Source organism: Clostridium algifaecis (genome assembly GCF_017874415.1).
GTDB lineage: Bacteria > Bacillota > Clostridia > Clostridiales > Clostridiaceae > Clostridium_B > Clostridium_B algifaecis.
In genome coordinates, this window is sequence record NZ_JAGGLM010000004.1 from 115,343 (window position 1) to 167,815 (window position 52,473).

Genomic DNA, 52,473 nt, shown 5'->3' on the forward strand with positions numbered 1-52,473 from the left:
AATTCAGATGAGATGTCTTTTTACAAAAAAGAAAACAGGTCAAGCAACAAAGCGGACTTATTTAAAAATATAATCAAGGCAACAAATGGAAAAATTATAGAATATGGTATTATGGCTGAATTTAACAACAGTGATTCAAGAGAAAAAACTGTAAATGAATTATTCAAAAAACTAAATGAAAATAATAATTTAGTTAAGAAAAGTTCTAGCAATAGTGAAAGTTATTCTATAGAATTTCATGGGAATTCCATAGATGGCAATATACAAAGTACTGGATATTCAAATCACAATATTGTGAAAGTAGATATAGTGAAACAGGATAATAAATATTCGCTTTATAAATTGAATAGTAATTTGGATTCCATATTGAAAGATTATAATACAAAAATTATCTATTACAAGTATATAAAGGTAAAAATAGAAAATAATAATATAAATGGTGCATACAATAAAGTGATAAAATGCCTAAAAGATATTGGAGACAGTAATATAAAGACTGAAACTTTAGAAAATGGCTATACATCTACTACTTATACAGGACAATATGAGAAAATTTATAGTGCTGGAAAGCCAGTTGATTTTAATTTTTCAGTTGTTCATTATTCTACCGGGACTTATATAATAATGGGAACACCAGAAATTATAGAAACATATTGATACACTGCATTTATTAAATTAATATACAAAAAACATATCACAAATTATAGAATGGAGGACCATAAATGAGTAAGATAGTAGTCAGAGGTGGAAGAAAATTACATGGTGAAGTACAAATAAGTTCTGCTAAAAATTCTGTATTACCGATTATAGCTGGTTGTATACTAAATGGTGATAAGTGTGTAATAAATAATGTGCCAATGCTGGAGGATGTATTTGTAATAATTGATATATTAAAAAGTATTGGAGCAAAGGTTGATATAAATAAAATTGAAAACAAAGTAATAATAGATACTGAAGATATTAAAGACTGTATGCCTGATAGTGAATTGGTAAAAAAAATGAGAGCTTCTTTTTTGATTATGGGCCCGATGCTATGCAGATTTGGACATTTTAAAATATCTTTGCCAGGAGGATGTAATATTGGAACAAGACCAATAGATTTGCATATAAAAGGATTAAGTGCTCTTGGGGCAAAGATAAATGTTGGATATGGTTATGTGGAGGCATTTGCCAAAAAACTTGTAGGAAGCAACGTATACTTAGATTTTCCATCTGTAGGAGCTACCGAAAATATAATTATGGCAGCTGTTATGGCTGAAGGAGAAACTATAATAGAAAATGCAGCTGAGGAACCTGAAATAGCTGATTTAGGAAGATTTTTAAATAGTATGGGAGCAAATATAATGGGCATAGGTACTGATACTATTCGTATAATAGGTGTTAAAAGTTTAAAAGGAACCACATATAAACCTATAAGCGACAGAATAGAATGTGGTACATTTATGATAGCAGCAGCCATAACAAGGAGTAAATTTAAAATAAATGGAGTTAATTTTGAATATTTGAAACCAATAATTGCAAAATTGACTGAGGCTGGTATATATATAGAACCAAAAGGAAACAGTGTGATTGTAGATGGAAACAGAGAACTTAGACATATAGATGTAAAAACCATGCCTTATCCAGGATTCCCAACTGATATGCAATCACAAATTACAGGACTTCTATGTACTGTTAAGGGTACTAGTATAATAACGGAAACGATTTTTGAAAACAGATTTATGCATGCCGCAGAAATGAAAAGAATGGGAGCTAATATAAAAATAGATGGAAGGAGTGCTGTTGTTGAAGGCATTTCCAAACTTACAGGTGCTAAGGTAAGAGCTACAGATTTAAGGGCAGGTGCAGCACTTATATTATGTGGGCTTGCAGCAGAAGGTGAAACTGAAGTATCAGACATATATCATGTAGATAGAGGATATGTAAACATTGAAGAGAAATTTAAATTATTGGGTGCTGATATAGAAAGAGTAAATTAAAGTAATATTTATTCCTTATTTTCCATATAATTATATTATTTACAAATGGATAAGTGTAAATAATAATTATTATAAAGCATATTTTTATGATACAGGTAAAATTATGAAAGGAGTCTAATGAGGAAAAGTATTATACTGATATTAAAAAGAATATTTATTTTAGTGTTTATGTGTACAAGTTTTATAATTGCATTGTCTTTTATTTTGGGAAGTTCTAATGACAAAAACACAAATTTGCCTGGATTTTTTATGAAATCAAAAAGTATAATTTTTAATGACAATAATGGAGGAAATATAAAAGTTTATATAACAAAGCAAAATAAAGTAAAAGAGATACCTATTGAAGAATATGTAACGGGAGTTGTAGCTGGAGAAATGCCTGCTGAGTTTTCAGAAGAGGCACTTAAAGCTCAGGCTGTAGCTGCTAGAACTTTTGCAGTAGCACATATGGAGAAGTATGGTGGAAAAAAATATAAAAGTAATACTGGAGCAGATGTATCTGATGATACTAAATGTCAGGTTTTTGTATCAAAAAATAATAGATTTAATACATGGTCTGATAAGGACAGAAACAATTATTGGAATAAGATAACTGATGCAGTAAATTCAACAAAAGGAGAAATATTGACTTATAAAGGCAAATTAGTTACAGAACCATATTATTTTGCTACAAGCAGTGGAAGCACTGAAAGTGCTCTTGAGATATTTAATGATGATAAGGGATATTTAAAAAGTGTAGATAGTCCTGGAGAAGAAAAAGCGCCTAAATATAAAACTCAAAAGCAAATATCCAGAGGAGAATTTATAAATAAAATTAATTCTGCTTACAACAGTTCCAAATTATCTGTTTCAAACTTGGAAAACGATGTTAAAATAGAAAGCAGAACCGAGGGTGGATCTGTAAAAAACATAAAACTTGGTTATATTACTATATCTGGAACAAAATTTAGAACTTTAATGGGAATCAATTCATCTAATTTTAGTATAAATTTTATTGGAAATAATGTTCGTATACAATGTCTTGGGTATGGGCATGATGTTGGTATGAGTCAGTGGGGAGCCAATGCTATGGCTAAAAAAGGCAAAAATTATAGAGATATATTATATCATTATTATAGCGGAGTAAAAATACAGAAAATGAGCGATATATTATAAGAATTAGCAGCTAAATTATAGCTGCTAATTTTTTTACAAAAAATTTTATAAAATATGTATTTTTTGTAACTCTCTGGACAAACTACAAAAAGGAGGTGTTCATATGGATAAAAAGTTTATTAAAGGACCAATTAATTTTTTTAAGAAAGAGGGTTTTTATGTAATTCTGTTTATTTGTTTGTGTGTGGCAGCTGCAGCGGCTATTTTGACAGTTAAAAACAATAAAAATGAAATTTCAAATGAAAATAAGGCAGCTATATCACAGAAGAGCGGTAATGGAGAAACGGCAAAGGCAGAAAAAAAATACGATAATGCCCTTCAAGTTAAAAAAGACAGTAATACACAAAATAAAACAAACAACAGTGTTCAAAAACAGGAACCTTCAAAAGGTGTATCAAATTTGGTTAGCACAGCTTTTCAAAAGCCTGTAGAAGGTAATATAGCAAGGGCTTTTTCGGAGAATCCAGTATATTGGAGTTCTACAAATACGTATAGACCAAATCTAGGATATGATATACAAGCTTCTGTTGGAAAGTCAGTATTTGCAGCAATGGATGGAAAAGTAGAAGAAATAAATACAGATACTCAAGATGGAGTTCAAGTTATTATAAATCATCAAAATGGTTTAAAAACAGTTTATTCAAATTTAGACCGGAATTTGAAAGTTTCTAAAGGACAGAATGTAACAAAAGGAACAGTAATAGGATCTGTAGGAAATACGACTCTTAGATCGGCTTATGAAAAGTATGGAGATCATCTTCATTTTGCTGTTTTAAAGGGAGATAAATTTGTTGATCCAGGAAAATATATAAAATATTAATATTTAGCCATTTCTTTATATTTATGAAGAAATGGCTGGTAAAAAAGTTTATTTAAGTACTATTAATTCTGTACTGTTAACTGATAGTAAAGGAGTTGAAATTATTTGAAAGATTACATTGAAGAAAGAGTTTTAGAAGTAGCTAAATATATAATAGGATCGAAAGCTACAATAAGGAAGACGGCGAGAGTTTTTGGAGTTAGTAAAAGTACTATACATAAAGATATGACTGAAAGACTTCCAAAAATAAATCCTCAAATTGCGGTGCAGGCTAAAATGATATTGGACTACAATAAAGCAGAAAGACATATTAGAGGAGGAAATGCAACTAAAATGAAGTATAAAGCTATTGAAGGTTAAAAACATTCCTTTTATGATTGTAATATGGTAAAATTAATAAAAGAAGATAATTTTATGTCGCAAACGAAAAGTAAGGGAGAGTAGGAGTGAAAAAGGAATGTTTTTTAGTATAGGAACTGATATGGGAATTGATTTAGGTACAGCCACTGTACTTGTCTATTTAAAAGGAAAAGGTGTAATATTAAAAGAACCATCAGTGGTAGCTATAGATAAAAACCAAAATAAAGTACTTGCAGTAGGAGAAGAAGCATGGCAAATGATAGGAAGAACTCCTGGTAATATTGTAGCAATACGTCCATTGAGAGATGGAGTTATATCTGATTATGATGTAACCGAAAAGATGCTTAAATATTTTATAGGAAAAGCTTGTGGTCATAGGAGAACTACTCCTAGAGTAGTAGTTTGTGTGCCTTGTGAATCAACAGAAGTTGAAAAAAGAGCTGTAATCGATGCATCACAGAATGCAGGTGCAAAAAAAGTATTTTTAATTGAAGAACCTCTGGCAGCAGCTATAGGAGCAGGTCTTGATATAACAAGGCCAGAAGGAAATATGGTAATTGATATAGGCGGAGGAACTACAGATGTAGCAGTAATTTCTTTAGGCGGAATTGTAGTCAGGTCTTCTATAAAGGTAGCAGGAGATAAATTTGATGAATCTATAATTAAATTTATAAGAAAAGAACATAAATTAATGATAGGGGAGAGAACTGCAGAAGAATTAAAAATAAATATAGGTTCTGCATTTAAAGGTGAAGATGAAACAGAAATGGAAATAAGAGGACGAGATTTGATTACAGGATTGCCTAAAAATGTAACAGTGTCTTCTGCTGAAATGAGAGAAGCCTTAAGAGAAACTGTAAATTCAATAGCAGAAACTACTCGTGCAGTACTCGAGAAGACTCCTCCGGAATTAGCAGCAGATATTGCAAGTAAAGGAATTATTATGACTGGAGGGGGATCTCTTCTAAACGGATTAAATCAACTAATACAGCAAGTTACAAACGTTCCCGTATATGTAGCTGAAGATGCAGTAACATGTGTGGCATTAGGTACAGGCAAAGTACTGGAATATCTGGATAAAATGGAGCTAACTTTTAATGGAGACAGCATAACACTTGTAGATTAGAAAACCGTAAAATCTAATTTATTAGTTTATTTCTAATAAGTTAGATTTTTTAGTGTAAAGAAAGTTATATTAATATATCGTTGTTATAATACAAATAATATGCATGAATTAATGAGTAAAGTATAACTTTCGACATTGACAAAATTAAATTTAACCTTATATTATTTGTAGAATTGAATATATTTTCATTACAATTTGAATCTACTATACCTATTATTGAAGATTCACCGACATTTGGAAGGGATTTTCCAACACCTTTTCCTGGATGGACAGGAAAATCTCTTACCTGAATTTCACCTATACTGTCTATGTCGCCTAAACAAGCATCTATACCTATTATATTGTAATTTGAATGTTTGTTCTTTATCTCATTTAATTTATTATCAATATTCAGTGCATGTATTGGTTCTTGGATTGTGCCGTAAACTGGAAGCGGAAAGTGTTTACATTTAAGTAATGTACCTACCAGGGGACCAAGGCAGTCACCTATGTATCTATCTGTACCAATACAAACTATAATTGTATTTTTATTTATATAATTTTTTAAAAAATATGCTAATTTGTAATATGCTAATGGGCTTTTATAGTTAGCTTTAACTTTATTCAAATTACTTTCACCTCTTTAAATTTATGTTTTTATATTTTTAGTACATATTAATGACCAATTAATTGTATAAATACTAAATATTTAAAAATATCATATATAATTTATATGATGGAGTTTAAAAGATTAGAATTGTAAATTGAGTTATAAACATTAAAATACGATTTAAAGAGAAAAAATAAGAAATCAGGAGCAATTGATGAATAATATCAAAATTTGATATAAAATAAGAATTGAAAAATATCGCTTAACAATGTATACTAACATACGTTAATGGGTTTGAAAATGAATTAAACAATTTTGGATAAATTAATAAATGCGCTGGCATAGCTCAGCAGGTAGAGCAACTGACTTGTAATCAGTAGGTCGTGGGTTCGATTCCTACTACCAGCACCAATATGGAGGAATTCCCGAGTGGCTAAAGGGGGCAGACTGTAAATCTGTTGTCATTGACTTCGATGGTTCGAATCCATCTTCCTCCACCATTATTTGGGCGCATAGCTCAGCTGGGAGAGCATCTGCCTTACAAGCAGAGGGTCACAGGTTCGAGCCCTGTTGTGCCCACCAATAACTGTTTTAATTTTACTAAACTTTATTAATAAATGCGCTGGCATAGCTCAGCAGGTAGAGCAACTGACTTGTAATCAGTAGGTCGTGGGTTCGATTCCTACTACCAGCACCAATATGGAGGAATTCCCGAGTGGCTAAAGGGGGCAGACTGTAAATCTGTTGTCATTGACTTCGATGGTTCGAATCCATCTTCCTCCACCATAAAAAAACACTATCTGGTGTTTTTTATTTTATAATTTATAATTAAAAAGAACTCTTATCGAGAGAGGTGGAGGGAAAGGGCCCTATGAAACCCGGCAACCAGTAAGTTTACTAAGGTGCCAATTCCTGCAGTAATACTGCAAGATAAGAGAGTAGTTAAGTTTATTTAACCTCTTCTTACGAAGAGGTTTTTATTTTTACAAAAATGGAGGCAAAAGATATGAGAAAACTATTTACGTCCGAGTCAGTTACAGAAGGTCATCCAGATAAGATGTGTGATCAAATTTCGGATGCTATTCTTGATGCTATATTAGAACAAGATCCTCAAGGAAGGGTAGCTTGTGAAACTGTGACTACAACAGGAATGATTTTAGTTATGGGCGAAATATCAACTAAATGTTATGTAGATATTCCAAAAATAGTTAGAAAAACTGTATCGGAGATAGGTTATACTAGAGCTAAATATGGCTTCGATTGTGATACTTGTTCTGTAATATCTTCTATAGATGAGCAATCATCTGATATAGCTATGGGAGTAAATGAAGCTTTTGAAGCTAAATCAGGAAAAAAAGACAAGCTAGATACTATAGGCGCAGGAGATCAAGGAATGATGTTCGGATTTGCTACAAATGAAACTCCGGAATATATGCCTCTCCCTATAAGTATGGCACATAAACTTGCTAAGAGACTTGCAGAAGTTAGAAAAAATGGGACTTTATCTTACTTAAGACCTGATGGAAAAACGCAGGTTACTGTTGAGTATGAAGATGATAAACCAATTAGAATAGATACTGTAGTTGTATCTACCCAACATGATCCACAAGTTACCCAGGATCAAATAAAGAAGGATATAATTGAAAATGTTATAAAACCTATTATACCACCAGAGCTTTTAGATGATAAAACCCAATATTTTATAAATCCAACTGGTAGATTTGTTGTTGGTGGACCACAGGGTGATTCAGGACTTACAGGAAGAAAAATAATAGTAGATACTTATGGAGGATATGGCAGACACGGTGGTGGAGCATTTTCTGGAAAAGATCCAACTAAAGTTGATAGATCTGCTGCATATGCTGCAAGATGGGTTGCTAAAAATTTAGTAGCTGCTGGAGTTTCCGATAAACTTGAAATACAGCTTGCATATGCTATAGGTGTAGCAAAACCAGTATCTATAACTGTAGATACTTTTGGAACTGGAAAAATATCAGAAGACAAGATAGTAGATATAATAAATAAAGTATTTGATTTAAGACCGGCTGCGATAATAAGAGATTTAAATTTGAGAAGACCTATATACAGACAAGTAGCTGCTTATGGACATTTTGGAAGAACGGATATAGATGTTCCATGGGAAAAACTAAATAAAGTAGATGAAATAAAGAAATATTTATAAAAGAAAGCGCGCATTTATGATGCGTGCTTTTTGAGTTGAAGTTATTTTAATGTGATATAATTATATATATATTTAATTGACTATTTTTAAAAAAGTAGGGAGATTTTATGCAGGAGATACAGGGTATTGTAGATGATATAGTATATCAAAATGAAGAAAATGGTTATGTAGTGGCTAAATTAAAAACCAAAAATGCTATTACAACTGCAGTAGGGATTGTGCCATTTATAATGGAAGGACAAAACTTGAAATTAACAGGAGAATGGGTAACTCACAAAAAATTTGGAGAACAATTTAAAATAAAATATGCTGAAGAAATAATACCAAATACTACTACTGGAATAGAAAGATATTTATCATCTGGGGCAATATCAGGCATTGGGCCTGTTACAGCTAGAAAAATAGTAGAAAAATTTGGAGAAGGTACCTTGGAGATATTAGATAATCATATAGAGAGATTGAGGGAAATAGAGGGTATAGGCAAGAAAAAAATAGATCTAATTTGTAAATCTTACTCAAAGCAAAGTGAAGTTAGAAATATAATTTTATTTTTTCAGACCTACGGAGTAACTCCAAATCAATGCGTAAAGATACACAAAAAATTTGGTACAGATTCTATAAATATAGTTAAAGAAAACCCATATATACTTACAGAAGAAATATCAGGAATAGGCTTTAAAATTGCAGACAGAATAGCTAGAAATTTTGGAATAGAAGCAAATTCTCCATTTAGAATTGAAAGTGGAATTAAATACGTAGTAAGTAAATTTTGTGGCTTTGGCAATACTTATATGCCACTTGAGAAGCTTATAAAAGAAGCAGTAGAGGTATTATGTGTTACCAAGGAAGAAATAGAGGAAAATGTATATGACAGTTCTGTTAAAGGAAAATTAAAATTGGAAAAATTGCAGGATAAGGTATGCGTATTTTTACCAGTTTATTATTATTGTGAATTAAGTGTAACAAAGAAAATACTGTATTTAGAATTTAACAAGTATGACAAGATAGAATTGGATGTAGAAAACGAAATTGAAAAGTTTGAAACTGAGAATAATATAGAATTTGCAGAATCACAGAAGGAAGCTATAAGAGGCTCAGTAGAAAATGGAGTAGAAATAATAACGGGTGGACCCGGAACAGGCAAGACTACTATAATAAATTGCATAACGCGAATATTTGAAAAAATAAACCTGAGAGTTTTTATGGCGGCACCTACTGGAAGGGCAGCTAAAAGGATGTCGGAATCTACGGGAAGAGAAGCTAAGACTATACATAGACTTTTAGAAATGGGAGCATCAAGCGATGAAGAAGCAATGTTATTTTCAAGAAGTGAAGAAACTCCTCTGGAATGTGACGTAGTAATCATAGATGAGGCTTCCATGATAGATATAACTCTTATGAACAATCTTTTAAAGGCTATTTCGTTGGGAACAAGACTTATAATAGTAGGAGATGCAGACCAATTGCCTTCAGTAGGGCCTGGAAATGTCTTGAGGGATTTTATAGATAGCAAATGTATTAAAGTAGTGAGGCTGAAAGAAATATTCAGACAATCAAAAGAGAGCATGATTGTAGTAAATGCACACAGAATAAACTCCGGCAAAATGCCTTTTTTAAATAAAAAAGATAAGGACTTTTACTTTATAAGATGTAAAGATCAAGATAATATACTGACAACATTAATTGAGTTAGTTGATAAGAGATTGCCGGGATTTAATAAATCATGGAATAAATTAAATCATATTCAGGTGGTTTCTCCTATGAGAAAAGGATTACTTGGAGTTTTTAATTTAAATAAAAAACTGCAGAATATATTAAATCCCCAAACTGCAAATAAGACTGAAAAACAATTTAGAGAAGTTGTATTCAGAGTGGGAGATAAGGTTATGCAGACAAAAAATAACTACTCCTTAAAATGGACGTCAGTTGAAGATAAAAAAGAATGTGATGGGCTTGGCATATTCAATGGTGATGTAGGATATATAGAAAGTATAGATAAAGAAAATGATACAGTAACTGTAATATTTGATGATGAAAAAAAAGTAATATATGACAATATATATTTAGATGAACTTGAATTAGCATATGCTATAACTATACATAAAAGTCAAGGAAGTGAATTTCCTGTAATCGTAATGCCCGTATTTATGGGATCAAGCTTTCTTATGAACAGAAATCTGTTATATACTGCTATAACCAGGGCAAAACAGATGGTAGTACTTGTAGGAGACTTAAAGGCATTTAAGTTTATGATAGATAACAATAAAAGTTTTGAAAGGTATTCGTTATTAAAAAACAGAATAATGGATATAATGGAGAGTGAAGAAGATGCTGATTTGGAAAAAGGTCGATTTTATGGAGAAGAAAATAAATGATATGATACTTAAATGGAGTAACGAAAATAAAAAATTTTTAAATATAGTATCTATTCCGTATAATTCTACATATGTATTTATAGATCTTATAAAAAAATATCTGAAAGAAAATAAAAAAATACTGTATATAACAGGTGAAAATTCCAGTGAAATAAATATAATATCAAATATAAAAAAGTATACTAATATTAAAAGTTATGCGTATATAAAAAATGTGGAAAAATACAGCTTTGTAAATTTAAATATATGCAATTTTGAAACAGCTTGTAATTTAAAAAAAGATTTTGATTTGATAATATATGATGATATAAGCAGTTTTCCATGTCATAACAGATACGAAATATTAGATATTTTAAGTGAATTAGCTAATAAAAACAGTAGAGTGGTTGTTTATTCTATAGAAGAAATACTAAAAAATTGTGAGACTATACTTATTCCTGTAAAAAATAACAGAGTTCCAATAATTGAACCAAGAACTATACTTACAAGACTTGATATAAATAAAAATATTCCATTTGTAATTTATGATTATATAAAATGGTCTATAAGTACAGGAAGAAAAGTTATAATATTTGTACCTGATGAAGTGAAGATTACAGCTGTATATTTATATATAAAGGATTATTGCAAACATTTTTTAAAAAATATAATTTGTTTTACTGAAAACAGATCTGATAAAAAACTAATCAATAAGTTCTTAAACTTAAATAATGCAATATTAATTACAAATTGTTTTAAATATTTAAGCCCTGATATAAAAAATTCAGATATAATGGTTTATTTTGCTGATCATTCAAATTTTAATTATAAGAAATTTATATACTTATGTGCAAGTGTAGTGAGAGGTGAAAAAGATTTGAAAGGTGAAGTTATATTTTTAGCCAATTATGAAACAGATGACATGGAAAAGGCAAAATATATAACTAGAAATTTCAATAAAGAAGCATGGAATATGGGATTATTGAAAGTTTAAAAAATCTTAAGGATTGTATACTGTCGGTTATCTATTCTGGAAATGAAAATTGTATACTCTGTAATAATGAACTGTATTCAGATAAATATATATGTGATTATTGTATGAAGAGTATAATGATTTGCAGAGATAAGACTGAAATAGGAAATGTTAATGGTACTTTAAAATTTGACTGCTATAGTGGAGCATATTATTCAGGATCTATGATGGAACTTATAGTTAAGCTAAAATATAAAAGTTCTTTTAGATCAGGACATGTAATAGCGGACTATATGTATAACAGTATAAAAGCAAACAAATTGGAATTTGATTTTATTACATATGTTCCTATGACTAAAAAAGATTTTAAGCGAAGAGGGTTTAATCAGGGAGAATATCTAGCTAATATTTTAAAAGAGTATACAAAAAAGCCTGTAATTTCATGTCTTTCTAAAATTAAAAGTACAAAAGATCAGATAGGTTTAAGTAAAAGAGAAAGATGGGAAAACATAAAAGGAAGTTTTAGATTTAAGAATATAAGTCTGATAAAAAACAAAAACGTTCTAATTGTTGATGATGTATTAACTACTGGTGCTACGGCATTTTATTGTGCACTTGAATTAAAGAATAATGGAGCAAATAAAATTACCATATTGACTGGAGCAAAAAGTAGGGTATAATTATCATGTTAAGTTAGGTTTGTGATTGAAAGTCGATGCCAGTCGCAGGCAAAACGATCCACGTAAGTTGAATAAAATATTTAATGAGCATGGTGCGGTTTAGAAGTAAGCCCTGCCGCAGAATTGCGAGAGGATTATTAGTGAGAGGTTGATTCCGGGTAGCAAAAGTTCCAGCAGGCGAGTGTGGGGTCAAAAATCAGGTCAGCTAACTTGACAATGCACTAACTGTGCAATGTAGCAGTCTTTTTTAAGGCTGCTATATTAATTTTATAAAAAATAATAAGACTTATATTCTGTTTTGTATACAAATGTAGATTAAGCAGTAAAATGATGAAAATCACATGAGAGATGATATAAATATTAACTGTAAATATTTGCATCCGTTTTTTATTGTTTATAATAAGCATCGACAAGCTATAAATAGATTGTTATAATACTAAACAGTTAATAATTTATTGAAGGGAATGTGAATTAAATGAAAATTACAGGCATATTATTTACTTTATTAGGTGTATTGGGAGTTGTTTGTAGCGGTTATATGTATGGAGGCATAAAATTAATTACTATGACAGGTTCACTTGGATCTTTGTTGTGTGGAATAGGTTTTATTCTTTCTTATGTTAACTTTATTGGATTGTATAATAATATGACAACTTATAAGGATTCTTATATAAACAAAGATTCAATATCAAAAGCAGTATAAAGCTTAATTATCTTTAGCGCTTAATTGTGTAACCCTGGCTAATTCCAGGGCTATTTTTATTTATAATATTTTTATTAAAAACATACGGAACAACTGTATGTAGATAACAGTTCCAATAATTAAAATCTAATATATCAATATACTATTGTAATTTAAATTCAACAGTATTAAAATATAAATAACATATTTATTATATAAATTATACTAAACCCACACATAATGTAAAATTATATATTATTAATAAGTGGGAGATAAAAGAGAGGGGCTGGAAATATGAAAATAACTGTAAAAGGAAAAAATATATCGGTAACTGAGGCATTGAGAGATAAAGTGGAAAAAAAGTTGTCAAAACTCGATAAGTATTTCAACCCTAATGTAGAAGCTCATGTTACATTGAGTGTGCAAAAGAATACACAGATAATTGAAGTTACTATTCCTTTTGGAGGGGTTATACTTAGAGGAGAAGAAAAAAATGATGATATGTATGCTTCAATTGATTTAGTTTTAGATAAGTTGGAAGGTCAAATAAGAAAACAGAAAACAAAATTACTAAAAAGAAAACGTTCATCAGATTCTTTAAAATTCCAATTCATACCAGATCAGAAGGATGAAGAAAAAGAAGATCACAAAATAGTCAAGACTAAAAAATTTGCAATAAAGCCAATGTCTGCTGAAGAAGCAGTTCTTCAAATGGAACTTCTAGGACATAATTTCTTTGTATATGAAGCTGCAGAAAACGGAGAAGTAAATGTGGTATATAAAAGAAAAGATGGAGATTATGGACTTATAGAACCTGAATTTTAACATAAAATCAAGAGAGGAAGCCGGATACAGCTTCCTCTCTTGATTTCTAAATAAATTATTAAAAAATTAAATTTTATGGATTATATTTAAAAATTATGGATAATATATTAAACTATCTTTGTATTGGTTGAATAGCTTATAATTAGATGATATAATCTATAAAGTATATATATTTATAAAATAACATGTGAGGATGAAAATAATGAAACTTTTTCAAAAAATATTTGGTTCATACAGTGATAGAGAAGTAAAGAGGATTGTACCCATAGTAGAAAAAATAGACAGTTTAGACAAAAATATGCAAAAGTTAACAGATGCAGAACTTAGAGCTAAAACAGATGAGTTTAAAGAAAGATTAAAAAATGCAGAAACTTTAGATTCAATATTGCCTGAAGCTTTTGCAGTAGTTAGAGAAGCAGCAGACAGAACTATAGGTCTAAAGCATTATAAAGAACAACTTATAGGTGGAGTTGTTCTTCATCAAGGTAGAATATCAGAAATGAAAACTGGTGAAGGAAAAACTCTTGTTGCCACTGCACCAGCTTATTTGAATGCACTCACGGGCAAAGGAGTTCATATAATTACCGTAAATGACTATCTTGCTAAGAGGGATAGAGATACTATGGCACCTGTATATGAATTCTTAGGTTTAAAGGTTGGAGTTATACTTCATGATTTGGATCAAGGCCAGAGACAGGAAGCATATAATTGTGATATAACTTATGGAACTAATAGTGAATTTGGTTTTGACTATTTAAGAGATAATATGGTTGTTTATAAAGAAGAAAGAGTTCAAAGAGGACTTAACTTTGCAATAGTGGATGAGGTGGATTCTATATTAATAGATGAGGCAAGAACTCCACTTATAATTTCAGGTGAAGGTGAAAAGTCTACTGAGTTTTATAAAGTGGCAGATCATTTTGCAAAAACTTTAAAAAAACAGGAAGAATCAAAAGGAGACGTTGAAATTCCTGAAGAGAAAAAAGGAGACTTTACAGTAGATGAAAAAGCAAATGCAGTACTTCTGACAGATCGAGGAGTATCAAAAGCAGAAAAGTTCTTTAACTTGAAAAATTATGCAGATCCTGAAAACATGGAATTGCAGCATCATGTAGTTCAGGCTTTAAAGGCGAATTACATAATGAAAAGGGATAAGGACTATATGGTGAAGAACGGAGAAGTACTTATAGTAGATGAATTTACAGGAAGAATGATGGAAGGCAGAAGATACAGTGATGGACTCCATCAAGCTATAGAAGCAAAGGAAGGAGTCAAGGTAGAAAGAGAATCAAAAACTCTTGCTACTATAACATATCAAAACTATTTTAGAATATTCAATAAACTTTCAGGTATGACAGGTACCGCACAAACAGAGGAAGGTGAGTTTAGAGAGATATATGGACTTGATGTAATAGTTATACCTACACATAAACCTCTAATAAGAAAAGACTTGCCGGATTTAGTTTATAAAACAGCAAAGGGTAAATTCAAGGCTATTGCAGATGATATATATGAAACTTACAAGAAAGGTCAACCTGTACTTGTAGGTACTGTAAGTATAGAAAAATCGGAACTTCTGTCGGATATGCTCAAGAAAAAGGGTGTCCCACATCAAGTACTTAATGCTAAATATCATGAAAAAGAAGCTGAGATAATTTCTCATGCTGGTGAACAGGGAACTGTAACTATTGCTACTAATATGGCTGGCCGTGGTACAGATATAAAGCTTGGGAAAAATGTCGTAAGCTTAGGCGGACTTAAAATAATAGGTACAGAAAGACATGAATCCAGAAGAATTGACAATCAGCTAAGGGGTCGTTCAGGTCGTCAGGGAGATCCAGGACAGTCAAGATTTTATGTTTCACTTGAAGATGATTTAATGAGAATATTTGGCTCAGATAGGCTTAAGGGAATGGTTGACAAACTTGGGCTTGGAGATGACGAGGCAATAGAGAGCAAAATGGTTACTAATGCCATAGAGAATGCACAGAAGAAAGTTGAAGGAAACAACTTCGATATAAGAAAGACATTGCTGCAGTATGATGATGTAATAAATAAACAGAGAAAAATAATATATAAGCAGAGATCAGAAGTACTTGAAGGAATAGATCTTAAAGATCAAATAGATGGAATGCTCGAAGGATTAGTTTCTGAAATTATACAATCTCATATATCGGGTCAGGAAGAAGAGTTCGAAGATGAAGTTAAGAAAATAATCAGTTATATGGAAGAAGTTTATGTACCAAAGGATACTATTAAGTTTGATGATATAATAAACCTTTCCGATGAAGAGATAATAGATAAATACATTGAATTAGGTAAAAAACTATATAAGGAAAAAGAAGAAGAGTTTACTCCAGAACAAATGAGAGAGCTTGAGAGAGTAATATTACTTAAGGTCGTTGATACAAGGTGGATGGATCATATAGATGATATGGAACATTTAAAGAGAGCTATAGGATTAAGGGCTTATAGACAGCAGGAACCTGCCCAGGCATATCAGTTTGAAGGCAGCGAAATGTTTAATGAGATGATATATAACATCAAGGTAGATACTATAAAATACTTGTTCCATGTACAAATTGAAAGAGCACCAGAAAGAGAGAGAATTGCGAAAAATGTAAGCACTAATCAGGGAGAGGATGATTCTATAAAGAAGAAGCCTATAAGAAAAAAGAAGACAGTAGGAAGAAATGATCCTTGCCCATGTGGAAGTGGAAAGAAATACAAGAACTGCTGTGGAAGATTTGCAGACAGCAGCAATTAAAAAGGGAGTATTTATATGATAATTGAATTAGAAGAGTCATTGTCAAAGCTGAATGTATTAAAAAAATCATTAAATGAGATAAAGGAGTCTCTTTGACATTGATAACTGTAAAAATAGAATAGAAGAATTGCAGATGGAAATGCAAGAACCGGATTTCTGGACAAATGCTGAAAAAGCTCAAGAAATATCTTCTGAAGAAAAGTCATTAAGCGGAAAACTGGAAATGTACACTAAATTAAATGAGAGAATAGATGATGCAAAGATTTTAGCGGATATTACCATAGAAGATGGCGATGAAGCTTCATCTAAAGAAATAGTATCTGAAGTACGGGATATAGAAAGCATTATTGAAAAATTAAAAATAGAAATACTTCTATCTGGAGAATATGACAAAAATAATGCCATATTGAATCTTCACGTAGGAGTAGGTGGAACAGATGCACAGGACTGGACTGAAATGCTATTAAGAATGTATACGAGGTGGGCAGAAAAGTCAGGTTATAAAGTTGAAACTTTGGATATACTTCCAGCAGATGATGCAGGAATAAAAAGTGTATCTTTAAGGATAATAGGTGAATTTGCTTATGGATATCTAAAAGCGGAAAAGGGAATTCATAGATTGGTAAGAATATCACCTTTCAATGCTAATGGAAAAAGGCAGACTTCATTTGCATCTGTAGAGGTACTTCCGGAATTAACTAAAAATCAGGATATAGATATAAGACCAGACGATTTGAGAGTAGATACTTATAGATCCAGCGGTGCGGGAGGACAGCATGTAAATAAGACGGAATCGGCAGTAAGAATAACACATATACCTACTGGCATAGTGGTTCAGTGCCAGAATGAAAGAAGTCAGCACTATAATAGGGAAACTGCAATGCTTATGCTTAAATCAAAACTTGTAGAACTTAAAGAAAGAGCACATAAAGAAAAAATAGAGGATCTTACAGGTGAACTTAAGGACATGGGTTGGGGCAGTCAGATAAGGTCTTATGTATTTCATCCGTATACACTTGTGAAGGATCACAGAACTGGAGCAGAAAATGGAAATGTAACTTCAGTAATGGATGGAAATATAGACAATTTCATAATAGCTTATTTAAAACAGCAGGCAAAATAAAAAGATGCTGCCGGAAATATTTAATCCCGGCAGTATTTATTTATGTTAACTTAGATTATTTTATGTATACCAGGGGAGGGATTGAAAAGTGAATTTTAAAAACAGGTTAAAAGATACATTTGTATCAATAAAACATAAAGATTTTAGATATTTTTTATCAGGACAGCTTTTGTCCCTCATGGGAACTATGGTACAAAATACTGCCCTTAGCTGGTATGTATATAAGATAACTAATTCACCTTTTTTGCTTGGGCTCATAGGAGTATTTCAATATGCACCTGTACTTTTAATTACACTTATTGCAGGAGTTATAGTTGAAAGGCATCCTAAGCGAAATATTCTTTTGCTGACACAATTCTCGTATATGATTCAGGCCTTTGCGTTGAGCTTTATTGTTTATACGGGTGAAAATAAATATTGGATGCTTGCTGTATTAGCTTCTATAAATGGTATTATAACTAGCTTGGATATGCCAACCAGGCAATCTTTTTTCATTGAACTTGTTGGAAAAAAAGATCTGCCAAACGCTATATCTTTAAATTCAACTGTATTTAATATGTCACGTATAGTTGGACCTGCATTTGCAGGAGTAATAATGAATAAATTTGGTGTACTTCAATGTTTCCTTATCAATGCCTTCAGTTTTATACCCGTTATTTATGGTGTATTTAAAATACAAGCTAAAGGTAATCCAACTATAAAATCTAAAACTTCAGGATTATTCAAGGATTTAAAGGGTGGAATAGTATATACTTTGAATAAAAAAATACTTGTATCTACTTTGTTTATGATGTCTATAGTATGTACTTTTAATTTTAATAGTAATGTAATTATACCTGTATTTGCAAATCAGGTTATGAATGGTGGAGCTACTGAATACAGCATACTTTTAAGCTTAGTAGGTCTTGGATCATTATTTGGAGCTATGTTCATGGCAAGTACAGGCAGAAGACTAAAGATAAAACATTATCTAATTATAAACGCCTTTGTACTTGCAATATTGAACATAATGACTTTATTTAGTGCTGATTATGTAATAATAGGAGTACTTTTTATATCTATAGGCTTCTTTGGACTTACGTTTTTAAACAAAGCTAATGCTACACTCCAATTTAATACAGAAGATGAGTATAGGGGAAGGGTAATGAGCATATATGCTTTTTTAAATATAGGAAGTACTCCTTTGGGAAATGCTTTTGCGGGAATCGTAATGGAAAAAGTTGGTGGAAAATTTGGCTTTTTTAGCTGCGGCTTAGTTATATTATTACTTATAGTAATTACTGTAGTGTTTGTTGAATTAAAAAAGAAAGATTAGTTATTAGTGTTTTTTGTGCATTTAATATATAGAATAGTAGACAATAATAATCCTATAATTGATACAATAAATAATTGTTTGTAATACAGGATATATGGATTTCTGCCAAAAGCAAAGCTATCAATTTCCTTAGAAACTATATTAAAACATCTGTCTATAGATTTTGTATTTATATATTGAGACTTATCCTTAGGTGTGTGTATCCTTGACATATCTGCATCAGATAAAGTTACAGCATCTATACCATAAGCTCTAAAATATTCATGGTCGCTGCAATTTTCAAACGTATACTTAAAATTTGCTTTATTTTCATTACATAGACCTGCTATCTCTTTTACAAAACTAGAGTTTTTTGTATCAAATTTACCTGACATTATTGAGATAGGCACATTTTTGTCACTTCCTATCATATCAAAGTTTATGACTTTACTACCTTTTAAATCATTTTTGTACTGCTTTACAAAATTTTTTGATCCCAGGCATCCAAATTCTTCTGCATTAAAAGCTGCAATTATTATATTTCTTTCGGGTTTTCCGATTGAATTGATATATTTTACAAGCCCGAGCAAAAATGAGGTGCCGGATGCATTGTCTAGTGCACCGTTATATACGGTACCTGCAAGATCACTTCCAACATGATCAAAGTGTGCTGACAAAATAAGCGGCGGTAGATTCTGATTTTTACCTTTTATATATCCTAGTACATTATATGTAGAAGTAAATTCATCCTCAAAAGGTATAAAACAGCTTATTTCATATCCTTTATTTATATAATTATTTATTTCCTGTGCAGTATGCTTTTTAATCATTATATACATACAATGAGGAGAATTTGATATAAAAGAACTCCTGAAGTTTACATTGTCATCCTGAGGATTATAGAATAAAAAGTAATTATTGCCTTGTTGTACCTGAAAATTATTTCCTCTCCATAAAATATTATCACCTTTTTTAAAAGATACATTGTTGTATCTAAAGTTAACCATATCTTCTTTATAATCTATGGCATATTTGTATTGCTTTACTATGAATCCATTTTTATCTTTTACTAGAAGATACGGAGTCCCAGTTACCGCTCTTGGATAAATTACATTGAAGCTTTGAAGATAATTGTTTTTATAGGGAATTAAATTTTGATCTTTGAAATAGTTTTTAATAAAATTTATTGTTTCGTAATTTTCCAGGGTTCCTGTAAGTCTTCCATTAAAATCATCTGAAGATAGATATTTTACAGTATTTTTAACTTCGTTTGAATTTAAAGGCCTTATAAAATAATAATTTTCAAAACTTAGTGAACAGATTATACAAAATATAGTTATAATTAAAGAAAGCAGAAATTTTTTCATTTATACTCACCTACTAGATTAATGCTTATATAGATATATATTAATTTGCCAAAATACATATAACTGTTGTAATATATTTTTAGTCAACTTATTTTTAATGAGTTTATGAATGAAGTGAAGCAGGAGGAAAATATGAATAGTATAATAGATATGCTAACTCAAGAGTTAGGTGTAAATAAAAAATATATAAATAATGTAGTTGAACTTTTGGATTCAGGAAATACAGTGCCTTTTATAGCCAGATACAGGAAGGAACTTACTGGAAGTATGAGTGATGTTACTTTGAGAAAATTGGCAGAGAGGCTTACATATCTTAGAAATCTTAAGGATAGAAAAGAAGATGTAATAAGGATAATAGATGAACAAGGCAAGCTTACTGAAGATTTAAAGAAATCTATAGAAAATAGCAGTACTTTAACAGAAGTTGAAGATATATATAGACCATACAAGCCAAAGAAAAGAACAAGGGCTACTATAGCTCAGGAAAAAGGATTAAAGCCACTTTCAGAAGTTATTTTAAGCGGAAGTTTTAAAAGTGATATAGAAGAATATTCAGAAAAGTTCATGAATGAGGAAAAGGGAGTTAAATCCAGAGAAGATGCATTATCAGGAGCTATGGATATAATAAGTGAAGTTATATCAGATGAGGCGAAATATAGAAAATGGATAAGAAAATTTGTCAATGATAATGGAGTAATTGAAACAAAAGGTGAGAGCAAAGAACCAACTCCTTATGAAATGTATTATGATTACAGAGAAGCTGTAAAATCTATACCAGCTCATAGAATACTTGCAATAAATAGGGGAGAAAAAGAAAAGGTTCTGTCTGTAAAGATAAATTGTGATATGGACAAAATAGTGGAATATTTGAAATCTGAATGCCTTAAGGGAAACGATGTAACTGACAGCTATATAGAAAAAAGTGTAGAGGATTCACTTAAAAGATTGATTTATCCATCTATTGAAAGAGAAATAAGATCGGAACTTACAGATAAAGGTGAAGAAGGTGCTATAAAGATATTTAAAGCTAACTTAAAAGCACTTTTAATGCAGCCTCCTATAAAAGGAAAAAATGTGCTTGGATATGATCCGGGCTTTAGAAATGGATGTAAAATTGCAGTCTTAGATGATACTGGTAAATTATTGGATACAGCTATAGTTTATGCTACTGCACCTCAAAATGATATAGAGGGCTCCATAAAGAAGTTAAAAGAATTAGTGTACAAAGACGACGTAAATGTTATATCGCTTGGAAATGGAACTGCCAGTAGGGAATCAGAAGAGGTTATTGGAAAGCTTATAAAAGAGGTAAAGGAAGAAAAACAAAAAGAACTGTACTATGTAATAGTATCTGAGGCAGGGGCTTCGATTTATTCTGCATCTGAACTTGCAGCAAAGGAATATCCTGATATAAATGTATCCTTAAGAGGAGCTATATCCATAGGAAGGAGGCTCCAGGATCCACTTGCAGAGCTTGTAAAAATAGATCCAAAGTCAATAGGTGTAGGACAGTACCAACATGATGTCACTCCTAAAAAGCTTGATGAGTCTTTAAAGGGAGTTGTGGAGGATTGTGTAAATAGTGTAGGTGTGGATTTAAATATAGCAACACCGGCGCTTTTATCCTACATATCCGGAATAAACTCGACCATAGCATCGAACATTGTAGCATATAGAGACGAAAATGGAAAGTTTGAAAACAGAAAGGAATTACTCAAGGTTAAGAGACTTGGCGCTAAAGCATTTGAACAATGTGCAGGATTCTTAAGGGTTATGGAAAGCAGTGAACCATTTGATAATACTTCAGTACATCCTGAATCATATAAGGTAGCTAAAGCTCTTCTGGAAATACTGGGATACAGCAGTGAAAGCTTAAAAAAATCAGGATTTTCTGATATAGATGATAGAGTTGACAAAATAGGAATAGAGAATCTTTCAGATAAGCTTAATGTTGGGGTGCCTACTTTAAAGGATATTATAAAGGAAATTAAAAAACCGGGAAGAGATCCAAGAGAAGAACTGCCAAAACCAATATTGAAGACTGGAATAGTTGATATGAATCAGTTGAAACCTGGAATGGTGCTCACTGGAACAGTCAGAAATGTAGCAGATTTTGGAGCTTTTGTAGATATTGGAGTTCACCAGGATGGGCTTGTTCACATAAGCCAGCTATCGGATAAGTTTGTAAAGCATCCATTAGATGTAGTGCAGGTAGGAGATATAGTTCAAGTAACGGTACTTGAAGTTGACGAGAAAAGAAAAAGGATAGCACTCAGCATGAAGTAAAATAAAGGAGGGCGTTTGCAAGCTTTTGCAGCACCTCCAATTCTCTAATGAATAGATTTTTCAAATACTTCTTTAACAATTTCCTTAGAGGGAATGCCCTCATGGATTTTAGTATCACCTATAAAATATGTAGGTACATAATAATAGTCATATTTTTGGGCTATTTCAGGTTCCTTTTCTTCATCAATTATTTTAACATCAACATCAGTATATTTGGGATTTTCACCTTGAAGTTCTTTCATCCAGCCAAGTGCCTGTTTGCAGTACGGACACCAGCTTGTTATAAACATTTTTACAGGCTTCATATAGTATCACCTAACTTTCTTTAGTATTGTTTTAGTAATGTATACATTTTATTATAATTATATACTAAAACAATATACATTTCATGAAGAATGTACATATTGATTTTTATATTTATGTGTATTATAATAAAGCCATAAATAAATAATCTTCAGGGCGGGGTGTAATTCCCCACCGGCGGTATAGCCCGCGAGCCTAAGTGGCATGATTCGGTGAAATTCCGAGGCCGACAGTAAAGTCTGGATGAAAGAAGGTAAAGAGTATTGTATTTTGTAAGCCCTGGTTTTAATCAAGGCTTTTTATTTTATGCTTTTTATACTGTTTCACCTAAAACTTTAAATGAAAGACATTAAAAGTTAAAAGATTGAAGATTATAATATCAGGAGGGTGTAACTATGAAAGATAAAAAGTTGAATCAATTGGTTAAGGTATCATTATTAAGTGTTATTGCATGTGTACTTATGTTTTTAGAACTTTCACTTCCAATATTTCCATCATTTTTAAAAGTTGATATAAGTGATTTGCCTGCATTAATGGGAACTTTTGCACTTGGACCAGTATCAGGAATCATGATAGAATTATTTAAAAATATACTTCATGGAATATTTGCTGGACAGACTGCTTTTATTGGAGAACTTGCAAATTTTGGAGTTGGGGCATCTTTAGTACTTATAGCAGGACTTGTATATAATGTAAAAAAATCAAGAAAAACTGCTGTAATTGGGCTTGTATTTGGAACTATTGTTATGGCACTTGTAGCAGCCGTTTTAAATTATTTTGTACTTCTGCCACTTTACCAGAATGCATTTAATTTCCCAATAAGCCAGATTATAGCTGTAGCAGGTAAAATAAATGGAAATGTAAACAGTGTTGGAACTTTAATAGCATGGACAATTATACCATTTAATTTGTTTAAAGGTGCTATAGTAACTGTTCTCACACTTGTAATTTATAAAAGTGTATCGCCAATTCTTAAAAAAGAAAATAATAATGAAAAACAAGTAGCTTGATATAAGATTTTTTTATCTGACATTGATTAACATCTGATGTCAGATTTTTTTTAATTTTAAAGTTTTATTCATGAAATCTTAATTATATACGATAAATAATATATATTTTGATAAAGGTAATTTAGAGTATAAAGGGTGATTAATTTGGCAGGAATATGGAATATAAATAGTACTTATAACGTAAATAACAAAAGAATAGCTACAAAACTTTCTTTTGAAATAGGTGAGAAGTTTTTAGCGAGAGTAATTAATATAGATAGAGTGTCTCAAAGCATATTATTGAAACTTTTGGATGGATGGCAATTTTCTGCAAACATAGAAAACCCGGAAAAAGTACTGCAGGATGAATTACTCAGATTTCAAGTTGACGGATTTGAAGATGGAAAAGTTAAATTAAAGATTGTAAGTGGAGAAAAGGATTCTTCTGGAACGTATAAAGATGCTGTACAGCTTTTTATAAAGGAAAAAGGTTTAAATTTAAACAGTGAAGATTATGGACTTATTGAGAATATGATAAAACATGATATTCCACTTACTGATGAAAATATATCAGATATAAAAACCCTTATGAAATTCATGGAAAAATTACAAAGTAATCCTAAAGAAAAAGATGTTTTTATACAAAAGTACCTTTTGAGTAAAAATATCGAAACGAATAGTAACGAAGGAAAGATGATAACTAATACTTTGAAAAATTTTTTCGATAAACTAGGAGATGTTAACAGCAAGGACATTTTTACTCTTATAGAAAATAATATAGATTTGAATAAAGCAAATATAGATAGTTTTGAAAATGTGTTTAAAAAATCTTCAACTATATATAATGAAATCAAGAATATGGGGAGTGAGTTAAATAAAAATATTGCAGACAGTATAAAATCTGGGAATATTTTAGAAAGCGGAAATGATTATACGGACATTTTACAAAAAAATATCGAGAAAACTTTTGGTGATGGAGGAAAATCTGAAGTAGCGGCAGTTAAAAACAATACAGATGATAATCCCAATATAAATGAAGACATTAACCAAAAAGATATTGAAGATTCTGGAGTAAAGAATAACAGCAAAACCCAGGCTAAAAATGAGATATCAGAGGTTGTTAAAAATATTTTGGATAATTCTGCGACAAAAGATGGAATAAAAAATATCGCAAAAGAAATAGGAAAACAGACAAATTCTAAAGCTGAAGATGTAGAGAATATTATAAAAAAGGTAATAAATGAAGAAAATAATATTTCAAATAATGATGAGAAAACTGTTGTAGAGAATCAGGATTTAAATGTCAATAATGAAGATAACAAGCAGAACGTAAAAAACAATATATCCAATATTATAAAGGATATTTTTTCAAATTCAACTTTGAAAGCTAAACAATATCGTATATCAAAGGATACCATAGATAATATTACAAATCAGATAAAAGACCAGATAAATTCTAAGACTGAAGAGATGACAGATATAATAAAACAGGCAATTAGTCAAACAGATGATAAAAGTGCTCAAAAATCAGTTAATATAATGAATATGTTGAACAATAATATAAATGATTTTAAAATATTTAATACAGTTTCAAATTCTTATTATTATATGGATCTGCCATTAAAATTTGAAAATAGAGATTATGGGTGCAAGCTTATAATAAAAGATGAAAGAAAAAAAGGAAAAAAGATAGATAGTTCAAATGTAAAAATAGCTACATCTGTAAATACAGATAATATGGGTGTTGTAGATGCTTACCTCACTGTTAAAAACAGAAATATGGATATCGATATAAAAAGTGATAAAATGTGGGTTAATGTTTTAAAAAAGTATGATAAAAAAATATTGGAGAGCTTATCTGAATTAGGTTATAATATAAATGTTCAATTTAATGAAAAAAAACAAGAAATGAATATCTCAAATTGTAGAGACTTTTTTCAAGACAGTGAATTTGGAATAATAAATACAAGAGCGTAAGTAAATGTGGGGTATAGTATTATGGATAAAAGAAAAAAGGCGGCAGCTTTAAAATATGATTCTGGATATGAAGCACCTATGGTTACAGCTGCAGGAATTGGTCAAATAGCTGATAATATACTTAAAACAGCAAAAGAAGCCAAGGTGCCTGTAGTATATGACGAAGAGCTTGCAAATCTTTTGGTCAATGTAGATGTAGGCGGTAATATACCGGTTGAATTATATGATGCTGTGGCTAAAGTAATAGCTTATATAGTTAATATTGATGGCAGCATAAGTTAAGCTATAATAATGACATACATGGAAGGTGATTAATTGTCTCTGTTTGCAATATCAGACTTACACCTGGATCAAAGTGGAAATAAACCTATGTATATATTCGGGAAAAATTGGTTTGAGCATGATAAAAAAATAAAGTGTAACTGGATAAATAAAGTTAAAGATGAAGATACAGTCCTAATCTCAGGTGATATATCTTGGTCTATGGATATGAAAAATGGATTTTTGGATTTAGATTGGATTCATTCTCTCCCTGGAAGAAAAATACTTATAAAAGGAAATCATGATTATTGGTGGAATAGTATCACTAAATTAAATAGTTTATATAGTGATATGAACTTTATCCAAAATAATTTTTTCGTATATGAAGAATACGCTATTTGTGGAACACGGGGATGGAGCTGCCCGGGTAACGAAAATTTTACTGAGCATGACGAAAAAATTTACAATAGAGAGCTTCTAAGATTGAGGAATTCCTTGGATTCTTCAGTAAAGAATGGATACAAAAAATTTATCGTAATGCTTCATTATCCGCCAATAGGTGAAAGGTTTATGAATTCTGGTTTTATAGATATATTTAAAGAATATGGGATAAAAAAAGTTATATATGGACATTTACATGGTGAAGCACTTTCAAAAGCAATAAATGGATTGGTAGATGGAGTAGAATATATACTAACATCTTCGGATTATATAAACTTCAATCCTATACAAATAATTTAAAACAATGAAGGTAAGAGTTAAATGATTTTTATAAAAAGTACTCTTACTTTCATTTCATATACTAATTTATAATATCTATCAGTGAAATTTAGAAAAAAATCCACCATCTTTTTTATTACTCTTATTTTCTAATTCAGGTTCTTTTTCAGAAGGTTCACTTTTTATTAAATCTTTTTGAGTACGGGCTAAGTCCTTAATTTTCTGTGGAGACATAGTAGATGTTATTATCTGGCTGAACCATATCAAAGAATCTTCGCTTTTATCTAGACGTCTTTTTAGTTCGCCTATTAGGTACATTGTGGTGAATTTATTCATTCCATATATAGGGGATGGTTCATTATAATAGGCAGTACTTAAATTCTCTAAAGCTTGATTTAAAAATTGAAGTTCATTTTTATCATCTTCTTTAAGCCTGTACATCCATGCTAGTTTTAAATAATTCATTGCTTTTTTGCTTTCTCTAGCACCTATAGTGTAATAATTCAATAAAGATAATTTATATCTCTGTATAGCTATATTTATGTCATAAACTTCAGGATAGTTTTTTTTATGCCACTTAGGAGTTATTTTTTCTCTTATTTTATCAGCAGCGTAATCACTTAAGTTTTCAAAATCAGTTTTTATTGATGCATATCCACATTCATTACATACCCAAACATCGTAAAAATATGGGCTTATTCTGGAATATCTTATAAAAAAATCGGAATCTTTTTTTAAAATTCTATATGAATTCTTTTTAATAGACTTGGCATTAAATACTGCTTCACATACAGGGCAAGTTACTTTTCTGTTGTATAACATAGATAGTTGTTCATCTGGATTATATAAAATTGTGTTATTTATTTCTTTAGACATATAAAATTTCACCCTCGTTAATTAATATAGTAATATAATATAATTATATCAGAAAAATATAAAGATAGTTTTATTTAATGATGTAATTGTTTTAAATTAGGTTTTGATTTTATAAGATTTTTAGTATAAAATAATTTTAGCTTGAGTTAGGAACAAGAACGTATATCTACATGGGAGTGAATAAAATATGGCGATGGCTGAGTGGAAAACATTTTTAATACCATATGAACAGGCAGTTGAAGAATTGAAAGTAAAATTAAAGAGCATAAGACGTGAATATAGAAGAAGAAATGAGTATTCCCCTATAGAATTTGTAACAGGTAGAGTAAAAGAGATATCAAGTATACTTGAAAAAGCAGATAAGTTCGACATACCTTTTAACAGGATAGGATATGAGATGGAAGATATAGCAGGTATTAGAGTTATGTGCCAATTTGTAGATGATGTTAAAAAAGTAGTAGAGATAATAAGAAATAGAAAAGATATGCAGATAATGTATGAAAAGGATTATGTAACTAATGTAAAAAAAAGTGGATATAGAAGTTATCATATAATAATAAAATATCCTGTAAATATGGCAGAAGGAGAAAAAGACATACTGGCTGAATTTCAGATAAGGACTCTTGCAATGAATTTTTGGGCAACTATAGAACATTCATTAAATTATAAATATAAACATGAAATACCAGATGCTATTAAGGACAAACTTAAAAGTGCAGCAGATCTGGCATTCAAACTTGACGGACAAATGTTGGAAATTAAAGATGAAATAAAGGATGCCCAAAAATTATTTGAAGTAAAGTCCAGTCTTGTTTCAGATATAATGAATAATATAATCACACTTTCATCCATGGGTAAATTAACCGATTCTACCAGATGCCAAAAACAGCTAAATAAGGTGATTGAAGAAGGAGAAGTTTTAGACCTTGTAAACTTATTAAAATTTACTGAGAAAACAATTCAAATGTATAATAGACAATAAAATGGAATGGATAATTTATAATAATTAAAGGAACAGCAAATATAATAATTATTTACTGCTCCTTATAAAACTGTTATTTATAAATTTATTTGGCAACTATATTCACAAGTCGTCCTTTTACTACTATAATCTTTTTAATGGATTTATCCCCTATAGCTGATTTTACATTTTCTTCTGCTAGAGACTTTTCTTTTATATCATCTTCAGATAAATCACTTGATATATTTATTTTTGACCTTATCTTTCCATTAACCTGAATTGCAATTTCAATAGTATCTTTTACAAGAGCTTTTGGATCAAATTCAGGCCATTTTTCATTAAATATTGAATAATGTTGTCCTAGAGACTCCCACTGTTCTTCTGAAAAATGTGGTGCAAAAGGAGATAGTATCTTTATAAAATCAAGTATAGTATCCTGTAAAAATTTTACGTTCTTATTTTCAACTTTTAAGTATTTTGAAATAGCATTTGTAAATTCCATGATTCTTGCAATGGATGTATTAAACTGAAATTTATTAGTGTCTTCAGATACTGATTTTATAGAAAAGTTTCTTACATAATTCAATTCCTTTTCAGCATCATCCATAGAAGTTTTATTGTTTTCAGGATCTTTAATTGTATCTTTTATTTGATCTATAGTTCTTTCTATTCTATCTACAAATTTTCCCATTGATTTAATTCCGTCTTCGTTCCATGCACCACCTTCTGCATAGTCGAATCCAAACATCAGGTACATTCTAAATACATCAGCACCATATTCTTCTATGCAGTCATCGGGTGAGATTGTATTGCCTTTTGATTTACTCATTTTTTGACCATCAGGACCAAGTATTATTCCCTGATGTCTAAGTGATGAAAATGGCTCGTCAAAATCTATGAATCCCATATCTCTAAGTGCTTTGGTTATAAATCTGGCATATAAAAGGTGCATACAAGCATGTTCAGGACCACCTACGTACATATCAACAGGAAGCATTTTATCTATTTTTTCTTTATCAAAAGGCTTTTCACTGTTCTTATTGTCAACATATCTTAAATAATACCAGGAAGAACATACAAAGGTATCTAATGTATCAGCTTCTCTTTTTGCAGGACCACCACAATGAGGACAGGTAGTATTCATAAATTCTTCAGACTTTAAAAGAGGAGATTTACCATCTGGAGAAAATTCTACATTGTATGGAAGTTTAACAGGCAGCTGATCTTCAGGTATTGGAACTACTCCACATTTTTCACAATATACTACAGGAATAGGAGTTCCCCAGTATCTTTGCCTTGATACGAGCCAGTCTCTTAATCTATAATTTACTTTTCCAGAACCAAGCCCCATACTTTCGAGTTTTTCAGTTATAGCTTTTTTACCCTCTTTTGTAGTTAAACCATTAAATTCGCCGCTGTTTATTATTTTGCCGTATTGTACATAAGGAAGACTATCTCCTCCTTCTATAACTCTTTCAATAGGAAGTTTGTATTTTGTTGCAAAATCAAAATCCCTTTCATCATGGGCAGGAACTGCCATTACAGCTCCAGTACCATAGGTATTTAATACATAGTCACCTATCCATATAGGAACTTTTCTTCCGTTTATAGGATTTATGGCATAAGAACCACTAAATACACCGGTTTTTTCTCGAGTAATTGACTGTCTTTCAATTTCGCTTTGCTTTTTAGCAGCATCCTTATATTTTTCTACGGCATCTTTATATTGTTCTTTAGTTAGTTTATCTACTAATTTATTTTCAGGAGACAATACAACATAAGTAACACCGAATAATGTATCAACTCTTGTAGTAAATACACTGAATTCGATATCCGAGTCTACAACCTTGAAGGTTACATTTGAACCTGTAGATTTACCTATCCAGTGTCTTTGCATGGCTTTTGTTTTTTCTGGCCAGTCAAGTTTATCTAAATATTGAAGAAGTTCTTCGGCATAATCTGTAATTTTAAAAAACCATTGAGTCAAATCTTTTTTAGTAACTTCAGTACCGCATCTTTCACAGAAACCATCCTGTACCTGCTCATTTGCGAGAACTGTTTTACAACTAGGGCACCAGTTTACTGGAGCATTTTTCCTATAAGCTAGACCATGTTTGTATAATTGCAGAAATAACCACTGATTCCACTTGTAATAATCAGGATGGCAGGTAATTACTTCGTTTTCCCAATTGAACATTGCACCCATGGAACGTAATTGTTTTTCCATAGTAGCTATATTTTTTTCTGTAGAATCACTTGGATGTATTCCTGTTTTAATAGCGTAATTTTCAGCAGGAAGGCCAAATGAATCAAATCCCATTGGCTGGAATACATTATATCCCTGCATCCTTTTTAATCTAGCCCAGGAGTCTACAGGGGCGTAATTAAACCAATGTCCTGCGTGAAGTCTGCTTCCAGATGGATAAGAAAACATTTCTAGTACATATAATTTATTTTTTATATTGTTTTCATCAAATTTATAAATATGTGTGTCTTCCCATTTTTTTTGCCATTTTTTATCAATTTTAGTGCTGTACATATAAAATCTCTCCCTTGTTTATAATTAGCTTGCAGTTTAAATATGAAGTGACTCTATTTTTATTCAAAATATAAAAAACTTTTCATCTCTGCTAAAGAGACGAAAAGTTTAATTTCCGCGGTACCACTCTAATTAAATCAACAATTGATTTCACTTAAAATATAACGGCTTTATACCGTATCTGATTTTTTCAGATAAGCTCATAAGGTGAGTTCATACTTTAAATTACGCCGCCTTTCACCAGATAGCAGCTCTCTTTAGAAATATAAATATTACTGATCCTTATTCAAAGCTAATGTTAACTTATCTCACATTTTATAATATATAATAACATTTTGTCAAGAATAATTTAAAAAAAAGAACTCAAAAGAAGAGTTCTTTGGCTGCCCATGCTGGATTCGAACCAACACATACCTGTTCCAGAGACAGGTGCCTTACCATTTGGCGAATGGGCATCACACTGTTGTAAGCTGTCAACATAAAATATTATACCATTTTATATTAATATGTCAACATAAAATTCAAGATTTTAATAAATAATGACATTATTTATTAAGTTTTCTATTTATAAAATTTATAATTAAGGTTAAAAGATAGTCATATATCAGAAAAACTATTTGAAGCCCGATTATAACAAGGTAAATGTTATATTTTATATTGAATAATCCAGGAAAAAACAATTTATAAATATAAAGTAATGTTATTGTACAAATATTAAAAAAAGCTAATTTTAAAATTATTTCTATAAATAATTTTCTTATTCGTTCTATATAGAATTTAACTAATCCATATAATCCAAAAAATAGTATATAAGCTATAACTGTAAATTTAATTCCACATATCAAAAGAGAAAGTATAGAAGTTGAAATATAAAGTGATATTGTGTTTTTTAAATTTGTTGTTAGTATTGAAAGAGGTATAATAAAAGATGCTACTGCAAGTATATACATTTTATTTACAGGAACTATTCCGCTTAAATAAACTAGAATTATCCCAACACCTGTTAGCAGTCCGCCAGTAGCCATGTATTTAGATTTATTTAGATTATTATCCATTGTTATACCTCCATTTGAATTTCATAATTATAAAAAATTATGTATGTTAGCAGCCGCCGCCACCGCCGCCGCATAGACAGTCTAAGCAATAAAGTGTTGCACAAATGTTACATATATCTGAATCTTGTCTTCTTGTATTGTAATATGGTTGTCTGTATGTATTATTCATATTTTGAAGTTTATTTAATGCTTCTCTGTATTTAAAGTTATTTGGATCAAGACTGCAAGCTGTGTTTAAATTGTTAAACGCATCATTGTACCAGCCTTTTCTAAGATTAAGTATTCCCATAAGGTAATTCCACTCTGCGTCTCTTGAACGGCATTCTGCGAGCTTTTGTTCTGCACTTCTCAAATCTCCATTATTTATATCAACTTCAATAGATTTATAAAGTCCTGAATCTTCACCTGAATAGTTACTATCATTATTGTTGTAAGAGTTATTTCCGTAATTTGAATTTGATCCACTTTTCATGAGATAATCATAAGCTTCATTTATATCTCTCATTTTATCTTCTGCCAGATCTTTCAAAGGATTATTTCCATATTGATCTGGATGATATTTTTTTGCCAGTTGTCTGTAGGCTTTTTTGATTTCATCTTTTGAAGCATTTTCATTTATACCAAGCACTTCATAAGGATTTTTCATTTTTATAGGCTCCTCTCATAAACACTTTATCCATTTTTTCTAAAAGTCCATATTGCAAAATATTATAAAGCAATTCCCTATTTTTTATTATGGGAAGTTTGTTAAAAAAATCCATGCATCTTGAAGCACATGTTCCCAAAATAAAATCAACTTTAGCTTTAATTTCTAAATAAAACTTATCATAACTTAAATTTTTATTGTTAAAACAATGATTTAACACATTAAAATTACCGTTTCTCATATCTTTCTTTAAATCATCTAAAGAATCTATTATATAAATCCATTTTCCTAGATTATACCCCAGCCAATATAAATTTTCACTATCTTTATGTGAGTAATTTGATAATATAAAAGCAGTAAGATCTGAAAAGTGGTGGCATATACTATCAAAGGTTTTATTTTCAGCGTTATTTTCAATATCTGATAGTTTATATAAACTATTTTTTATATATTTTATATTTGGTTTAAAGCTTTCAGGAAGTTTGTTTAAATATCTTTTGAAACTATACGATAAAAATTTATCTTTTTTGGAATCATCATCCTGAATGTTATCTAAAAGTTTATAGTAGCTTAAACAAATATTAAAAAAGGCTGCATACTTTAAGGCAGACGTATCCTGCAGTATAGTCTTTTTCTTTGTAGGATGAATTAAGCATACTTCCCTTTTGTATATAATTTTATCTTCTGACAGGCTATCTAAAAGTATGGCAAGGAAGGTCATATCATAATTCAATGCTATTCTAGGAAAATTACCTATATTACTTTTTATGGATCTGCACAATCCACAATAATATGCTTTGAATTTTTCAAAATCTTTTACCTTTAATTCTGGAATACATGGGGTAACATAACCAAACATTAAATTTTACCTTTCTTTTTTTAGTATGTCATATATTGTATCCGATGTAGTATCATGAATTGTGTAACCTAAAAGATTAACAATTTCTTTGAGCTCGTCAGTTTCCGCTGTTTCAATTTCTAAATAAGGAAAAGGGCAGAATGACTTATCATTTATATCTATTTCTATAAGACTATTTTTATATTTATAGCTTTCTCTATATCTTTTTATGGATTGCTGCAATTCAAGTCCGAGGGACTGAAATATTTTTTCTCCTGTTTTCCCATCAGATATTTTAACTTCATTTTCATCCATTATCTTATAGATTCCCTGGCTTACAAGCTTTTTTGTAGTCATATAGTAATCAACTTTTTTGGTAAGCATATTTTCTACTATTCTTATTCTAGCATATCCTTTATTATTTATTAAATGTTTGTCTTTGAAATCATATATATTGTTTGTTTGATTTTCCATTTTTACCTTGGAAGCGTTTATAGATTGAAGTCTCTTTTTTATATCACAAACATTAATTTTGATTATTCTTGTTTCCAATTCCTGCACTTATATCAACTCGCTTTTTAAAATTGTCACTATTTTGAATTATATCATAAAGTTAAAAAAAAATTAATCCCTCTACATAATGTATAGGGATTAATTTACAAAATATAAGTTTTTATAATTTTAGTTAAATGGGGTTTAACTAAATAACTAGTTTAATGAGTTAGCTGAGCCTAATACGTTGTCTATTTTTCCTTCAACAACCTGTTGTATATAGTCTCTACCTGCGCCGACATATTTTCTTGGATCAAATACTTCAGGATGTTCTCCAAGAGTTTTTCTTATAGCAGCAGTCATAGCTAATCTCAAATCTGTATCCATATTTATTTTACATACTGCCATAGATGAAGCTTTCCTAAGCATATCTACAGGTATACCTTTAGCGTTAGCTATATTTCCACCGAATTTGTTACAAGTTGCAACAGCTTCTTGGTCAACAGCTGAAGCTCCATGAAGAACTATTGGGAAATTAGGAAGCTTTTCCTGTACCTTCTCTAGTATATCAAATCTTAAGGCAGGTTTAAAGTTTGGTGGAAATTTAAATGCTCCATGAGAAGTACCTATAGCTATAGCCAATGAATCAATGCCAGTTTTGCCTACAAAATCTACAGCTTGATCTGGATCAGTATATATATGTTCAGCGGCAGAAACATCATCCTCTATTCCTGCTAAAACACCAAGTTCAGCTTCTACGACTACTCCATGAGCATGAGCATAGTCAGCAACTTCTTTTGTTTTTTGTACATTTTCATCATAATCAAAATGTGATCCATCAAACATGACAGATGTAAATCCGTTTTCTACACACAACTTAACAGTATCAAAATCTGGACCATGATCCAAATGAAGTGCGAGATCAATGCCTGTTTCCTCTACTGCAGCTTCAACCATTGCTCTTATATATTTTGGACCAGCATATTTTATTGCACCTGCTGAACACTGTATGATAACCGCAGAATTTTTAGCTTTAGCTCCTCTGACTACACCTTGAAGTATCTCTAAGTTGTTTATATTGAAAGCACCTATAGAGTATTTACCAGCGTAAGCTTTTTTGAACATATCTTTTGTAGTAACTAATGACATTTCTATTCCACCCTTCAAAAATTTATTTTTAAATTTAAAACGATGTTAAAAATATATAATAATCGGTACAATGGGAACTAAATAGTCCCACTGGGATTTAAATGTTTAATACTACTTCATTATAATCCATATAATTAATATTTTCCATACTTTAATTATAAATTATTCAATAAATTTTGTGAACTATATTCGGACCAAATGCTTAAAATAGGTTTATTATATTTAAACTTTCCATTTCACTTATACTCCCTATTATACCATGTATTATATTTATGGAAGCAAGTGCTTCTTCTTTATTTTTATATATTATGTGTTGCTTTAATTTTAAAAGTTCACTATTTATACTATCTATTTCGTTATGATTTGTAAATATAGATATTTTAGATGAATTTTTATCCCAATTTTTTGAAAATTCGTCTAAAAGTTTTTCAGCATTCTCAAATGAATTTGATTTTATAGCATTTTCTATATTAGTTGAAGAATATTTTAATGAAGTATTAGTTTTCTTTAAATAATTTACAGAGAAGATCATGCAAATAATCATTATCACAAATATTATAATAGAAGTTATAGAGCTTTTCACTTTATCACATCCAATCCTTTGATAATTTAATGTCTTAATTTTTCAGCTGGTAAAAAAACTTACCTTTAGAATCCAACATAGCTATTAATATTTTTTCTGCCGAATGTATATTATTTTTTTTCATCATATCTTTTAACCATTTACTATTTTTATGTATCATTTTTAGATTTTCAGTATTTACCTTTCCATCCAGTACAAGTGTTATAGGAAGTGCTTCTTGTGTAAATTGAATTTTCATGTCCTCTTTAGTTGCAGGTTCTGTATTTGTTTTTGGTATTACTGAAATTTTCCCGCTGGTTTCAAGAATGGCATATTCTATGTCAGATAAATTATAATAACCTTGAAGTCTAAGTTCTTCCAGCAAATCATTTAAGTTGAATTTTTCATTTTTTAACTCTTTTAAATTTAATTTACCCTTATCTATTAATAAATTGGGTTTTCCACTTAAAAGCAATCTGAATTTTTCACTTTTAAGTTGTAACATAGCAAAAATTGTTTGTAAAAATAAAAGAGTGAGTATGGGTATTATTCCTCTTATTATTGATATTCTCGTATCCTGCATGGGGAGTGATGCAAGTTCTGATATCATAATGGCTATTACGAGTTCAAAAGGTTCCATTTCACCTATTTGTTTTTTACCCATAAGCCTCATAGAAAGTACTACAATCAGATAAAGTATAATTGTTCTAAAAAGTACAATAAACATGGAAATCACCTCAAGTTTATGTTTTACATTAATATTAAAAATATGAGTAAAATTAGAACATTTATATATAAATATGACGTATAATATTAGAGCAAGGTAAATTTGAGGAGATGAAAATATGGAGGAAGCAAGAATTAATTTTATAGCCAACGATAGTTTATCTGAAAACTGTAGCAATAAATTGGAAGTTAAAATAGAAAATAAGATTAAATTTATTCAAAAAGGAACCAGCTTATATAAAGTATTCAAAGACAATTATGAACCACAAAATATACCTGTAACACTTGTAAAGATAAATGGAAAATATTTTGAGTTTACCAGTTCTTTAGAAGAAAGTGGGGATTTTAATCCTGTTGATATAACAGATAGCATGGGAAATAGAGCTTATGAGAGAACATTACAATTTGTTCTTATAAAGGCTGCACATGATATATTTAAAGATAAAAAATTGATTATAGAGCATTCGTTAGATAAAAGTATATTTGGTGAAGTTATCAAAGATACACCTTTAAATAAAGAGGAGATAGCAAGAATAAAGGCTAGAATGTTAGAAATAATAAAAAAGGACATGCCAATAAGTAAGATAAGAGTTGCAAGAGAGAAAGCAATAGATATTTTTACAAAATATAATATGGAAGACAAGGTAAAACTGCTGAATAATTTAAGTTCTTCTGAGGTTAATCTGTATAAATTGGATGGAAGATATGATTATTTTTATGGCCCTATGGCATATTCAACAGGAGTTTTGAAGCTATTTGATTTTATACAATATGATTCTGGATTTTTACTTATGTTTCCTGATAAAAACAATCCAGAAGTTTTACCTGAATTTGTGGAATATAAAAAGCTTACTAAAATATTCAATGAAACAAAGCAGTGGAATAATATACTTGGATTGTCAGACGTAGGATCTTTAAATTACAAGATTCAAAATAATAAAATATTTTATATGATAAGAATTGCAGAAGCACTTCATGAAAAGAAGATCGCATATATTGCAGATATGATAAGCCAGAGAAGATCAACTAAAGTAGTATTAATTTCAGGGCCAACATCTTCAGGAAAAACTACATTTTCAAAAAGGCTTGCAATACAACTTGGAGTAAATGGATATATACCTGTGCCTATTTCACTTGACGACTATTTTGTAGATAGAGCGCATACACCAAAAGATGAAGATGGAAATTATGATTTTGAATCTATATATGCACTAGATTTGAAATTGTTTAATAAACAGCTTCAAATGCTTATGAATGGTGAAGAAGTGGAATTGCCAAGTTTTAATTTTAAAAATGGATGCAGGGAGTGGAATGGTAAAAAAAGAAAGCTTCCGCAAAATGGAATTATAATAATAGAAGGCATTCATGGTCTAAATGAATTGCTTACTTCCTCTATTCCAAAAGAAAAAAAATTTAAAATATATATCAGTGCACTTACTCAATTAAATTTGGACAACCATAATAGAATAGCTACTACAGATGTGAGAATAATAAGAAGAATAGTAAGAGATTATATGTCAAGAGGATACAGTGCAGAAGATACTTTAAAAATATGGCCATCAGTAAAAAAGGGAGAAGAAAAGAATATTTTCGTATTTCAGGAGAATGCAGATGTTATGTTTAATTCTACATTAGTATATGAATTATGTGTTCTTAAAAAATATGCTTTAGAGGAAATTAATAAAATTTCGGATACAAGTGATGTTTACTCTGAAGCACTTAGACTAAAGAGTTTTCTTAATTTTTTCAAGGATGTAGATGAGGGGCTCGTTCCTGATAATTCTATACTCAGGGAATTTATAGGCGGAAGTTGTTTTTATAAATATTAGCTTAATGTTTAATTATAATTGTTGGCGTGATATTTAAAAAGTGGAGATGATTTTATGAGGGAATACGGAGTTTTTGATATTTTAGGACCTATAATGGTAGGACCTTCCAGCTCACATACAGCTGGAGCTGCAAGGCTCGCAAAGGTTGTGAGAACTGTAGCAGCTGGAAAGATTAAAAAAGTTAAATTTTATCTGCATGGTTCTTTTGCAAAAACTTACAAAGGACATGGTACTGATAAAGCTTTAGTTGCTGGAATTCTAGGAATGGATCCCTGGGATGATAACTTGAAGTATTCTATAGATATAGCAAAAAAGCAGGGGATTGAAATTGAATTTATAGAGAGTGATCTTGGAGATGTCCATCCAAATACAGTTAAATTTATTGTAACTAAAGAGGATGGAAGTATAACTGAAGCAGTTGGTTCATCTATTGGTGGAGGAAATATAATTATAAGTGAGATAAATGGTAAAAAAATAGAATTTACCGGAGATTATCCGACTATAGTAATAAGTCACTATGACATTCCAGGAATGGTTAAGAAAGTATGTGAAGTACTATATAAATACAATATAAATATAGCTTTTATGAGGGTATATAGAACAAAAGGAAAGGGTTCCACGGCTTTCATGGTTTTTGAAGTGGATAATCATGTCCCAAATAGTCTATTGGATGATGTACTTTCCATACCAAAAATAGAAGATGCTATATGTATAAATCCTATAGCTGAGGAGGCTTAATATGGTTGATACTGGAGAAGAGCTTATAAAAATATGCAGGGGAAAAAGCATGAAGATATGGCAGTATGCACTGCTAGATGAAGCTAAATCTACAGGTGTACCAGAAGAAAAAGTATTTAAAAAGATGAAAAAAAATCTTGAGGTTATGAAACAGTCATCTAACTATGCACTTACTCACAATGTAAAATCAGTAAGTGGACTTATAGGAGGCGATGCCTATAAGCTAAATGAATATCTAGAAAGACAGAATAGTTTAACGGGAAATTTTATGATCAAAGTTATGGCAAGGGCACTTTCTTGTTCAGAAGTAAATGCAGCTATGGGAAAAATAGTTGCAGCACCAACAGCAGGTTCTTGTGGAATTTTACCGGCAGTTGTAATAAGTAGTTGTGAAAAACTTGGGAAAAATGATGATGAAATGGTTAAAGCTCTTTTTACAGCAAGTTGTGTAGGTGTTTTAATAGCTAAGAATGCAACTCTTGCCGGCGCAGAAGGAGGCTGCCAGGCTGAATGTGGGTCAGCTGCTGCCATGGCATCGGCAGCAGTGGTTGAAATGATGGGTGGAACACCTGATATGTGCCTTACAGCAGGGGCTATAGTTATTAAAAATGTATTAGGACTTGTATGTGATCCTGTAGCAGGACTTGTAGAAATTCCATGTGCAAAGCGAAATGCATCCGGGGCTGTAAATGCTGTTGCTGCTGCAGATATGGTCATGGCAGGCGTATACAGTAAAATACCATTTGATGATGCTGTTTCTGCATTATATGATGTTGGAAGGCGTATGCCATGTGAGCTTAGAGAGACAGCATTAGGAGGTCTTGCTGTTACTAAAATGGGATTGAAATTGAAAGCTAGAGCACTTGGAAGCAAATGATTAATAAATATTGAATTAATTACCAAATAATAATAGCACTTTTCAGTTAAGTTATATATCAATATGTTCGATAATTATATAGAGCATATTAAGATATTATTTATGTTTAAGGGGGAGATTGTTATGATAAAAATGACGGGCAGTGGAGAAATAGATATAGAATCACTTGAAATTCGAGACGTTATAGATATTGATCTGCTACAAAAGTTTCAAGATAATTTTGCAGTAAGTATGAATGTGGCAAGTGTAACTGTAGATATAACTGGAAAGCCTGTAACAAAGCCAAGTTCATATACTGACTTTTGTTTGAATTTAACTCAGGGAACTTCTGACGGAAAGAGAAGATGTGCAGAATCCCATAAAAGGGGTGGAGATGAAGCAACAAGAACTGGAAAACCCTATATTTATACCTGTCATGCAGGGTTAATTGATTTTGCTGCACCAATAATGATAAAAGGCAAATGCATAGGCACAATACTTGGCGGACAGGCTAGGAATAATGAAACTGATGAGGAAAAGTTTAAAAAAGTTGCAGATGAAATAGGAGTAGACAAAAATAAATATATAGATGCTGCAAATTCCGTATATAAATTAGATGATAAAAATATAAAAGCAGCTGCGGAAGTGTTATACATAGTTGCAAATGCTCTTTCTAAAATAGGATATGAGACAATAACACTAAAAACTATTACTAAAAATTTCTCCGAAAATTTTGATCAAATTTCAGCAACTATGGAGGAACTGGCAGCTTCATCTGTGAATGTAAGCAATAATCAGCATGTTTTGAATGATGAAATAAATAGAGTTAAAGGTATATCTTCAGAAATAAACGAAATATTAAATTTAATAAAAAGCATAGCGGATCAAACAAAAATGTTAGGGTTAAATGCGGCTATAGAAGCTGCTAGGGCAGGAGATGCAGGTAAAGGATTTGGCGTTGTTGCCAATGAAATAAGAAAATTATCTCAGAATTCAAAGGAAACAGCATCAACAATAATGGAGCTTACTAAGAAGATACAGGATTCAGTTGATAAAACCCTTGAAACATCTAACTCTACTCTTGAAACAACTGAGCAGCAGACTTCAGCAATAGAGGAGGTTTCTGCTAATGTTCAAGAAGTTTCAGTAATGGCTAACGATTTAAATAAAATGGCAAATAATTAATAAAATCTTTCATCAAGGTGAAAAATAAATACAATAATAAATAAAAATCTCTTATCATATAATATATAGATTATGTAATAGGAGATTTTTTTATGCTTGATATATGATACTATTTTAGTTCTTAAAAGGTAAATGCTTATCTTCGAGCATAAAAAAATAATATTGAAAATTCAAATAAGGTGATTTTATGTCTCATAGAAAAATAATGGAAGATTATTATTGCGATATAGACAATTTAGCAGATTTATTATCAAAATTGACTAATTGCTATAGATTATTGATAGGGAGTGCTGGTGAGTTGAATTCAATAGCTCTGGCCCATAAAAAAGATGTAAAGTCTGCCATAGATAGAGTTAACAAATTGGGTGATACTATTGATGGGATAATAAATGTATTAAATGAATCCAGCGAATGTTATATGGATTATTGTGAATTGCATTCTGAAATTATTAAGGGCAAAATAAAGATGGAATATATAGAAAATGAAATTAATGAAGAATTGTTTTTAAATGATCTGGACGGAGATGATGACAAAAAAGAATAGATGGGAATAAATCCCTCATCTATTAAAATTTTTTAAATCTATGTGTACATACCATTAGATAAGAAAGCAATATAACTAATAATATAGAAAACTCAATGGCAACAGGTCTTCTCATTGTAATCAAACAAAATATAGCTAAAAACATACCGGCAAAAGTTATAGGAATTCCAAAAAATTTACCATCAAAATCAGTTATATTGAACCTTGCAAGTCTATAAGCTCCTGATAATGGAAGTATAAGTACCATAATGTAACCTAATAATCCCAAACTTGAAAAATTATAAATACTAAATATTAATATCGAAGGTGCAACACCGAAAGATACTAGATCTGCAAGTGAGTCAAGTTCTTTACCTAATTCACTGGATACATTTAAATATCTGGCTACCCTTCCATCATATCTGTCTGCTAAACAAGCAAGCAGTATGAAAATACCAGCGAGTTTGTATTCTTCTTGAAAAGACATCATAAGAGACATCACTCCACAGCCAAGATTCGCCAATGTAAAAGCATTAGGCACAGAGCTCTTAGCTATTTTAGCCATTGTTATCACTCCTCATAAATCAAAATAAAAATAAATAAAAAAATGTATATGTATATATTATACATCATTTTAAAAGTAAGAGTAAATATATTGATATAAATTTTCATGGAAAAATTATATATTCTTTGTTAAAATAGAATTTATAAAAATAGATAGTAGATACAAAAAGCTTTATGATATACTAAAGATAGGTAATATAATTTTGTTGTAGAGGTAATTATAATTTATGAAAAATAATGTTAAGTATGATAAAAGTGAAATTATAAGGTATATTTTATTGATTGTATTTATAATGTTTATAGTATTTGTCATGCTAAAATTTGGAAAAAGATTACACCACATAAAAATACATAAAGTTATCAGATATATAAAAAGTTATGGAAAATTTTCTGCTTTTATTTTTGTAATCATATACACATTTAAACCAGTTTTATTTATAATTCCATCATCTATTATGTCAATTATTGCAGGAAATATATATGGACCTTATATAGCTACGATTTTAAGTATGATAGGATGTTTTGGATCTGCGACAGTGGCTTTTTTCCTGGCGAGATTTCTTGGAAGATCTTTTGTTGACAAGATTTTAAGAGGAAAAGCTTTGAAGTTGAATAATAATATAGAAAAGTACGGCTTTAAAGTTATGACCATAATGAGATTGTCATTTGTATTTCCATTTGATCCTTTAAGTTATGCTGCAGGACTTAGCAAAATGAAGTATAGAGATTTTATATTAGGAACAACTATTGGCATATTTCCTGAAATGCTTACATATTCATTTATGGGAAAAAATATAGAACATCCATTTTCTATAAAGTTCATTCTTCCAATAATATTTTTGATTATTGTGGTAATAGTTGCAGCAGCGTTAAAAAAAAGGATAAAAAATATCCAGTAATTTACGAGTAATAAAAGTTTAAATAAAACACATAATATTCTTGAAAAAATTTTCAAGAGGTGATTTATAAATGAAAATAAAGGATATAATGACTAAATCTGTAGTAAGTTTAAATGTAAATGATAGTATAGAAAGAGCTGCCGAACTTATGAGAGAATATAACATAGGTTCTGTACCAGTATGTGATGGAAATAAAATCATTGGTATAATAACAGATCGAGATATAGCTATCAGATCTTCAGCCGAGGGACAAAATTCTAAAACTAAAGTTGTAAGAGAGGTTATGTCTTCAAATCCAGTTACAGGTTCTGCAGATATGGATGCTTCTGAAGCTTCCAGAATAATGAGTGAGAGACAGATAAGGAGACTTCCGATTATTGAAAATGGAAACCTTGTAGGTGTGGTTTCACTAGGAGATCTGGCTATTGAACCAAAGTGTGAGAATGAAGCTGAAGCTGCACTTAGCAGTATTTCAGATACAGGTAAATCAATATATTAGAAATTTTATATAAACATCAAACTTGATAATTTAATAAAATAATATATAATAAGTCTGCAGGATATATTGTAAATCTTGTAGACTTATTGTATATAATGATATAATGTAATAGTTAAAATTAGATTAAAATTGGATTAAAATTTCTTTAAAAATAAATTTTAGAAAGTTTACTTGGAAGTAGGGGAGTTTCATGAATAAAGTAAAATTTATTTATAATCCATATTCTGGGGAGAATACTATAATTTCAGATATAGACAAAGTAATTATGATACACCAGAAATATGGCTATGAAGTGGTTCCTTTTAGATTGGGAATGAACTGTAACATTAGAGAAGCTTTTTTAGATATGGATGAAAGTTACAATTATGTACTTGTAGCAGGCGGAGATGGAACTGTGGATAGTGCAGTAAATTGTATGAAAAAATTAAATATAAATATACCTATTGCCATATTACCAGTAGGAACGGCAAATGATTTCGCAAAATTCATAGGTATGCCTCAGGATGTAAAATCAGCCTGCAAACAGATATTAAACAGTAATCCGAAAGCACTGGATATTGGAAAGGTAAATGATAAATATTTTATAAATGTAGCTAGTACTGGACTTTTTACAGATGTATCACAAAAAACAGATGTAAATTTAAAAAATACAATGGGTAAACTTGCCTATTATGTAAAAGGATTGGAGCAGCTGCCTAGTTTAAGAAAACTTAAGGTTAAGGTTAAGTCTGAAACTGCTGTGTTTGATGGAGATATGTACCTTATGATGGTATTTAATGGTCAAACGGCTGGTAATCTTAATCTTGCCTATAAAGCAAAAGTCGATGATGGTATGCTGGATGTAATTATAATAAAAGCTGGCATGATAAAAGATATAATTGCCCTTTTTATAAATATGATAAAGGGCGATCATCTCGAAAATGCTTCAGGCCTTATATATTTTAAGGCAAATAAAATAGAAGTTGAATGCAGTGAAGATATAGTTACTGACATAGATGGGGAAAAAGGACCTGATTTTCCACTTGCAATAGAGTGTATTAAAGGTGGTATAAAAGTACTTGGAGTAAAGTAGTAAAATAGGACATAAATTAATAAATAATAGTAATATAAATGAAATAGTAATAATAAATATAAATATATCAATGTTGGATGAGGTTATAATTTATGATATTTGATATTTATATTTTTGTCATTGCTATTATAATTGTCATGTTATTTTATTCAATATATTTAATTAGATTTTCTCCTGATAAAATTAAGATAGTAGGTAGTGTTGCTATTATTTTAATGATTATTAGATACATATGTGTCATTATAATGCTTTTGTCTCATAATATAAGATATTTATATTTATTAAAAATACCTTATTTTCTAAATTTTTTAGGCATTCCTATAATTGCATTTGTATTAATTTATATATTTATAAGAAAAAGTAATATAAGTTTTAATTATGTATTTTTGATTTCATTTTTTGTATTTTTATTGTACATTTTTGCAATGTATGAATTTCCTGTAGAAATTAAAAGCGCAGACAACTTTGGATATACTATGATTTTTGAAAAATCCACAAGTATATGCTGGGCATACATAATTTTTAATACTTTTATATTGTTTATTTCCAGTATATTTTCAGGTAAAAAATATGTAAACAAGCTAGGGCTATATATGGTAGAATTATCTTCTATAATGACTATAATTGAAAATTTGACTATAGTTATAAATATAAGAATTTTACCAGAAAATATATTGGGTGATATGTGGTTTATATTTACATTTCTATATGCACTTAAAAAAGTGAGAAAATAATCAATTATGTTTATGACTTTTTCTCCTTGGTGGTTTTTCAGATATTAGACAGTTTTTAGATCTACCTATTAAATCTTCTCTTCCACATTTTATTAAAGCCTCTTTGACTAATCTATAATTTTTAGGTGCTGAAAATTGCAGAAGTGCTCTCTGCATATTTTTTTCGGATTGTTTTTTAGGAACATATACTTTTTTATTAGTTAGAGGATTTATTCCAGTGTAGTACATAGTTGTCGAAAGACTTCCTGGTGTAGGATAGAAATCCTGTACCTGTTCAGGGGTATATCCCATGTGTTTTATATATTCGGCTAATTCTATAGCTGCATTTAAATCACTGCCCGGGTGACTTGACATTAAGTAAGGAACTAAATATTGTTTTTTGTTTAATTTTTTGTTTATATCAAAATATTTTTTGACAAATCTTTCATATACCTGCATTTTAGGTTTTCCCATTTGCTCAAGAACTTTTTCACTTATGTGCTCTGGTGCTACCTTTAGCTGTCCACTTATGTGGTACTTGCATAGTTCTTCAAAGAAAGCATCATTATTTTTATCTTCGATTAAATAGTCGTATCTTATACCGGAACGGATAAATACTTTTTTTATGCCTGGAATCTTTCTTATTTTTTTTAGAAGACTCAAATATTCACTGTGGTCTATTATCAAGTTTTTACAAGGCTTTGGAAACATACACTGCCTGTTTTTACATACCCCAGCAGTTTCTTGAACTTTACATGCTCTATGCCTGAAATTTGCAGTAGGGCCACCTACGTCATGAATATATCCTTTAAAATTATCAAGTGTAGTTAAAAGAGCCGCTTCTTCAAGTATAGATTCCTGACTTCTGTTTTGTATTGTTCTTCCCTGGTGAAAAGTGAGTGCACAGAAAGAACAGCCGCCGTAGCATCCTCTATGGCTTGTTATGGAAAAACTAACTTCCTTGATAGCTGGAATTCCACCCATTTTTTCATAAATTGGATGATAAGTTCTTGTATAAGGTAGAGCATATACCATATCCATCTCTTTCTGAGTTAATGGAAATTGGGGTGGATTTTGAACTATATATTTATCACTATGTTTTTGAACAATAGCCTTTCCTCTTATAGCATCTTGTTCATAGTATTCAAGTTTGTAACTTTCTGCATAAGCTTCTTTACTGCTTGAAACTTCATCAAAAGAAGGAACTTCTACATAATCTTTTAAATTATCTATATTTTTAGAGGAGTAAACTGTACCTCTAACATCATTCATTTTACTAATATTCATTCCGTATTTTAATAGATTAGCTACTTGAACAATAGTCTTTTCTCCCATACCATATATTAAAATATCTGCTTTTGAATCCACAAGTATACTTCTTCTTACTTTATCGCTCCAGTAATCATAATGGGCAAATCTTCTGAGGCTTGCCTCTATTCCACCTATTATTATTGGTACATCATTAAAAGCCTCTCTTGCACGATTGCAGTATACTATTACAGCTCTATCAGGCCTATATCCAGATTTGCCACCAGGAGAATATAGATCATCGTGACGTTTCTTTTTGGCAGCTGTGTAATGATTTACCATAGAGTCTATATTTCCTGAATTAATTAAAAATCCAAGTTTTGGTTTACCGAGCCTTTTAAAGTCAGAATCATCTTTCCAATTTGGCTGGGCGATTATTCCAACAGTGAATCCTTCGCTTTGAAGAACTCTTGATATTATGGCAGTGCCGAAAGAGGGGTGATCTACATAAGCGTCACCTGTTATAAGCACGAAATCTAACTGATCTATATTTTCCTTTTTCATATCTTCTTTACTTATAGGTAAAAATTTATTGTTTAATTTCATTAAAAAACTCCCTTGTATTCAGTTGGCGGTTGAATTGATTTACTCTGAAAGTTATTATAACACATAAATTAAATAATATGATGTATTTAACTTAGACTATTTAAATAAGTTTGATATTAAATTATAATTGATTTAAATAGCATTTTCGTTGAATTGGAGGGATGGCTATGAAACTAAAGGTTATAAAAGGTGAAGATACATATAATGTAAATATTGATCCAGAAAAAAATTTACTTGGCAATTTAATTGATAATAATATAAAAATTTCAGCGCCCTGTAATGGAAATGGAACTTGTGGAAAATGCAAGGTTCAACTTTTGAATGGCAATATTCATGAAAAAGATGTGGGTAATATTAAATTGAATGAAAATGAATATTTGGCCTGCAAGACTTATATTAAAAGTGACTGTATCATAAAAATATCCGATACTGAAACTAAAAAATTTTCTATACTGGAGGATTTTAAAAAGAATAAAATAAACCCGGATTGTGAATTTAAAAAAATTGCGCTTAAAATAGACGAAAACTTTTTGACAGGTAAGAGTTTAACAGATACTGTAAATTTAAAAATGAGTACAAAATTTAAATTTACACTTGAAGCTCTTAAAAAATTGTCAACTTTGATAAATGAAAGTTCGGAAAAGCAAAGCAAGTATTCTTTGTATAAAAGTGATGAAATTAATATGATATGCAATAAAAATGTAATCATAGATGTATTTAATTCGAAAGATGAATCAAATATATATGGAATTGCCATTGATGTTGGTACTACTACAATAGCTATGAAACTTGTAAATATGGAGACAGGTAAAATTTTAAGCAGTACTTCTATATTGAATTCTCAAAGACAGTTTGGAGCAGATGTCATTTCAAGAATTCAGTATAGCATGGAGAAAAGCTTGAAGAATGTAAGCAATTCTGTGAAGGAAGATATAATAGAAGGAATAGAAAAATTATTGAGATCATCCAAAATAAATAAAAAAAATGTATATGAAGTTGCTATTTCAGGTAATAATATAATGCAGCATTTACTTATGGAACTTTTTTGCGATTCTATGGCGGTATATCCTTTTACAGCTGTAACGAATGATATATTAGAAGTGGGTTTCTATGAACTTTTTAAAAATAGATTGTTGAATTGCAAAGTTGTAATATTGCCTTCCATATCGAGCTATGTTGGTGCAGATATAGTATCGGGAATGGCAGCTTGCAAATTTTACAATTTAGAGCACACATGCTTATTTATAGACATAGGCACAAACGGAGAAATGGCTTTAGGAAATAAAGACAAGATAGTTTGTACATCAACGGCAGCCGGACCTGCTTTTGAAGGTGCAAATATAGAAAGTGGTATAGGAAGTATAGAAGGAGCCATAAATTCTATAAATATAGATACTGAAATCAAAAATGGGAATAAAAACTATATAATAAACTATAAAACTATTGGAGATGCTCCTGCAATTGGAATATGTGGGTCTGGAATTATAGATATAACAGCAGAACTGCTGAAAAGTGGGATTATAGACAGTACAGGAAAATTTGACAGGAATAATTGGAAAGGCAAATTTATAGATTTAACATTATCGGATGAATACGGACAAAAAGTTGTATTTACTCAGAAAGACATAAGAGAAATTCAGGTGGCAAAGTCTGCAATAAGGTCTGGAATAGAAATTTTGATGAGAAAATTTGGATGCCATTATGAAGATTTATATAAAGTTTATATAGCAGGAGGATTTGGAAATGAACTTAATTTAAAAAATGCAGCGGTTATAGGACTTATACCGAAGCAATTATTGAATAAAATCAAAATCGTTGGTAATAGTTCTCTTTCAGGAACAATAGAATACATTATAAATAAAAACACAAAACAAAATATGAAACATATAATAGATATTGCACAGGGAATTGATATATCTATGAATGATGATTTTAATAGTGAATTTATAAATAATATGTCATTTTAAATTATTTCCAAATTATATTTTGTAGTTGTATTTTTATAAATTTGTAATATAATTAATTTATATGTATAATTAATTATTGTTAGGTGAGGCTCCTATATAAACATATGCTGCTGCCCTTAAACATCGAGAGATGCCATAGGGTTAACAGGTATTACCGAATCAAGGTTTTACTTAATGCAGCTGGATTTTATTCCTAAGTTATATAGTGCTAAAACTCGTACAGTTTAAGTCTTGAGAAGCCTAACTAAGCTTCTTTTTTATTTATTTCAAAATAGGTGGTGTATATTAAATGGATATTGGCCCTTATGGAGGTCGGTGCAATTTAAAACAAAATAGAATATTTGATATACAGAAAAATATATATTTATTTAAATAAGACATTTCAATGTATAATTTTCATAAATTCATTTCATTTTTTTATAGACGTTTCTCTGTATATCAATAAGGGAGGAATATTTATGAAAAGATTATCTAGTTTTTTCCTGAGTAAAGTTCTTCACAAAAAAGTTTACAATGAGTTAAATGAATTTGTAGGTAAGCTGTGGGACATTTATGTGGCAACAGATCTTGGTATGCCAAGGGCAATAGCATATCAGATAAAAAATGGCTCAGAAATATCAAATTGTGAATTTAAAAACATTAATTTTTTCCAGGATGGAAATAAAGTTATAATTAAAGGTGAAGGTATAAGGGATATAATGCTGCAGAAATATTCTTATTTGCTTTCAAAACATCTTCTTGATAAACAGATAGTTGATATAAATGGCAAAAAGCTTGTTCGTGTAAATGACCTTACGATTACGGAAATGGCAGGCGAATATAGAGTTGTTGCTGTTGATACTGGAGTTCTTGCCATTGGAAGAAGGCTTGGAATAGAAAATCTTATGAAAAAGTGTATGAAAACATTTCATAAAAAAGTTGAAGATAGTCTTATAATCTGGAACAATGTACAATCTCTTGAGATGGTAACTAAAAATCTAAAACTGTCTATTTCTTATAAAAAATTATCGAAGCTGCATCCGGCAGATCTGGCAGATATATTAGAAGATATGGATGTAAACTATAGAAAAAAGGTATTTGAAAGTCTTGACAAGGACTTGGCTGCGGATACATTGGAAGAGATAGAGCCTAATTTACAGGTCGATATTTTGGAAAATTTGAGTCAGTCGAAGATTAGTGAAGTACTGTGTAATATGCCAAATGATGAAATAGCAGATATGTTAGATGAAACAGACAAGGATACTGCTTTTAAAATTCTCTTTAATATGAAAAAAAAGGATGCTGAAGAAGTAATATCTCTTATGCACTATAAGGAAAAAACTGCAGGAAGTATGATGAATACGGATTTTATTTCTTTTAATATAAATTTAACAGTTAAAGAAACTATAGATGTTTTAAGGCAGATGAGGCCGGATGATGAAGTTTCGCATTATATTTACGTAACTGATTTTGAAGGAAAAATTCAGGGAGTTTTATCTTTAAAAGATTTGATATTATCCAGCCCGGAAAGTAAATTAAAAGATATAATGACATCTGATGTTGAGAACATAAATCATAATGAAAATATAGATAAAGCGATAGAAATCTGCACAAGATATGATTTTCTCTCTTTGCCGGTAGTGGATGATAATAATAAGTTATGTGGCATAGTTATAATGCATGATATAGTAGAGGAAATATTGATACCATGCTGGAAAAAGAGAGAAAAGAAGGTAGTGTAATAAAAAAGCCTAAAAAAGACTAAATTCAAGACATTTGAATTTAGTCTTTTTTATGTATCTTTTTTATTAATTATGCACAATATACATATGTATTATATAGAAAATTTTTATTATAGATTTATGTATAAGAAGAGGTGCACTTTTATGATAAGAAAAATATTTGGATTAAAAAAGGAAATAATACTTGTAGCTTTAATTCTTATAACTTATTTAGCAAATTCCATATTTATATTTCCATATAATAATGCTGTAAAAGCTGTAACATATTACTATGGTTCTAAAGGCAATGTAGTAGGAAATATACAGAAAAAGTTAAAGAGTTGGGGATATTATAATGGAAGTGTAGATAATATCTATGGATATCAAACTTTTACTGCAGTAAAATATTTTCAATCTAAAAATGGATTGAAGACTGATGGCGTAGCAGGAGATGCTACATTAAAAGCTCTAGGAATTTATACAAAATCATCTTCTAAAACAGCATCTAAAAGTCAGGATGAACTTCTTCTTGCAAGACTTATAAATGGAGAGGCTAGAGGTGAGCCTTATGAAGGGCAGGTAGCAGTTGGATCTGTAGTATTAAATAGAACCAGAGATTCAAGATTTCCATCTACTGTAGCGGGAGTAATTTATCAGCCAGGAGCTTTTACAGCTATTGTGGATGGTCAGATACATGCTAATTTGGAGCAAAATTCTTTAAATGCTGCGAGAGATGCATTAAATGGATGGGATCCTTCTGGAGGGGCGGTATATTATTTTAATCCGAGTACTGCAACTAGCTCGTGGATATGGTCAAGACCACTCATTAAAATTATAGGTAAACATAGATTTTGCAGGTAAAAATAAAAAATGTGATTTTTCCAGAAGTTTAGCACTTAAAATTTTTTTAGGATGGTAGTCCTCTGGATTATAAAGGTTTATGAGTATTTAGAATAAAATTAATAAATTCCGATTTTTACTGGAAATTATATAGAAAAAATTTGCATAATAAAAGCATCCTTTTTATAATGGTTTTGCTAAAAACTAAAAGAAAAGGATGCCGATAAAATGAGCAAAAGTTATTTGAAACAGTTACTCACCTACATTAATAGAGTATATGATATAGGTGAAAAAATCAATACCTTAAAAGACAAAAGGATAGAATCTCCAGTAAAAATTTCAACAGTTACTTTCTGTGTTTTATTTAGTTTTATGCTTCAAATAAGAAGTTTCAATAGATTAGAACATTGGATTGAAAAGAACAAATTTAAAAAGGTGCTGCCTAAAAATACTAAAATGCTACGCATTGATGCCGTCAGGCGATGTTTAGATAATTTTGATTTTGATGGTTTAAAAAATATCAGCAAAGATATAATAAAAACTACTATAAAAAATAAAGTATTTAGGAATGGTACTAT

General features: G+C 30.2%; 48 protein-coding genes, 6 tRNA genes, 3 riboswitches and 1 other annotated feature (1 of these 58 running past the window's edge). Of the genes, 39 read left to right on the forward strand and 15 right to left on the reverse strand.

Annotation, left to right across the window (positions count from 1 at the left end):
* The 6 genes from J2Z42_RS05180 to J2Z42_RS05205 form a co-directional block, all read left to right on the forward strand.
* Positions 1–657, forward strand: partial view of a hypothetical protein gene (locus J2Z42_RS05180; RefSeq protein WP_209701520.1) — the 3' portion only. It extends 102 nt beyond the left edge of the window; the window shows 657 of its 759 coding nt (coding positions 103–759); the start codon falls outside the window, past its left edge; the stop codon is at positions 655–657.
* A gap of 65 nt (positions 658–722) precedes the next feature.
* Positions 723–1,979 (forward strand): UDP-N-acetylglucosamine 1-carboxyvinyltransferase, encoded by a 1,257-nt coding sequence (gene murA / locus J2Z42_RS05185; protein ID WP_209701522.1) that lies wholly within the window; start codon positions 723–725, stop codon positions 1,977–1,979.
* A 117-nt stretch (positions 1,980–2,096) separates the two neighbouring features.
* Positions 2,097–3,134, forward strand: a complete 1,038-nt coding sequence (gene spoIID, locus J2Z42_RS05190) for a stage II sporulation protein D (RefSeq protein WP_209701524.1) — start codon at positions 2,097–2,099, stop codon at positions 3,132–3,134.
* Positions 3,135–3,237: 103 nt separating this feature from the next.
* On the forward strand, positions 3,238–3,954 hold the full coding sequence (locus J2Z42_RS05195) for a M23 family metallopeptidase (protein ID WP_209701526.1): 717 nt from the start codon (positions 3,238–3,240) through the stop codon (positions 3,952–3,954).
* Positions 3,955–4,059: 105 nt separating this feature from the next.
* A complete protein-coding gene (spoIIID, locus tag J2Z42_RS05200; RefSeq protein ID WP_209701528.1) occupies positions 4,060–4,314 on the forward strand; it encodes a sporulation transcriptional regulator SpoIIID in 255 nt (84 codons plus the stop codon).
* A gap of 97 nt (positions 4,315–4,411) precedes the next feature.
* Positions 4,412–5,440, forward strand: coding sequence for a rod shape-determining protein (locus J2Z42_RS05205; RefSeq protein WP_209701530.1), 1,029 nt, complete (start codon positions 4,412–4,414; stop codon positions 5,438–5,440).
* A gap of 64 nt (positions 5,441–5,504) precedes the next feature.
* On the opposite strand, the gene yyaC is transcribed toward J2Z42_RS05205, so the two are convergent.
* Positions 5,505–6,047 carry a spore protease YyaC gene (gene yyaC, locus J2Z42_RS05210; RefSeq protein WP_209701531.1) on the reverse strand — a complete coding sequence of 181 codons (543 nt, stop codon included), beginning with the start codon at positions 6,045–6,047 and terminating at the stop codon, positions 5,505–5,507.
* 317 nt (positions 6,048–6,364) lie between these two features.
* Here yyaC and J2Z42_RS05215 point away from each other — a divergent pair.
* From J2Z42_RS05215 to J2Z42_RS05280, 14 genes are all read left to right on the forward strand, one after another.
* Positions 6,365–6,440, forward strand: a tRNA-Thr gene (locus J2Z42_RS05215).
* Between the two features lie 4 nt (positions 6,441–6,444).
* Positions 6,445–6,529, forward strand: a tRNA-Tyr gene (locus tag J2Z42_RS05220).
* 6 nt (positions 6,530–6,535) lie between these two features.
* A tRNA-Val gene (locus J2Z42_RS05225) sits at positions 6,536–6,611 on the forward strand.
* A 39-nt stretch (positions 6,612–6,650) separates the two neighbouring features.
* Positions 6,651–6,726 (forward strand) — tRNA-Thr (locus J2Z42_RS05230).
* A gap of 4 nt (positions 6,727–6,730) precedes the next feature.
* Positions 6,731–6,815 (forward strand) — tRNA-Tyr (locus tag J2Z42_RS05235).
* 52 nt (positions 6,816–6,867) lie between these two features.
* Positions 6,868–6,966: riboswitch (SAM riboswitch) on the forward strand.
* Between the two features lie 69 nt (positions 6,967–7,035).
* Positions 7,036–8,211, forward strand: coding sequence for a methionine adenosyltransferase (metK, locus tag J2Z42_RS05240; RefSeq protein ID WP_209701533.1), 1,176 nt, complete (start codon positions 7,036–7,038; stop codon positions 8,209–8,211).
* A 107-nt stretch (positions 8,212–8,318) separates the two neighbouring features.
* Positions 8,319–10,586 carry an SF1B family DNA helicase RecD2 gene (gene recD2 / locus J2Z42_RS05245; RefSeq protein WP_209701535.1) on the forward strand — a complete coding sequence of 756 codons (2,268 nt, stop codon included), beginning with the start codon at positions 8,319–8,321 and terminating at the stop codon, positions 10,584–10,586.
* Positions 10,540–11,559, forward strand: coding sequence for a hypothetical protein (locus J2Z42_RS05250; protein WP_209701537.1), 1,020 nt, complete (start codon positions 10,540–10,542; stop codon positions 11,557–11,559). The genes recD2 and J2Z42_RS05250 overlap by 47 nt, the downstream gene beginning before the upstream one ends.
* Positions 11,532–12,218 (forward strand): ComF family protein, encoded by a 687-nt coding sequence (locus J2Z42_RS05255; RefSeq protein WP_209701539.1) that lies wholly within the window; start codon positions 11,532–11,534, stop codon positions 12,216–12,218. The genes J2Z42_RS05250 and J2Z42_RS05255 overlap by 28 nt, the downstream gene beginning before the upstream one ends.
* A gap of 475 nt (positions 12,219–12,693) precedes the next feature.
* Positions 12,694–12,921: a hypothetical protein gene (locus J2Z42_RS05260; protein ID WP_209701541.1), complete on the forward strand. Its 228-nt coding sequence runs from the start codon at positions 12,694–12,696 to the stop codon at positions 12,919–12,921.
* Positions 12,922–13,194: 273 nt separating this feature from the next.
* Entirely contained in the window at positions 13,195–13,725 is a 531-nt protein-coding gene (gene hpf / locus J2Z42_RS05265) for a ribosome hibernation-promoting factor, HPF/YfiA family (protein ID WP_209701543.1), read from the forward strand.
* A 202-nt stretch (positions 13,726–13,927) separates the two neighbouring features.
* Complete coding sequence (gene secA / locus J2Z42_RS05270) at positions 13,928–16,492, forward strand: preprotein translocase subunit SecA (protein ID WP_209701545.1); 2,565 nt, start codon at positions 13,928–13,930, stop codon at positions 16,490–16,492.
* Positions 16,493–16,507: 15 nt separating this feature from the next.
* A protein-coding gene (gene prfB / locus J2Z42_RS05275; protein WP_209701547.1) for a peptide chain release factor 2 occupies positions 16,508–17,615 on the forward strand; the annotation gives its coding sequence in 2 pieces (ribosomal slippage) (positions 16,508–16,585 and positions 16,587–17,615; 1,107 coding nt in all).
* An 88-nt stretch (positions 17,616–17,703) separates the two neighbouring features.
* Entirely contained in the window at positions 17,704–18,930 is a 1,227-nt protein-coding gene (locus tag J2Z42_RS05280) for an MFS transporter (RefSeq protein WP_209701548.1), read from the forward strand.
* Here the strand turns inward: J2Z42_RS05280 and J2Z42_RS05285 are convergent.
* Complete coding sequence (locus tag J2Z42_RS05285) at positions 18,927–20,276, reverse strand: M28 family metallopeptidase (RefSeq protein WP_209701551.1); 1,350 nt, start codon at positions 20,274–20,276, stop codon at positions 18,927–18,929. The two genes, J2Z42_RS05280 and J2Z42_RS05285, sit on opposite strands and share 4 nt — an antisense overlap.
* A 132-nt stretch (positions 20,277–20,408) precedes the next feature.
* On the opposite strand from J2Z42_RS05285, the gene J2Z42_RS05290 reads away from it, so the two are divergent.
* Complete coding sequence (locus J2Z42_RS05290; protein WP_209701553.1) at positions 20,409–22,562, forward strand: Tex family protein; 2,154 nt, start codon at positions 20,409–20,411, stop codon at positions 22,560–22,562.
* A gap of 44 nt (positions 22,563–22,606) precedes the next feature.
* Here the strand turns inward: J2Z42_RS05290 and J2Z42_RS05295 are convergent, their stop codons facing one another.
* On the reverse strand, positions 22,607–22,867 hold the full coding sequence (locus tag J2Z42_RS05295) for a glutaredoxin family protein (RefSeq protein WP_209701555.1): 261 nt from the start codon (positions 22,865–22,867) through the stop codon (positions 22,607–22,609).
* Between the two features lie 141 nt (positions 22,868–23,008).
* Positions 23,009–23,124: riboswitch (FMN riboswitch) on the forward strand.
* A 136-nt stretch (positions 23,125–23,260) separates the two neighbouring features.
* Here J2Z42_RS05295 and J2Z42_RS05300 point away from each other — a divergent pair.
* From J2Z42_RS05300 to J2Z42_RS05315, 4 genes are all read left to right on the forward strand, one after another.
* Positions 23,261–23,875 (forward strand): ECF transporter S component, encoded by a 615-nt coding sequence (locus J2Z42_RS05300; protein ID WP_209701557.1) that lies wholly within the window; start codon positions 23,261–23,263, stop codon positions 23,873–23,875.
* Between the two features lie 135 nt (positions 23,876–24,010).
* On the forward strand, positions 24,011–25,831 hold the full coding sequence (locus J2Z42_RS05305) for a hypothetical protein (RefSeq protein WP_342589997.1): 1,821 nt from the start codon (positions 24,011–24,013) through the stop codon (positions 25,829–25,831).
* 21 nt (positions 25,832–25,852) lie between these two features.
* Complete coding sequence (locus tag J2Z42_RS05310) at positions 25,853–26,113, forward strand: EscU/YscU/HrcU family type III secretion system export apparatus switch protein (RefSeq protein ID WP_209701561.1); 261 nt, start codon at positions 25,853–25,855, stop codon at positions 26,111–26,113.
* Positions 26,114–26,146: 33 nt separating this feature from the next.
* On the forward strand, positions 26,147–26,833 hold the full coding sequence (locus tag J2Z42_RS05315) for a metallophosphoesterase (RefSeq protein WP_209701580.1): 687 nt from the start codon (positions 26,147–26,149) through the stop codon (positions 26,831–26,833).
* 78 nt (positions 26,834–26,911) lie between these two features.
* On the opposite strand, the gene J2Z42_RS05320 is transcribed toward J2Z42_RS05315, so the two are convergent.
* Complete coding sequence (locus J2Z42_RS05320) at positions 26,912–27,688, reverse strand: DUF2225 domain-containing protein (RefSeq protein ID WP_209701582.1); 777 nt, start codon at positions 27,686–27,688, stop codon at positions 26,912–26,914.
* A 187-nt stretch (positions 27,689–27,875) separates the two neighbouring features.
* On the opposite strand from J2Z42_RS05320, the gene yjbM reads away from it, so the two are divergent.
* Positions 27,876–28,670 (forward strand): GTP diphosphokinase, encoded by a 795-nt coding sequence (gene yjbM / locus J2Z42_RS05325; RefSeq protein ID WP_209701584.1) that lies wholly within the window; start codon positions 27,876–27,878, stop codon positions 28,668–28,670.
* Between the two features lie 85 nt (positions 28,671–28,755).
* Here yjbM and leuS read toward each other — a convergent pair whose 3' ends face one another.
* The 9 genes from leuS to J2Z42_RS05370 all read right to left on the reverse strand — a co-directional run bounded on the left by leuS (position 28,756) and on the right by J2Z42_RS05370 (position 36,657).
* Positions 28,756–31,188: a leucine--tRNA ligase gene (gene leuS, locus J2Z42_RS05330; protein ID WP_209701587.1), complete on the reverse strand. Its 2,433-nt coding sequence runs from the start codon at positions 31,186–31,188 to the stop codon at positions 28,756–28,758.
* A gap of 92 nt (positions 31,189–31,280) precedes the next feature.
* Positions 31,281–31,487: a binding site (T-box leader), on the reverse strand.
* An 81-nt stretch (positions 31,488–31,568) separates the two neighbouring features.
* A tRNA-Gln gene (locus J2Z42_RS05335) sits at positions 31,569–31,643 on the reverse strand.
* Between the two features lie 90 nt (positions 31,644–31,733).
* Entirely contained in the window at positions 31,734–32,243 is a 510-nt protein-coding gene (locus tag J2Z42_RS05340; protein WP_209701589.1) for a hypothetical protein, read from the reverse strand.
* Positions 32,244–32,289: 46 nt separating this feature from the next.
* Positions 32,290–32,889 (reverse strand): J domain-containing protein, encoded by a 600-nt coding sequence (locus J2Z42_RS05345; protein WP_209701591.1) that lies wholly within the window; start codon positions 32,887–32,889, stop codon positions 32,290–32,292.
* Positions 32,873–33,748, reverse strand: coding sequence for a DUF5685 family protein (locus J2Z42_RS05350; protein WP_209701593.1), 876 nt, complete (start codon positions 33,746–33,748; stop codon positions 32,873–32,875). The genes J2Z42_RS05345 and J2Z42_RS05350 overlap by 17 nt, the downstream gene beginning before the upstream one ends.
* A 6-nt stretch (positions 33,749–33,754) precedes the next feature.
* Positions 33,755–34,288: a class IV adenylate cyclase gene (locus tag J2Z42_RS05355; RefSeq protein ID WP_209701595.1), complete on the reverse strand. Its 534-nt coding sequence runs from the start codon at positions 34,286–34,288 to the stop codon at positions 33,755–33,757.
* 147 nt (positions 34,289–34,435) lie between these two features.
* Positions 34,436–35,368, reverse strand: coding sequence for a class II fructose-1,6-bisphosphate aldolase (fba, locus tag J2Z42_RS05360; protein ID WP_209701596.1), 933 nt, complete (start codon positions 35,366–35,368; stop codon positions 34,436–34,438).
* A 202-nt stretch (positions 35,369–35,570) separates the two neighbouring features.
* The gene (locus tag J2Z42_RS05365) at positions 35,571–35,951 is read right to left on the reverse strand and encodes a DUF4363 family protein (RefSeq protein ID WP_209701598.1); all 381 of its coding nucleotides are present in this window, start codon (positions 35,949–35,951) and stop codon (positions 35,571–35,573) included.
* Positions 35,952–35,985: 34 nt separating this feature from the next.
* Positions 35,986–36,657: a DUF421 domain-containing protein gene (locus J2Z42_RS05370; RefSeq protein WP_209701600.1), complete on the reverse strand. Its 672-nt coding sequence runs from the start codon at positions 36,655–36,657 to the stop codon at positions 35,986–35,988.
* Between the two features lie 118 nt (positions 36,658–36,775).
* Here J2Z42_RS05370 and J2Z42_RS05375 point away from each other — a divergent pair, with 118 nt between their 5' ends.
* The 5 genes from J2Z42_RS05375 (at position 36,776) to J2Z42_RS05395 (ending at position 41,808) form a co-directional block, all read left to right on the forward strand.
* Complete coding sequence (locus J2Z42_RS05375; protein WP_209701602.1) at positions 36,776–38,485, forward strand: nucleoside kinase; 1,710 nt, start codon at positions 36,776–36,778, stop codon at positions 38,483–38,485.
* Between the two features lie 54 nt (positions 38,486–38,539).
* Positions 38,540–39,223, forward strand: a complete 684-nt coding sequence (gene sdaAB / locus J2Z42_RS05380; protein ID WP_209701604.1) for an L-serine ammonia-lyase, iron-sulfur-dependent subunit beta — start codon at positions 38,540–38,542, stop codon at positions 39,221–39,223.
* Position 39,224: 1 nt separating this feature from the next.
* A complete protein-coding gene (gene sdaAA / locus J2Z42_RS05385; RefSeq protein WP_209701605.1) occupies positions 39,225–40,100 on the forward strand; it encodes an L-serine ammonia-lyase, iron-sulfur-dependent, subunit alpha in 876 nt (291 codons plus the stop codon).
* A gap of 123 nt (positions 40,101–40,223) precedes the next feature.
* Positions 40,224–41,264 (forward strand): PocR ligand-binding domain-containing protein, encoded by a 1,041-nt coding sequence (locus J2Z42_RS05390; protein WP_209701607.1) that lies wholly within the window; start codon positions 40,224–40,226, stop codon positions 41,262–41,264.
* 187 nt (positions 41,265–41,451) lie between these two features.
* On the forward strand, positions 41,452–41,808 hold the full coding sequence (locus J2Z42_RS05395; RefSeq protein ID WP_209701609.1) for a hypothetical protein: 357 nt from the start codon (positions 41,452–41,454) through the stop codon (positions 41,806–41,808).
* Positions 41,809–41,830: 22 nt separating this feature from the next.
* Here the strand turns inward: J2Z42_RS05395 and pssA are convergent, their stop codons facing one another.
* A complete protein-coding gene (pssA, locus tag J2Z42_RS05400; RefSeq protein ID WP_209701611.1) occupies positions 41,831–42,352 on the reverse strand; it encodes a CDP-diacylglycerol--serine O-phosphatidyltransferase in 522 nt (173 codons plus the stop codon).
* 226 nt (positions 42,353–42,578) lie between these two features.
* Between pssA and J2Z42_RS05405 the strand changes: the two genes are divergently transcribed.
* From J2Z42_RS05405 to J2Z42_RS05420, 4 genes are all read left to right on the forward strand, one after another.
* Positions 42,579–43,250: a TVP38/TMEM64 family protein gene (locus J2Z42_RS05405; protein ID WP_209701613.1), complete on the forward strand. Its 672-nt coding sequence runs from the start codon at positions 42,579–42,581 to the stop codon at positions 43,248–43,250.
* Positions 43,251–43,320: 70 nt separating this feature from the next.
* Complete coding sequence (locus tag J2Z42_RS05410; RefSeq protein ID WP_209701615.1) at positions 43,321–43,749, forward strand: CBS domain-containing protein; 429 nt, start codon at positions 43,321–43,323, stop codon at positions 43,747–43,749.
* Positions 43,750–43,939: 190 nt separating this feature from the next.
* Positions 43,940–44,821, forward strand: coding sequence for a YegS/Rv2252/BmrU family lipid kinase (locus J2Z42_RS05415; protein WP_209701617.1), 882 nt, complete (start codon positions 43,940–43,942; stop codon positions 44,819–44,821).
* Positions 44,822–44,913: 92 nt separating this feature from the next.
* On the forward strand, positions 44,914–45,555 hold the full coding sequence (locus tag J2Z42_RS05420) for a hypothetical protein (protein WP_209701619.1): 642 nt from the start codon (positions 44,914–44,916) through the stop codon (positions 45,553–45,555).
* On the opposite strand, the gene J2Z42_RS05425 is transcribed toward J2Z42_RS05420, so the two are convergent.
* Positions 45,556–47,388, reverse strand: coding sequence for a YgiQ family radical SAM protein (locus tag J2Z42_RS05425; RefSeq protein ID WP_209701621.1), 1,833 nt, complete (start codon positions 47,386–47,388; stop codon positions 45,556–45,558). It lies immediately after the preceding gene.
* 167 nt (positions 47,389–47,555) lie between these two features.
* Between J2Z42_RS05425 and J2Z42_RS05430 the strand changes: the two genes are divergently transcribed.
* The 4 genes from J2Z42_RS05430 to J2Z42_RS05445 all read left to right on the forward strand — a co-directional run.
* Entirely contained in the window at positions 47,556–49,355 is a 1,800-nt protein-coding gene (locus tag J2Z42_RS05430) for an ASKHA domain-containing protein (protein WP_209701623.1), read from the forward strand.
* Between the two features lie 68 nt (positions 49,356–49,423).
* Positions 49,424–49,586, forward strand: a riboswitch (M-box (ykoK) riboswitch).
* A 227-nt stretch (positions 49,587–49,813) separates the two neighbouring features.
* The gene (locus J2Z42_RS05435; RefSeq protein WP_209701625.1) at positions 49,814–51,076 is read left to right on the forward strand and encodes a magnesium transporter; all 1,263 of its coding nucleotides are present in this window, start codon (positions 49,814–49,816) and stop codon (positions 51,074–51,076) included.
* Between the two features lie 144 nt (positions 51,077–51,220).
* On the forward strand, positions 51,221–51,916 hold the full coding sequence (gene sleB, locus J2Z42_RS05440) for a spore cortex-lytic enzyme (protein WP_209701627.1): 696 nt from the start codon (positions 51,221–51,223) through the stop codon (positions 51,914–51,916).
* A gap of 207 nt (positions 51,917–52,123) precedes the next feature.
* The coding region (locus J2Z42_RS05445; protein WP_342589998.1) for a hypothetical protein at positions 52,124–52,473 on the forward strand (350 nt) is incomplete at its 3' end.

What these genes read in the sequence shown, in the direction of transcription:
- murA (WP_209701522.1), top strand. Translation starts at nt 723, where the DNA reads ATGAGTAAGATAGTAGTCAGAGGTGGAAGAAAATTACATGGTGAAGTA.
- spoIID (WP_209701524.1), top strand. Translation starts at nt 2,097, where the DNA reads ATGAGGAAAAGTATTATACTGATATTAAAAAGAATATTTATTTTAGTG.
- J2Z42_RS05195 (WP_209701526.1), top strand. Translation starts at nt 3,238, where the DNA reads ATGGATAAAAAGTTTATTAAAGGACCAATTAATTTTTTTAAGAAAGAG.
- J2Z42_RS05205 (WP_209701530.1), top strand. Translation starts at nt 4,412, where the DNA reads ATGTTTTTTAGTATAGGAACTGATATGGGAATTGATTTAGGTACAGCC.
- metK (WP_209701533.1), top strand. Translation starts at nt 7,036, where the DNA reads ATGAGAAAACTATTTACGTCCGAGTCAGTTACAGAAGGTCATCCAGAT.
- recD2 (WP_209701535.1), top strand. Translation starts at nt 8,319, where the DNA reads ATGCAGGAGATACAGGGTATTGTAGATGATATAGTATATCAAAATGAA.
- J2Z42_RS05250 (WP_209701537.1), top strand. Translation starts at nt 10,540, where the DNA reads ATGCTGATTTGGAAAAAGGTCGATTTTATGGAGAAGAAAATAAATGAT.
- J2Z42_RS05255 (WP_209701539.1), top strand. Translation starts at nt 11,532, where the DNA reads ATGGAATATGGGATTATTGAAAGTTTAAAAAATCTTAAGGATTGTATA.
- J2Z42_RS05260 (WP_209701541.1), top strand. Translation starts at nt 12,694, where the DNA reads ATGAAAATTACAGGCATATTATTTACTTTATTAGGTGTATTGGGAGTT.
- hpf (WP_209701543.1), top strand. Translation starts at nt 13,195, where the DNA reads ATGAAAATAACTGTAAAAGGAAAAAATATATCGGTAACTGAGGCATTG.
- secA (WP_209701545.1), top strand. Translation starts at nt 13,928, where the DNA reads ATGAAACTTTTTCAAAAAATATTTGGTTCATACAGTGATAGAGAAGTA.
- J2Z42_RS05285 (WP_209701551.1), bottom strand. Translation starts at nt 20,276, where the DNA reads ATGAAAAAATTTCTGCTTTCTTTAATTATAACTATATTTTGTATAATC.
- J2Z42_RS05290 (WP_209701553.1), top strand. Translation starts at nt 20,409, where the DNA reads ATGAATAGTATAATAGATATGCTAACTCAAGAGTTAGGTGTAAATAAA.
- J2Z42_RS05295 (WP_209701555.1), bottom strand. Translation starts at nt 22,867, where the DNA reads ATGAAGCCTGTAAAAATGTTTATAACAAGCTGGTGTCCGTACTGCAAA.
- J2Z42_RS05300 (WP_209701557.1), top strand. Translation starts at nt 23,261, where the DNA reads ATGAAAGATAAAAAGTTGAATCAATTGGTTAAGGTATCATTATTAAGT.
- J2Z42_RS05310 (WP_209701561.1), top strand. Translation starts at nt 25,853, where the DNA reads ATGGATAAAAGAAAAAAGGCGGCAGCTTTAAAATATGATTCTGGATAT.
- J2Z42_RS05320 (WP_209701582.1), bottom strand. Translation starts at nt 27,688, where the DNA reads ATGTCTAAAGAAATAAATAACACAATTTTATATAATCCAGATGAACAA.
- yjbM (WP_209701584.1), top strand. Translation starts at nt 27,876, where the DNA reads ATGGCGATGGCTGAGTGGAAAACATTTTTAATACCATATGAACAGGCA.
- leuS (WP_209701587.1), bottom strand. Translation starts at nt 31,188, where the DNA reads ATGTACAGCACTAAAATTGATAAAAAATGGCAAAAAAAATGGGAAGAC.
- J2Z42_RS05340 (WP_209701589.1), bottom strand. Translation starts at nt 32,243, where the DNA reads ATGGATAATAATCTAAATAAATCTAAATACATGGCTACTGGCGGACTG.
- J2Z42_RS05345 (WP_209701591.1), bottom strand. Translation starts at nt 32,889, where the DNA reads ATGAAAAATCCTTATGAAGTGCTTGGTATAAATGAAAATGCTTCAAAA.
- J2Z42_RS05350 (WP_209701593.1), bottom strand. Translation starts at nt 33,748, where the DNA reads ATGTTTGGTTATGTTACCCCATGTATTCCAGAATTAAAGGTAAAAGAT.
- fba (WP_209701596.1), bottom strand. Translation starts at nt 35,368, where the DNA reads ATGTCATTAGTTACTACAAAAGATATGTTCAAAAAAGCTTACGCTGGT.
- J2Z42_RS05370 (WP_209701600.1), bottom strand. Translation starts at nt 36,657, where the DNA reads ATGTTTATTGTACTTTTTAGAACAATTATACTTTATCTGATTGTAGTA.
- J2Z42_RS05375 (WP_209701602.1), top strand. Translation starts at nt 36,776, where the DNA reads ATGGAGGAAGCAAGAATTAATTTTATAGCCAACGATAGTTTATCTGAA.
- sdaAB (WP_209701604.1), top strand. Translation starts at nt 38,540, where the DNA reads ATGAGGGAATACGGAGTTTTTGATATTTTAGGACCTATAATGGTAGGA.
- sdaAA (WP_209701605.1), top strand. Translation starts at nt 39,225, where the DNA reads ATGGTTGATACTGGAGAAGAGCTTATAAAAATATGCAGGGGAAAAAGC.
- J2Z42_RS05390 (WP_209701607.1), top strand. Translation starts at nt 40,224, where the DNA reads ATGATAAAAATGACGGGCAGTGGAGAAATAGATATAGAATCACTTGAA.
- J2Z42_RS05395 (WP_209701609.1), top strand. Translation starts at nt 41,452, where the DNA reads ATGTCTCATAGAAAAATAATGGAAGATTATTATTGCGATATAGACAAT.
- pssA (WP_209701611.1), bottom strand. Translation starts at nt 42,352, where the DNA reads ATGGCTAAAATAGCTAAGAGCTCTGTGCCTAATGCTTTTACATTGGCG.
- J2Z42_RS05405 (WP_209701613.1), top strand. Translation starts at nt 42,579, where the DNA reads ATGAAAAATAATGTTAAGTATGATAAAAGTGAAATTATAAGGTATATT.
- J2Z42_RS05410 (WP_209701615.1), top strand. Translation starts at nt 43,321, where the DNA reads ATGAAAATAAAGGATATAATGACTAAATCTGTAGTAAGTTTAAATGTA.
- J2Z42_RS05415 (WP_209701617.1), top strand. Translation starts at nt 43,940, where the DNA reads ATGAATAAAGTAAAATTTATTTATAATCCATATTCTGGGGAGAATACT.
- J2Z42_RS05420 (WP_209701619.1), top strand. Translation starts at nt 44,914, where the DNA reads ATGATATTTGATATTTATATTTTTGTCATTGCTATTATAATTGTCATG.
- J2Z42_RS05425 (WP_209701621.1), bottom strand. Translation starts at nt 47,388, where the DNA reads ATGAAATTAAACAATAAATTTTTACCTATAAGTAAAGAAGATATGAAA.
- J2Z42_RS05430 (WP_209701623.1), top strand. Translation starts at nt 47,556, where the DNA reads ATGAAACTAAAGGTTATAAAAGGTGAAGATACATATAATGTAAATATT.
- J2Z42_RS05435 (WP_209701625.1), top strand. Translation starts at nt 49,814, where the DNA reads ATGAAAAGATTATCTAGTTTTTTCCTGAGTAAAGTTCTTCACAAAAAA.
- sleB (WP_209701627.1), top strand. Translation starts at nt 51,221, where the DNA reads ATGATAAGAAAAATATTTGGATTAAAAAAGGAAATAATACTTGTAGCT.